The organism is Methanolobus sp., from assembly GCF_030682845.1.
In the GTDB taxonomy this organism is placed as follows: Archaea; Halobacteriota; Methanosarcinia; order Methanosarcinales; family Methanosarcinaceae; genus Methanolobus.
This window is the reverse complement of record NZ_JAUXNK010000063.1, coordinates 1-53,260: the sequence shown is the minus strand read 5'-3', so window position 1 is coordinate 53,260 and position 53,260 is coordinate 1. Positions and strand designations below refer to the sequence as shown.

The 53,260-nt window shown below is 46.7% G+C and carries 49 protein-coding genes; 36 read left to right on the top strand and 13 right to left on the bottom strand.

Features of this window, described 5'->3' with window-relative positions; all coding sequences use genetic code 11:
• Positions 1-186 precede the first annotated feature (186 nt).
• The 3 genes from Q8J68_RS07515 to Q8J68_RS07505 all read left to right on the top strand — a co-directional run bounded on the left by Q8J68_RS07515 (position 187) and on the right by Q8J68_RS07505 (position 2,787).
• Positions 187-717, top strand: a complete 531-nt coding sequence (locus Q8J68_RS07515; protein ID WP_305310902.1) for a PEF-CTERM sorting domain-containing protein — start codon at positions 187-189, stop codon at positions 715-717.
• Between the two features lie 377 nt (positions 718-1,094).
• Complete coding sequence (locus Q8J68_RS07510; RefSeq protein WP_305310901.1) at positions 1,095-1,625, top strand: PEF-CTERM sorting domain-containing protein; 531 nt, start codon at positions 1,095-1,097, stop codon at positions 1,623-1,625.
• Positions 1,626-1,740: 115 nt separating this feature from the next.
• Positions 1,741-2,787: a M42 family metallopeptidase gene (locus Q8J68_RS07505; RefSeq protein WP_305310900.1), complete on the top strand. Its 1,047-nt coding sequence runs from the start codon at positions 1,741-1,743 to the stop codon at positions 2,785-2,787.
• 144 nt (positions 2,788-2,931) lie between these two features.
• Here Q8J68_RS07505 and Q8J68_RS07500 read toward each other — a convergent pair whose 3' ends face one another.
• Both Q8J68_RS07500 and Q8J68_RS07495 read right to left on the bottom strand, forming a co-directional pair.
• The gene (locus tag Q8J68_RS07500; RefSeq protein ID WP_305310905.1) at positions 2,932-3,234 is read right to left on the bottom strand and encodes a DUF86 domain-containing protein; all 303 of its coding nucleotides are present in this window, start codon (positions 3,232-3,234) and stop codon (positions 2,932-2,934) included.
• Between the two features lie 47 nt (positions 3,235-3,281).
• Positions 3,282-3,593, bottom strand: coding sequence for a nucleotidyltransferase family protein (locus Q8J68_RS07495; RefSeq protein ID WP_305310899.1), 312 nt, complete (start codon positions 3,591-3,593; stop codon positions 3,282-3,284).
• 350 nt (positions 3,594-3,943) lie between these two features.
• Between Q8J68_RS07495 and Q8J68_RS07490 the strand changes: the two genes are divergently transcribed.
• From Q8J68_RS07490 to Q8J68_RS07470, 5 genes are all read left to right on the top strand, one after another.
• Positions 3,944-5,422 (top strand): (R)-citramalate synthase, encoded by a 1,479-nt coding sequence (locus Q8J68_RS07490; RefSeq protein ID WP_305310904.1) that lies wholly within the window; start codon positions 3,944-3,946, stop codon positions 5,420-5,422.
• Between the two features lie 55 nt (positions 5,423-5,477).
• The gene (locus Q8J68_RS07485) at positions 5,478-7,172 is read left to right on the top strand and encodes an acetolactate synthase large subunit (protein ID WP_305310898.1); all 1,695 of its coding nucleotides are present in this window, start codon (positions 5,478-5,480) and stop codon (positions 7,170-7,172) included.
• On the top strand, positions 7,169-7,660 hold the full coding sequence (gene ilvN, locus Q8J68_RS07480; RefSeq protein WP_305310897.1) for an acetolactate synthase small subunit: 492 nt from the start codon (positions 7,169-7,171) through the stop codon (positions 7,658-7,660). Before Q8J68_RS07485 ends, ilvN begins: the two co-directional genes overlap by 4 nt.
• A gap of 77 nt (positions 7,661-7,737) precedes the next feature.
• A complete protein-coding gene (gene ilvC / locus Q8J68_RS07475; protein ID WP_305310896.1) occupies positions 7,738-8,745 on the top strand; it encodes a ketol-acid reductoisomerase in 1,008 nt (335 codons plus the stop codon).
• Positions 8,746-8,811: 66 nt separating this feature from the next.
• Entirely contained in the window at positions 8,812-9,336 is a 525-nt protein-coding gene (locus Q8J68_RS07470) for a nitroreductase (RefSeq protein ID WP_305310895.1), read from the top strand.
• A 220-nt stretch (positions 9,337-9,556) separates the two neighbouring features.
• Here the strand turns inward: Q8J68_RS07470 and Q8J68_RS07465 are convergent, their stop codons facing one another.
• Positions 9,557-11,881, bottom strand: a complete 2,325-nt coding sequence (locus Q8J68_RS07465) for a DNA topoisomerase (RefSeq protein ID WP_305310894.1) — start codon at positions 11,879-11,881, stop codon at positions 9,557-9,559.
• 168 nt (positions 11,882-12,049) lie between these two features.
• Here Q8J68_RS07465 and thiC point away from each other — a divergent pair, with 168 nt between their 5' ends.
• The gene (gene thiC / locus Q8J68_RS07460) at positions 12,050-13,336 is read left to right on the top strand and encodes a phosphomethylpyrimidine synthase ThiC (protein WP_305310893.1); all 1,287 of its coding nucleotides are present in this window, start codon (positions 12,050-12,052) and stop codon (positions 13,334-13,336) included.
• Positions 13,337-13,394: 58 nt separating this feature from the next.
• On the opposite strand, the gene Q8J68_RS07455 is transcribed toward thiC, so the two are convergent.
• A complete protein-coding gene (locus Q8J68_RS07455) occupies positions 13,395-14,045 on the bottom strand; it encodes a peroxiredoxin (RefSeq protein WP_305310903.1) in 651 nt (216 codons plus the stop codon).
• Between the two features lie 541 nt (positions 14,046-14,586).
• Here Q8J68_RS07455 and Q8J68_RS07450 point away from each other — a divergent pair.
• Positions 14,587-15,411, top strand: a complete 825-nt coding sequence (locus Q8J68_RS07450) for a hypothetical protein (protein ID WP_305310892.1) — start codon at positions 14,587-14,589, stop codon at positions 15,409-15,411.
• 75 nt (positions 15,412-15,486) lie between these two features.
• Here the strand turns inward: Q8J68_RS07450 and Q8J68_RS07445 are convergent, their stop codons facing one another.
• Positions 15,487-16,197, bottom strand: a complete 711-nt coding sequence (locus Q8J68_RS07445) for an MBL fold metallo-hydrolase (RefSeq protein ID WP_305310891.1) — start codon at positions 16,195-16,197, stop codon at positions 15,487-15,489.
• Positions 16,198-16,448: 251 nt separating this feature from the next.
• Here Q8J68_RS07445 and Q8J68_RS07440 point away from each other — a divergent pair, with 251 nt between their 5' ends.
• The gene (locus Q8J68_RS07440) at positions 16,449-18,383 is read left to right on the top strand and encodes a hydantoinase/oxoprolinase family protein (RefSeq protein WP_305310890.1); all 1,935 of its coding nucleotides are present in this window, start codon (positions 16,449-16,451) and stop codon (positions 18,381-18,383) included.
• Positions 18,384-18,449: 66 nt separating this feature from the next.
• Here Q8J68_RS07440 and Q8J68_RS07435 read toward each other — a convergent pair whose 3' ends face one another.
• Entirely contained in the window at positions 18,450-18,764 is a 315-nt protein-coding gene (locus Q8J68_RS07435) for a DUF134 domain-containing protein (RefSeq protein ID WP_305310889.1), read from the bottom strand.
• Positions 18,765-18,962: 198 nt separating this feature from the next.
• On the opposite strand from Q8J68_RS07435, the gene Q8J68_RS07430 reads away from it, so the two are divergent.
• From Q8J68_RS07430 to Q8J68_RS07345, 18 genes are all read left to right on the top strand, one after another.
• Positions 18,963-19,286: a NifB/NifX family molybdenum-iron cluster-binding protein gene (locus tag Q8J68_RS07430; RefSeq protein ID WP_305310888.1), complete on the top strand. Its 324-nt coding sequence runs from the start codon at positions 18,963-18,965 to the stop codon at positions 19,284-19,286.
• Positions 19,287-19,296: 10 nt separating this feature from the next.
• Positions 19,297-19,689 carry a NifB/NifX family molybdenum-iron cluster-binding protein gene (locus Q8J68_RS07425; protein ID WP_305310887.1) on the top strand — a complete coding sequence of 131 codons (393 nt, stop codon included), beginning with the start codon at positions 19,297-19,299 and terminating at the stop codon, positions 19,687-19,689.
• Positions 19,690-19,735: 46 nt separating this feature from the next.
• Positions 19,736-20,581 (top strand): ATP-binding protein, encoded by an 846-nt coding sequence (locus Q8J68_RS07420; RefSeq protein ID WP_305310886.1) that lies wholly within the window; start codon positions 19,736-19,738, stop codon positions 20,579-20,581.
• 1 nt (position 20,582) lies between these two features.
• A complete protein-coding gene (locus tag Q8J68_RS07415) occupies positions 20,583-21,452 on the top strand; it encodes an ATP-binding protein (protein ID WP_305310885.1) in 870 nt (289 codons plus the stop codon).
• A 224-nt stretch (positions 21,453-21,676) separates the two neighbouring features.
• Entirely contained in the window at positions 21,677-21,874 is a 198-nt protein-coding gene (locus tag Q8J68_RS07410) for a hypothetical protein (RefSeq protein WP_305310884.1), read from the top strand.
• Between the two features lie 105 nt (positions 21,875-21,979).
• A complete protein-coding gene (locus Q8J68_RS07405; RefSeq protein ID WP_305310883.1) occupies positions 21,980-22,933 on the top strand; it encodes a cation diffusion facilitator family transporter in 954 nt (317 codons plus the stop codon).
• A 592-nt stretch (positions 22,934-23,525) separates the two neighbouring features.
• Positions 23,526-24,167, top strand: a complete 642-nt coding sequence (locus Q8J68_RS07400; RefSeq protein WP_305310882.1) for a MarC family protein — start codon at positions 23,526-23,528, stop codon at positions 24,165-24,167.
• 230 nt (positions 24,168-24,397) lie between these two features.
• Complete coding sequence (locus tag Q8J68_RS07395; protein ID WP_305310881.1) at positions 24,398-26,212, top strand: glycosyltransferase; 1,815 nt, start codon at positions 24,398-24,400, stop codon at positions 26,210-26,212.
• 2 nt (positions 26,213-26,214) lie between these two features.
• Positions 26,215-27,192 carry a DUF4921 family protein gene (locus Q8J68_RS07390; RefSeq protein WP_305310880.1) on the top strand — a complete coding sequence of 326 codons (978 nt, stop codon included), beginning with the start codon at positions 26,215-26,217 and terminating at the stop codon, positions 27,190-27,192.
• A gap of 26 nt (positions 27,193-27,218) precedes the next feature.
• Positions 27,219-28,382 (top strand): glycosyltransferase family 4 protein, encoded by a 1,164-nt coding sequence (locus tag Q8J68_RS07385; RefSeq protein WP_305310879.1) that lies wholly within the window; start codon positions 27,219-27,221, stop codon positions 28,380-28,382.
• Positions 28,379-29,443 carry a magnesium/cobalt transporter CorA gene (gene corA, locus Q8J68_RS07380; RefSeq protein ID WP_305310878.1) on the top strand — a complete coding sequence of 355 codons (1,065 nt, stop codon included), beginning with the start codon at positions 28,379-28,381 and terminating at the stop codon, positions 29,441-29,443. Before Q8J68_RS07385 ends, corA begins: the two co-directional genes overlap by 4 nt.
• Positions 29,444-29,459: 16 nt before the next feature.
• Positions 29,460-30,170, top strand: coding sequence for a DUF432 domain-containing protein (locus tag Q8J68_RS07375; RefSeq protein ID WP_305310877.1), 711 nt, complete (start codon positions 29,460-29,462; stop codon positions 30,168-30,170).
• A complete protein-coding gene (locus Q8J68_RS07370) occupies positions 30,167-31,108 on the top strand; it encodes a mechanosensitive ion channel family protein (protein ID WP_305310876.1) in 942 nt (313 codons plus the stop codon). The genes Q8J68_RS07375 and Q8J68_RS07370 overlap by 4 nt, the downstream gene beginning before the upstream one ends.
• Positions 31,105-32,235, top strand: a complete 1,131-nt coding sequence (locus tag Q8J68_RS07365) for an alpha-amylase (RefSeq protein WP_305310875.1) — start codon at positions 31,105-31,107, stop codon at positions 32,233-32,235. The genes Q8J68_RS07370 and Q8J68_RS07365 overlap by 4 nt, the downstream gene beginning before the upstream one ends.
• Complete coding sequence (locus tag Q8J68_RS07360; RefSeq protein WP_305310874.1) at positions 32,232-33,434, top strand: glycoside hydrolase family 57 protein; 1,203 nt, start codon at positions 32,232-32,234, stop codon at positions 33,432-33,434. Before Q8J68_RS07365 ends, Q8J68_RS07360 begins: the two co-directional genes overlap by 4 nt.
• A gap of 36 nt (positions 33,435-33,470) precedes the next feature.
• Positions 33,471-35,408, top strand: a complete 1,938-nt coding sequence (locus Q8J68_RS07355; RefSeq protein ID WP_305310873.1) for a glycoside hydrolase family 15 protein — start codon at positions 33,471-33,473, stop codon at positions 35,406-35,408.
• Positions 35,409-35,452: 44 nt separating this feature from the next.
• Positions 35,453-37,459 (top strand): amylo-alpha-1,6-glucosidase, encoded by a 2,007-nt coding sequence (locus Q8J68_RS07350; protein WP_305310872.1) that lies wholly within the window; start codon positions 35,453-35,455, stop codon positions 37,457-37,459.
• 32 nt (positions 37,460-37,491) lie between these two features.
• The gene (locus Q8J68_RS07345) at positions 37,492-37,704 is read left to right on the top strand and encodes a winged helix-turn-helix domain-containing protein (protein ID WP_305310871.1); all 213 of its coding nucleotides are present in this window, start codon (positions 37,492-37,494) and stop codon (positions 37,702-37,704) included.
• 381 nt (positions 37,705-38,085) lie between these two features.
• Here Q8J68_RS07345 and Q8J68_RS07340 read toward each other — a convergent pair whose 3' ends face one another.
• Both Q8J68_RS07340 and Q8J68_RS07335 read right to left on the bottom strand, forming a co-directional pair.
• Positions 38,086-39,072: a 2-hydroxyacid dehydrogenase gene (locus Q8J68_RS07340; RefSeq protein ID WP_305310870.1), complete on the bottom strand. Its 987-nt coding sequence runs from the start codon at positions 39,070-39,072 to the stop codon at positions 38,086-38,088.
• 62 nt (positions 39,073-39,134) lie between these two features.
• Positions 39,135-39,524, bottom strand: coding sequence for a hypothetical protein (locus tag Q8J68_RS07335; RefSeq protein ID WP_305310869.1), 390 nt, complete (start codon positions 39,522-39,524; stop codon positions 39,135-39,137).
• A gap of 318 nt (positions 39,525-39,842) precedes the next feature.
• Between Q8J68_RS07335 and Q8J68_RS07330 the strand changes: the two genes are divergently transcribed.
• From Q8J68_RS07330 to Q8J68_RS07320, 3 genes are all read left to right on the top strand, one after another.
• Positions 39,843-41,138, top strand: coding sequence for an MgtC/SapB family protein (locus tag Q8J68_RS07330; RefSeq protein WP_305310868.1), 1,296 nt, complete (start codon positions 39,843-39,845; stop codon positions 41,136-41,138).
• Positions 41,139-41,314: 176 nt separating this feature from the next.
• Positions 41,315-42,310 carry a TIGR03557 family F420-dependent LLM class oxidoreductase gene (locus Q8J68_RS07325; RefSeq protein WP_305310867.1) on the top strand — a complete coding sequence of 332 codons (996 nt, stop codon included), beginning with the start codon at positions 41,315-41,317 and terminating at the stop codon, positions 42,308-42,310.
• A 130-nt stretch (positions 42,311-42,440) separates the two neighbouring features.
• On the top strand, positions 42,441-43,160 hold the full coding sequence (locus Q8J68_RS07320) for a site-2 protease family protein (protein ID WP_305310866.1): 720 nt from the start codon (positions 42,441-42,443) through the stop codon (positions 43,158-43,160).
• A gap of 7 nt (positions 43,161-43,167) precedes the next feature.
• On the opposite strand, the gene Q8J68_RS07315 is transcribed toward Q8J68_RS07320, so the two are convergent.
• Positions 43,168-43,533, bottom strand: a complete 366-nt coding sequence (locus tag Q8J68_RS07315) for a PRC-barrel domain-containing protein (RefSeq protein WP_305310865.1) — start codon at positions 43,531-43,533, stop codon at positions 43,168-43,170.
• A gap of 471 nt (positions 43,534-44,004) precedes the next feature.
• Between Q8J68_RS07315 and Q8J68_RS07310 the strand changes: the two genes are divergently transcribed.
• The 3 genes from Q8J68_RS07310 to Q8J68_RS07300 all read left to right on the top strand — a co-directional run bounded on the left by Q8J68_RS07310 (position 44,005) and on the right by Q8J68_RS07300 (position 47,731).
• Positions 44,005-44,394, top strand: a complete 390-nt coding sequence (locus Q8J68_RS07310) for a hypothetical protein (protein WP_305310864.1) — start codon at positions 44,005-44,007, stop codon at positions 44,392-44,394.
• Positions 44,395-44,451: 57 nt separating this feature from the next.
• Positions 44,452-44,949, top strand: coding sequence for an inorganic diphosphatase (locus tag Q8J68_RS07305; RefSeq protein ID WP_305310863.1), 498 nt, complete (start codon positions 44,452-44,454; stop codon positions 44,947-44,949).
• Positions 44,950-45,121: 172 nt separating this feature from the next.
• Positions 45,122-47,731: an S-layer protein domain-containing protein gene (locus Q8J68_RS07300; RefSeq protein WP_305310862.1), complete on the top strand. Its 2,610-nt coding sequence runs from the start codon at positions 45,122-45,124 to the stop codon at positions 47,729-47,731.
• Positions 47,732-47,855: 124 nt separating this feature from the next.
• Here the strand turns inward: Q8J68_RS07300 and Q8J68_RS07295 are convergent, their stop codons facing one another.
• On the bottom strand, positions 47,856-48,869 hold the full coding sequence (locus Q8J68_RS07295; protein ID WP_305310861.1) for a DMT family transporter: 1,014 nt from the start codon (positions 48,867-48,869) through the stop codon (positions 47,856-47,858).
• Between the two features lie 273 nt (positions 48,870-49,142).
• Between Q8J68_RS07295 and Q8J68_RS07290 the strand changes: the two genes are divergently transcribed.
• The gene (locus Q8J68_RS07290; RefSeq protein ID WP_305310860.1) at positions 49,143-49,658 is read left to right on the top strand and encodes an NYN domain-containing protein; all 516 of its coding nucleotides are present in this window, start codon (positions 49,143-49,145) and stop codon (positions 49,656-49,658) included.
• Between the two features lie 54 nt (positions 49,659-49,712).
• Here the strand turns inward: Q8J68_RS07290 and Q8J68_RS07285 are convergent, their stop codons facing one another.
• The 3 genes from Q8J68_RS07285 to Q8J68_RS07275 form a co-directional block, all read right to left on the bottom strand.
• Positions 49,713-52,361: an HAD-IC family P-type ATPase gene (locus tag Q8J68_RS07285; RefSeq protein WP_305310859.1), complete on the bottom strand. Its 2,649-nt coding sequence runs from the start codon at positions 52,359-52,361 to the stop codon at positions 49,713-49,715.
• Positions 52,362-52,517: 156 nt separating this feature from the next.
• Complete coding sequence (locus tag Q8J68_RS07280; protein WP_305310858.1) at positions 52,518-52,916, bottom strand: P-II family nitrogen regulator; 399 nt, start codon at positions 52,914-52,916, stop codon at positions 52,518-52,520.
• A partial coding sequence (locus Q8J68_RS07275) for a DUF1538 family protein (protein ID WP_305310857.1) occupies positions 52,909-53,260 on the bottom strand: 352 nt, incomplete at its 5' end. The genes Q8J68_RS07275 and Q8J68_RS07280, both read right to left, overlap by 8 nt.

The following is a 53,260-nucleotide window of genomic DNA, read 5'->3' as shown; positions in this document are numbered from 1 at the left end:
CTGCGGGTCCTGAAATATATGCTTAATAATATAGGAAATATCGTACACTGATTGAAACTGTACAAAGAGGATAACCTCATCATTATGAAGATAGGCATTTATCAGTCTTTTTACAAATGTATATATAGGAACAAAGATGAGTATGCCTGTTTAAGATAAACCTTACTAAAGTAAAGGTGGTACAAAATGAAAAGATTATTATTAATAATGCTTCTAGCTCTTGTAGCTATGGCGGGAACAGCTTCAGCAGTATTGACACATGATGCAAGCATATGGAATGAGGCAGGCACTAATCCAGCTGAGAACCCACTGGTAATCAACCCAGGTGAGACACTCATACTCAGCTATCATGCCACTTACCTTACTCCAAGTGCAATAAATAACAGTGCAACATACGGATACAGTGCAGGCGTTGTCAGTGGTGTAGGATCCGCTTCTGACCTGACTGTTGTGTTCACTCACCCGGATTTCACACCAACCTCAACCCCAACATACACTGATGTTGGCGTAATTCAGCTCACACTGAATGAGAACGCACCTGTAGGCACAGTATACAAAGTTACCATACAGGTAGCTGGTGTAGACACAGAGAGTGTATTCATATACGGTCAGGCATCAAGGCAGGTAGAATCAATCCCTGAGTTCCCAACCATTGCACTCCCAGTAGCAGCAATCCTCGGTCTTGCATTCTTCATGCAGCGCCGCAAGGAAGAGTAAGCCAATAACTTACTCTCAACTGTTTATTTTTAGAAAACAACTTCTTTTTTCGATTTCTCAGATATTACGTCTTGAGCTCATCAGGCTGATGCACAATGCAGGCCACTACCTAAAACGAGCTTTGTAGAAGTGCCCGCAGAAAGCACAGATCCTCATAAAGACAAACATAAAACAACAAAAGTGCAGGTTTTCTGCGGGTCCTGAAATATATGCTTAATAATATAGGAAATATCGTACACTGATTGAAACTGTACAAAGAAGATAACCTCATCATTATGAGGATAAGCATTTATCAGTCTTTTTACAAATGTTTATATAGGAACAAAGATGAGTATTTGTGTTTAATATAAACGTTACTAAAGTAAAGGTGGTACAAAATGAAAAGACTATTACTAATAACGCTTCTGGCTCTTGTAGCTATGGCGGGAACAGCTTCAGCAACATTGACACACGATGCAAGCATATGGAATGAGGCAGGCACTAATCCAGCTGAGAACCCACTGGTAATCTACCCAGGTGAGACACTCACACTCAGCTATCATGCCACTTACCTTACTCCAAGTGCAATAAATAACAGTGCAACATACGGATACAAGGCAGGCGTTGTCAGTGGTGTAGGATCTGCTTCTGACCTGACTGTTGTGTTCACTCACCCGAATTTCACACCAACTTCAGCCCCAACATACACTGATGTTGGCGTAATTAAGCTCACACTGGATGAGAACGCAGCTGTAGGCACAGTATACAAAGTTACCATACAGGTAGCTGGTGTAGACACAGAGAGTGTATTCATATACGGTCAGGCATCAAGGCAGGTAGAATCAATCCCTGAGTTCCCAACCATTGCTCTGCCAATAGCAGCAATCCTCGGTCTTGCATTCTTCATGCAGCGCCGCAAGGAAGAGTAAGCCAATAACTTACTCTCAACTTTTTTCCATTCTTTCTTCTTTTATCTTCCTCATTACTCAAACCTTATATTCCTGCAACCCCATTCTTTTCTGAAAATATCAGAAGATGATTATTATGGAAGAACTGATCACTAAATTATCAAATGCTCACGGCATATCCGGCAGCGAAGGGAACATCAGGGCGATCCTTGAGGAAGAACTCAGGCCTTATGTGGACGAAATGAGAGTGGACAAGATGGGCAATCTCATCACGGTCAAAAAAGGCGATGGCCCATCAATTATGCTTGCGGCACACATGGACGAGATCGGGCTCATGGTCAAGTATATCGACGACAAGGGCTTCCTCAGGTTTGTCAAGATAGGGGGATGGTTCGATCCCACCCTGCACAGCCAGAGGGTAATTGTACATACCGAGAAAGGTCCCATACCAGGAGTGATCGGATCAAAGCCTCCGCATGTCATGAAGGATGAGGAAAGAAAGAAACCGGTCAATGCAGATGACATGTTCATTGATGTAGGTGCTAACGACAAGGAAGATGCACTGAATATGGGGATCATTATAGGTACCCCTGTTTCCATGGACCGTGAGGTCAAAAAGCTCGCAAACGGTAAGATAACCGGAAAGGCCTTTGACAACAGGGCAGGCTGTGCCATTATCGTCGATGCCATGCGCCAGATATCAAAGATGGACATCAAGGCAACCGTCTATGCAGTCGGTACGGTGCAGGAAGAAGTAGGCCTCAAGGGCGCCAGGACATCCGCATTCGGACTCAACCCCGACCTTGCCATAGCGATCGACACGACCATCCCTGGCGACCATCCGGGAATCGATAAGAAGGATTCCGTGCTGGACATCGGCAAAGGAGGAGCCATCACCATAGCAGATGCAGCAGGAAGAGGCTTGATCGCCGCACCACAAGTGGTCAAATGGCTTACCGAGACAGCAAAGAAGAACGATATCCCATTCCAGACAGATGTCGGCGACGGTGGCACAACAGACGCCACGGCCATCCACCTCACAAGGGAAGGCATCCCCTCAACCGTGGTCAGTGTTGCAACAAGGTACATCCACTCCCCGGTAGAGGTCCTTGATGTTGCCGACCTGAAGCATTGCTCCAACCTCATAGCAAAGGCAATGCTCAGTGTGAATGACTATTTCTGAGCGGACAGGGGCTCATCCCCTTTTGTTTTTTGTGACAAGCCCAAGACAATACAAAAAAATTACTCAAGCGGCATGGAAAATCTCTGCTGACAACGGACAAGTCCTGCATGACAAAACTTGTTGCAAAATAATCGAAATGGCGGTTTAAGGATCATCATCTTTTTTTACTTCAGCCCGTAGCAACTCAAGTCTTACTTTAAGTTCAGGTAGTTCATTATATAGGGTGTCCCACACCAGTTCATAATCTACGGCAAAATAAGCGTGTATCAGTCTATCACGCATTCCTGCGATCATATTCCATGGAAGTTCCGGTGCAAGTACCCTTACTCTTTCAGGTATTGCTTTGGCTGCTTCTCCTAATATCTCGAACTGTCTCACCACTGCGCTCTTGGTCTTTTCATCGACGAGGAAATCATTTCTGTCCATACCCCGTGTGAAATCTTCAATTAATTATACTGCCTCAATCATTTCCGAAATATACAGTGACGGAGTCCTCATAACGACACCACCTCTTTCAATACTTCGCTCTTCATCAGTGGATGCAAGGCCCGCATGGAAACCACATCGACAGGTAATCCGAACATGCTTTCGAAATAATCACCAAGCCCTGTAAGATCAAAGAGGGTGGCTCCACCATCAAAATTTACAAGTACATCAACATCGCTACCAGTTTTCTCTTCTCCCCTGGCATAAGAACCAAAGATACCAATAACCTCAGCTTTGAACAACTGCCTGATCTCTTCCCTGTGCTCGTTGATCAGGAACTTAATATCATCCATTTTCATACATCCCTCTGATACACCCATTGATGAGCTCTCCATTCTCAGTTACCTGTTTTGTTTCCATCGTTCAGGAATATGATCTTTTTATCTCTCCCCATTCATATTGGCAATTATCCTTATTAAGTTTCAGGTAGTCATTTTTACACTGATATTACTTGCTCTGCCTGAGCAGGGTTACATGTCAAAGTGATCCTCCTAGAGAATTGTATGTAGCTATGGGGCAGTATCCGGAAAATATAGCCGGATTGGAAGAGGCCTGTTAGGGGCTAATCTGACATCACGTGAACAATCGTGACAAAATAATCGTCATACATATATAGCACTTCAGTATATCCCTCTACGCTGTTATTGGAACAGACAACAAATTGTGAGGGATTATATTATTTAAGAATGTCCGGTTTTTAGACACGACTCTCAGAGACGGCGAACAGACACCCGGTGTAGCGCTTAGCAGCGATGACAAGGTAGCTATTGCCAGAAAGCTGGACGAGCTGGGCGTGAATGTGATCGAGGCAGGCTCTGCCATCACATCCGAAGGTGAGCGCGAGTCCATCAGAGCCGTGGCAGCGGAAGGATTGAACGCTGAGATCTGCAGCTATTGCAGGATCATGAAGCAGGATGTGGATTTTGCCCTGGCGTGTGACGTGGATTCGATTCATCTCGTAGCGCCCGTATCCGACCTGCACATCCAGGTGAAGCTGCGCAAGGACAGGGAGACCGTGAGGCAGATGGCCATTGAGACCACCGAGTATGCCAAAGAGCACGGCCTCATCGTAGAACTGAGCGGAGAGGATGCTTCAAGGGCAGACATGGATTTCCTCAAGTCCCTTTACATTGATGGGATACAGGCAGGTGCAGACAGGTTATGCTTCTGTGATACCGTAGGATTGCTGGTCCCGGAGCGGACAGATGCCATATTCAGGGATATAACATCTGCCATCAGCACACCCATAAGCATTCACTGCCACGACGACTTCGGGCTTGGCACCGCAAACACCGTTGCAGCCCTTCGCGCAGGCGCCAGCCAGGCACATGTGACCATCAACGGCATCGGTGAAAGATCTGGCAATACCTCGCTGGAAGAAGTGGTAATGACCATTGAGTGGTTATACAAGTGTAAGACCGGCATTAATACAAAAGAGATCTTCAAGACCTCAAGACTTGTGAGCAGGCTGACAGGCATACCCGTGGCCCCTAACAAATCCCTCGTCGGAGGAAATGCATTCACCCATGAGGCAGGTATCCATGTACATGGACTCTTGGCAGACACATCCACATACGAGCCCATCCGGCCCGAAGTGATAGGCAGGGAGCGCAAGATAGTACTTGGCAAGCACGCGGGCAAAAGCTCGGTCACCCTCGCTGTAAAAGAAATGGGACTGACTGTTGATGACACCCAGCTCCAGGAGATCCTCGACAGGATAAAGGAGCTTGGGGACCACGGAAAGAGAGTTACTGATGCTGACCTGCAGACCATTACAGAAACCGTGCTCAACATCCAGAGAGAGGCAAAGGTCGTCCTGGAAGAATACACAGTCGTGTCAGGCAACAGGGTCATACCGACAGCTTCTGTGAGGATGAGGGTGGATGGTGTAGAAGTCATAGAGGCAAGTGTCGGCGACGGACCTGTGGATGCAACCCTTGCCAGCATCAAGAAAGGCATCAAGAGCCTTGGTGATGTACAGCTGGAAGAGTATCATGTGGATGCTATCACCGGCGGCACCGATGCGCTTGTAGAAGTGGTTGTAAAGCTCTCCAAGGACGGAAAGATGGTGACATCCAGAGGTGCACGAACCGATATTGTGATGGCGTCCGTGGAAGCCGTGCTGAACGGCATCAATCGCCTGATCTGAAAAACATATTTGCTCGCATACTCATTAAAAAAGTAATCATAATCAGAGGATTCATATGACCGGATCTACCGAAAGAATGACAGGAGCCAGAGCCCTCATCGAGTGCCTGTACAGGGAAGGAGTTGATACCATCTTCGGATACCCCGGAGGAGTTCTGCTCCCTATATACGATGAACTGTACAGTTCCAACATCCGCCACATACTGGTAAGGCACGAGCAGGCCGCCGCGCACGCAGCGGAGGGTTATGCACGGGCCACCGGCAAGACAGGTGTCTGCCTTGCAACCTCAGGACCAGGAGCAACCAATCTGGTCACAGGCATAGCTAACGCATACATGGATTCCATACCCATGGTGGCACTTACCGGGCAGGTGCCCAGTTCGATGATAGGTAACGACGCGTTCCAGGAAGCTAACATCACGGGCATAACCATGCCCATTACAAAGCACAACTACCTTGTACAGGATGTCAAGGAACTGCCAAGGATCATTAAAGAGGCGTTCCACATAGCATCCACCGGAAGACCCGGACCTGTACTTGTCGACCTGCCCAAGGACATTACAACAGATATGGTCGATTTCTATTACCCGGACAAGGTGGAATTGAGAGGCTACAATCCCACATACCAGGGAAATCTCCAGCAGATCAAGAAAGCCGCCGCAGAGATAGAGAGATCGGCGAAACCTGTGATATATGCAGGTGGAGGAGTGATCAGCGCAAATGCTGCCGCTGAGCTGAAAGAACTTGCCGAGAAGATCCAGGCACCTGTGACCACAACCCTCACCGGTATGGGAGGGTTCCCTGGAAACCATCCCCTGTTCTTGGGAATGCCTGGCATGCACGGCACAAAGTATGCAAATTACGCCATCCAGGAATCAGATCTGCTGATCGCTGTGGGCGTAAGGTTTGATGACAGGGTCACAGGTAAACTAAAATCTTTTGCCTCGAATGCAAAGATAATCCACATTGACATCGACCCTGCAGAGATATCAAAGAACGTGAAGGTCGACATACCCATTGTAGGGGATGCAAAGTGGATACTCTCCCACCTCCTGAAGTACACAGGGAAATCCCAGTCAGAGAAGTGGCTGGAAAAGATAGAGGGATGGAAGAAGCAATATCCCCTCCACTACATGGAACCTGCCGGGGACGAGATCAAGCCCCAGTATATCGTCGAGCAGATCAATGCAGTATGCCCCGATGCCATCATAGTCACAGAGGTCGGACAGCACCAGATGTGGGCTGCCCAGTATTTCAAGTACACAGAGCCCAGGACCTTCATATCCTCAGGCGGGCTCGGGACCATGGGATACGGGTTCCCTGCCGCTATAGGCGCAAAGGTAGCCAGGCCTGACAAGGTGGTCATCGATGTTTCAGGCGACGGTTCCTTCCAGATGAACTCGCAGGAGATGGCGACCATCGTGCAGAACAATATCCCGGTCATCATTGCCATATTCAACAACGGCTTCCTGGGCATGGTCAGGCAGTGGCAGGAAATATTCTACGGTAAGAGGTATTCCTCTACCTGTATAAGAGACAGTGTCGACTTTGTCAAGCTTGCCGAAGCATACGGTGCCCTGGGAATAAGGGCAACAAAACGCGATGAGGTCCGCCCTGCTATTGAAAAGGCCATCGCCTCAGGCAGACCCACACTTATTGACTTCATAGTCGAATGTGAGGAAAATGTTTCACCCATGGTCCCGGCTGGTGCTGCTATCAACGAGATACTTGACCTGGAGAGGAAAGAATGAGGCACACACTTTCAGTTATGGTTGAGAACAGGCATGGGGTACTCGCAAGGGTCGCAGGCATGTTCGCAAGGAGAGGTTATAACATTGACAGCCTGACTGTCGGAGTCACGGAAGACCCCACCATTTCCCGCATGACAATTGTGGTCAGGGGAGATGACGAAGTCCTCGAGCAGGTCACAAAACAGCTCAACAAGCTCATCGATGTCATCCGTGTCAGCGACCTTAAAGCAGAAGATACTGTTGAAAGGGAAATGGCACTGTTCAAGGTGAGTTCGGATGTCAACAACAGGTCCGAGATCATGCAGATAGTGGACATATTCCGCGCAAGGATAATCGACGTGGCTCCAAAGTCAATGATCGTGGAAGTGACAGGCGACGAAACCAAGATAGAGGCAATAGAGCAGCTCCTGCGCCCCTTCGGGATAAAGGAAATGGTCAGGACCGGCAAGGTCGCCCTGAGAAGAGGGGCGAAAGGTGTTTCAAGCTGAAAGCACAGTTAATACCAAATTTTTATTTGCGGATAAGATTCATTCACATAAATATTCACATAGAGAGGTACTAGATAATGGCACAGATGTTCTACGATAATGATGCAGACCTTACTGCACTGAAAGGGAAGAAAATAGCAGTTATGGGTTATGGAAGCCAGGGGCACGCCCAGGCACAGAACCTTCATGACTCCGGCCTTGACGTGGTCGTGGGCTTAAGAAAGGGCAGCAAGCGCTGGAAACAGGCCGAGGATGATGGCCTTAAGGTCATGACAGTGGCAGATGCAGCAAAAGCTGCAGACATCATACAGATACTCCTGCCCGACGAGACACAGTCCCAGGTATATTACAGCGAGATCGAGCCAGGACTTGAAGCTGGGAATGCCATTGTATTCTCACATGGATTCAATATCCATTACAACCAGATAGTGCCCCAGAAGGACATCGACGTATACATGGTCGCGCCAAAGAGCCCCGGACACATGGTCAGAAGGACCTACAGGGAAGGCGCAGGAGTCCCCGGACTTATCGCAGTTTACCAGGATGCCACAGGCAATGCAAAGAACCTTGCACTTGCACACGCAAAGGGAGTAGGATGCACGCGCGCCGGAGTATATGAGACAAGCTTCCGCGAGGAAACCGAGACCGATCTCTTCGGAGAGCAGGTTAACCTGTGTGGTGGAGTAGCCTCACTGATCAAGATGTCCTTTGAAGTGCTGACCGAGGCAGGATATCAGCCTGAAATGGCATACTTTGAAACATGCCACGAGCTCAAGCTTATAATCGACCTCATCTACGAAGGAGGACTCGAGAAGATGTGGTACTCTGTTTCCAACACTGCAGAATATGGCGGCATGACAGTGGGACCCAAGGTCATAAACGAACTGTCCAGGGAAGCCATGTACGATGCACTTGAAAGGATCCAGAATGGAGAGTTTGCCCGTGAGTTCGTGCTTGAAGGCAAAGCGAACAGGCCTGTCCTCACAGCCATGGAAAGGATGGACAGGGAGCACCCCGTGGAAATCATCGGCAAGCAGATCAGAGCAAAGATGCCCTGGCTCAACAGCGGACTTAACGAAAAGTAGGCCTTCAGCCTACATCTTTTTTCTATTTTTGATTCCAAAATACTCATCATTAACCAGAGGTTCGCAATGCCAGGAACTATCGAGACTATTCTATCAAGACGCAGCATACGGGAATTCACAGAAGTAAAGGTCCCAAGGCAAGACATCACCACCATCCTCAACGCAGGCAGATGGGCACCTTCGGGACTTAACAACCAGCCATGGAAATTCATAGTCATCCAGCAGAAAGAGACAATGGAAAAGATAGCCGGGTGCACTCATTACAGCAAGATCGTAAGTAATGCACCCCTGCTCATAGCAGTTTACCTTGACCTGGACACAATGTACAACCGGACAAAGGACCTGCAGGCCGTGGGCGCTGCCATACAGAATATGCTGCTTGCCTGCTGCGAGCTGGGGCTTGGAGCGGTCTGGCTCGGGGAGATATTGAACAACAAAGATAAAGTTAACTTGATTATTAGTTGTCCTGAATCCATGGAACTCATGGCTGTGCTTGCCATAGGACATCCTAGAGAAAAAAATGCCAGATCCTCAAGAAAAGACATACAGAATATATGTTATGAAGAAAAGTATGCAGAAGAGTGGAAGTAAATATATGGAGGCTTGGAGACGAAGACAATGATTGTGGAGAAAGGAGGTAGATTTTTCGCAGACCCAACCAAAGAAGGGGTATGATTGCGATTTATCTTTATTGTGTAGTATGGACAGTCTTCGTCTCCAAGTCTTAGAATGTGTTCCATATATTTAAATTTTTGTCAAATTTGGAGTAATACAAGATTTGTTGATTTAATGATAAATCAAGTTTTCTTGATTAAGCCTTTTTTAACTTCCTGGAGGCGCACTGCCGATTTATACAGAACTCCCTTGCATCCTTGTCTTTTTCTTTTATACCCAGTTTCTTCCAGCCGCACTGCTCACACTCACCCGCCAGTGTCAGTTTGCCTTCCTTGGGAAGGGATTGTGTAAATCCACATTTATGGGTACAAGCCAGAAAACGAGTATCCTTCATGGCAAGAATGAACATCGATCCCTCACATTTAGGGCAGGGGCCGATGACATCAGGCGGGAAGCACACTTTCTCAAGCTCGCAAGTAAAACATGGACCTATACCTACAGACCAGTAGTACTTTGTACCCACTTTCAGGACAGCTATACCAGACTTGCTGCACTGCTTTGACCGGGCTATTACAAGAGCACCCTCCTTAGGTAGCGGATAAGTCTGCCTGCAATCCGGATAACCGCTGCATCCCACAAACCTGCCCTTGTCGGTCTTGACAATGCGCAACAAACGGTCACATTCCGGGCACTGGCCGATGAAGTTCTTCTTGTCCGCAGCTACCTGCTCGTCGGTGATTGTCCCTGCCATTTTCCTGACTATCTGTTCCTTGTTTGTGACCAGATGTGAATACATGTCCCTGATAAGCACGGAACCTTCTTCAAGCGCAGCCTCAAATCCTTTCTTCCCATCTTCCACATCCTGGATAAGAGCCTCAATACGAGACCGGACGTCAGGCTTCACAAGTATCGGAACTGTGGTATCAAGAGCCTCCATAAGTGTAAACCCTGTATCAAGGATTGAGATGGTCTTGCCCTTTGTTTCAAAATATCCGCGTTTTTTGTTGGTTTCGATATGAGAGGGAGCTGTTGCTTTTGTACCAATCTTGTATTTGTCCATGAGGGTCAGCAGCTCGGCCTCTGTCAGCCTTTTGGGAGGAGTGGTCTGTGACTTGATATTGCTCAGTTTCTTGATCGCTATTTCCTCGTTCACAGCTATATCAGGAAGGAATTTGTCGTTCTTTGTCTCAAAAGGATATGCCGACATCCAGCCTGCATCCTTCATTACAGACCCCGTGGCATCGAATATCTCCCCTTTGACGCTGATCTCAAGATGCGTTTTTTCAAAGAGAGCAGGCTGCATCAGGTTAGCAAGGAAATGCCGGGCTACCAGATCATACACTTTCCAGGCATCAGGCATCCTTACACTTTTCTCGACATCTGCTTTGGTAGCTGCCCGGATAGGATGTATGGGCGGGTGGTCATGCCCGTCACGGGTCCCGTTCCTGCATGTAATGGGCAGCCTGGAAAGAATGGCCATCGCATACTCCCGGTATTCTCCCGAAGCAAAGCCCAGGACCTTCATCCTGAAATCGAAATCATCTGCATACTTATTGGTCTCGGTCCTCGGATAGCTGGTAAAGCCCGACAGGTAAAGCTGCTCTGCTATCTCAAGGGCATTTTCCGGGCTTATCCCAAGGAACTTGGAAGCACGCTTGAGGAACTCGGTGGTGTTAAGCGGATAAGGAGGACTTGTTGTGGATTCTTTTACGCTTTTCTTTGCAAGGATGCCTGTTTTGGAGCCTTTTATGCGGCTGAATATCTCATCGGCCTTTGCTTTATCCTGGATATGGCCGCTGCGATGGGTACCTGTAAAATCCATCTTTGAATGGCTGAAAGTCCCCTCTATCTTCCAGAAGTCCTTTGACTTGAAATCAAGTATCAGTTTCTCACGCTCATAAACGAACCCGCATGTAGGCGTCTGGCAGGGACCGATGGATATGATATCCTTGGTACGCGCCCTTTGCTGGACTGCCAGGGTCAGGAACCGGGTGAAGGCTGCACCCATCTTAAGGTCCAGTATCTGGCGTGCCTCTGCGGACATTGCAAGGTTGAAGTCCGGTTCCACAAGATTGCTAAATGCATGCCTGATCTCGCTTTCGGACAGGGAGGAGAAGCGTGCCCTTTTCACAGGGGACTTTGATACCTTCTCCGCAAGGGACCTGGCCTCAAAGCCAATGTTCTCCCCTTCCCGGTCAAAGTCACATGCAAGTATTATCTCATCGGCACCTTTTGAAACCAATGCTATTGCTGCTGCGTAGGGCTGCTTGGTCACGTTCTTCACAGGGGGAGTATCAAGAAGCACTGCAGGATCGCAGCCCCTCCAGTTATTTAGTTCGGGAGGAAAATCATATCCCATGATATGACCTGATAGCCCCATTATCCTCCATTCCTTCCCATCTTTTTTGAAGTCGTATACCGGAATGCCCTCTATTGATGCCCGGTTGAACCCCCCTTCGCTCAGTATACTGGCAATCTGTGCCGCTGCTTTGTTCTTTTCCGTGAATACGACTATTGACATGTCTGTGCGTATGTCCTGATAATACATAAAAGTAGGTCAGGCCATACGCTGGCACACGAGACATATTTATGTAATACGGTGAAGTATCGCATATAAAAAGAGCAAGGAACATGCCAATAGATAAGTCCGGAACAGGGAGCAATCTCAGTAACTAAAAGAGGAAAACTAATGACGTTAATGGAAGATGCAAAGAAGGGGATCATCACTCCCGAAATGGAGATAGTCGCCAGGAATGAGGGAATTGAAGCCAGGACAATATGCTCCTGCATTGCAAAAGGCACGATAACGATCCCCAATAATACGCAAAGGGAGTGCAGACTGATTGGCATCGGGAAGTATCTCAGTACCAAGATCAATGCGAACATAGGCACTTCAAGAGACTACATAAATATAGACGACGAAGTAGAAAAGGCAAGAACAGCACAGAAATACGGCGCTGATGCTCTTATGGACCTCTCCACCGGAGGAGACCTGGATATTATAAGGAAAAGGATAATGGATGCTGTGGAGTTACCAATAGGGTCTGTTCCCATCTACCAGGCAGCAGCCAGCCAGAAGGCCGTAGTCGATATGACCTCTGACGACATGTTCAACGCCGTACGTAAACACGCAAAGGATGGAGTGGACTTTGTCACAGTCCATGCAGGAGTTAACCTCAACTCCATACAACGTCTCAAAAAAGGTGACAGGATCACCAACATTGTCAGCAGGGGAGGTTCATTCACTTTCGCCTGGATGATACACAATGGACAGGACAATCCCTTCTATTCAGAGTATGACTACCTTCTGGAGATAGCCCATGAATACGACATGGCCGTGAGTCTCGGGGACGGTATGAGGCCCGGCTGCATCCACGATGCCTCAGACAGGCCATCGTTTATGGAATTCATTACCCTCGGAGAGCTTGTGAAAAGGACCAGGGAAGCAAACGTGCAGTGCTTTGTGGAAGGCCCCGGACATGTACCAATCGATGAGATAGAGCTGAGTGTCAAAGGAATGAAGAGCCTCTGCGACAACGCCCCGCTCTACCTGCTCGGGCCCCTGGTCACCGATATAGCCCCCGGCTACGACCACATCACAGGAGCCATCGGAGGGACGTTCGCCGGCATGTGCGGCACGGACTTTTTGTGCATGACCACACCTGCAGAGCACCTGGCCCTTCCGACAAATGATGATATCAGGGAAGGTACCATCGTGACAAAAATAGCAGCTCACGCCGCAGATCTCGCAAAAGAGGGACAAAGGGAACGAGCAAGGGCTGTTGACGACAAGATGGCACACGCCCGCAGGAACCTTGATTGGGAAACGCAATTCAGCCTTGCTATCGATGGCGAGCGTGCAAGGCATATCCGGGAAAGCAGGATAACCGGCAGCGGTGCATGTTCCATGTGTGGTGACCTGTGCGCAATGAAAATTGTCAGCAAGGCACTGGAAGAAGAAGAGAACAAAAATTAAGCTATTTTCTGCGGTTTCAAAAAAGAGGACGGATCAATACGATCCGTCAATCCAGATATTACTGTTTCTTGAAACACATGAACCAGTCAAGACAGTATTTGCCATCTTCAGCAGATTCCATTCTCTCCTTTGCTACTCCGCATGAACCTGGTGGCGGGATAATGACATCATCGCCCGGCTGCCAGTTAGCCGGTGTTGCAACACCCTCCGCGTCTGACTTTTGCAAGGCTTTAAGCAGTCTCATAACCTCGTCCATATTCCTGCCATTAGATAGCGGATAATAGAGTATGGCCCTTATCTTGGCCTTTGGGTCGATCATGAAAACGGCCCTGACAGCCTGAGTGTCAGAAGCAGTTGGCTGAAGCATACCGAATTTCTTTGCAATATCCATCTTAAGGTCTGCAATCACAGGGAAATTGATCTCCATATCTTTCATTCCCTTGTATTCTATCTTCTCCTTGATGGTCCGAAGCCATGCAATGTGTGCATAGATGCTATCGATGGACAGGCCGATAAGCTGGCAGTTGAGAGCGTTGAACTCACCTTCCATACTTGCGAATGTCATGAACTCTGTCGTACAGACCGGAGTGAAATCTGCCGGGTGACTGAAGAGAATGACCCATTTGCCTTTGTAATCCCTTGGGAAATTTATCTCACCCGCAGTCGTGACTGCTTTGAATGAAGGTGCATCGTCACCTATTAAAGGCATGAAGGTTACCGGGGACTCACCCGCGGTTCTCTCTGCGATGCTTTCCTTGACCCTGCGGATGCTAGTATCCACATATTCGGCTATATCTTTAGTCTGCTTGTCGAATTCCTTATCCAGTTCCATCTCTTTGATGTTCCGGGACAGGTTATCCTTCAATTCCCTGAACTGCTCTTCAATATATTTTCTTGTATCCTTTTTCTCACCCATGTGTATCACCTTTCATCAAATGGGAGGTATTGCCTGCGTGACAGAATTTTTCCTGCAGCTAAATATCCCCACATAAAAGAACATCCGATGTTCATCAAATAAGTACTTAACCATGAGATATGCAGCACATACTGGGGATATCATATCATTACTTTAATTGGTAAAGTACTTTAATTAAAAAAACTGATCTCAGACCCTGGTTTTCATACCGACTAAAGAAAACAGGCAATTATTACCAATATATAGAAGTACATTTGAAAATATCATTAGCCAGGCGTATTTCCCAAAGAAAGGGATTTGAGTCTAGCCTGAAAGCGGAAGAATAGGGCAATTGATGATACCTGAGATATTAAAGATACTGCAACTGAGCCTGCTGGAACTGCTGGCATTCGTAGGTCCTGTACTACTGCTGGGTCTCCTGCTGGGCAGCATGGAAAAACGTGCAAACACATATTTTAGAAAAAATATAGGAAATAAAGCTCTTCTTCTGACAGCATGGATAGGAGTGCCGGTGCATGAGACCGGACACCTGCTCATGTGCTGGCTGTTCAGGCATATGGTCACGAAAGTGAAACTGCTGGACCTCAAGAGCAAGGATGGCACCCTTGGCTACGTCAGGCACAGTTATAAAAGGAAAAGTCTTTACCAGGGCATGGGGAATTTCTTCATAGGGATAGGCCCTATCTTAAGCGCCAATGTGTTTCTCATCGTGAGCATGTATCTGCTGCTGCCAGGCGTTTTCAGGGAGGTTACGGGTCAGATGCTGCTGTTTAGCAGCCTGGCCGCATTGGGACCTTCAGGTATAGGATACATGGCCGATTTTCTGTTGAGCATAGTATCAAGCCTGTTCGACCTGTCTAACGCCGGCAACATCAATTTCTGGATATACATGTTCCTGGCTTTTGGCGTTTCGTCCCATATTGCCCTGAGCACTGCCGACCTCAAAGGCGCAGCAAAGGGATTACCTGCTTTGTTCCTGCTTATTTTGTTAGCCAATATCCTGGCATATGCACTTGACGTGAACACAGAAGAGGCACTGACCAGGATATTCCTATATAATATGTATCTTCTGGCATTTACAGTGCTTTCAGTCATATTCTCCGGCATTAACATGACAGCAGGATACTTTATCAATAGTTGCCGAAGCCTGTTCGGTTGATGACTGAAAGTGAGATGCAATTCATGAACTAACTGGGATAACCTTGCACTTATTTTGTAACAGAAAGAGGATTCCTTAAAGTTCGAGCGAGTATCCTGCAAATATCTCTGCAAACTTTTTAGGATACATCTGCCGGAACCCATCCTTGTGAGCCGTACAGTGACCTGCACCGATCAGTTCTAGGTCTTTGAGCAGGCCATGTTCCCGACTGTCATGAAAACCGCCAATGATACCAGCAACAGTGCCAAACGATGAGGCTGCGCTCAGTATTGCAGATAGACCGGGGTGTGCGCACCCGGCAAGTACATACAGTCCTTTACCGGAATCAAGTACTAAGGATTGTTCCTTAATGTCGGTTCCGAGTTCTCCTGTCGTGTAGACATCCCTACATATTTCCCGGGGAGCTTTTACCTCATACATCCTTGGATAAATAGAAATGTCCTTCCCTGAAAGAGATGCGGAATTGCCCGGATGGCTTTGCCTTGTCGACATCTCTTTTTTCAGATTCTTCGAGAAACTGGCCGGGACATAGATATCAACATCCGGGTTCGCATTCAGGAAAGTCGGCACACCTCCGATATGGTCCCAGTGCTGATGAGAAAGCACGAGGATATCGACATCCTCCGGAGATAGTGAGAGCGTGCGCATGTTGTCCAGCAATACATGGCCGTCCCATCCGGTATCAAACAGGATATTATGTTCGGTAGTTTCAATTAAACAAGAAAAACCCCATCCGCTCAGTAGACCTCTCCTTGCTTCATTATCGTAAACGACTGTCAGCTTCATTTTGACTCCACAATTACAGATAATAATACTCATCTGAGAAGAAATATAAATAACTTACTCAAGATACATGCAAAACATTTTAAGCTGGAATCAGGTTTGAAAGCAAAAAGGCCATTTGCTCAGTGTTCTTATCAAAATAGCACGAATTTATCCACAAAAGAGAAGAAATATATAATAATATTGCAAAGGATTTAAGTATTAATTCGCAAATAGGGTTTAATAGACAGTAAAGAGAAAGGAGAAGAAGTACAATGCATTACGGTCTTGGTATTGACACCGGCGGGACGTACACAGACGCGGTCCTTTTGAGGGGATCCGATGGTGTTGTCGTTGATTCAAAAAAAGCATTTACTACCTACCCGGACCTGCAGGTCGGTATAAGTAGGGCCCTGGATTCGCTTGATCATGATCTGCTCCACAAGGTAAACCTGGTGTCAGTTTCGACCACGCTTTCTACTAATTCATTGCTTGAAGGTACGGGAACCCCTGTAGGACTTGTACTCATAGGACAGCATCCTGCAGACATGGAATTCCCTACGCCGGATCTAATAGTTGTATCAGGCGGCCATGGTCCCAGTGGCGAAGAAGAAGCATCTTTGGACATCGGATCTATCCGGGAGTTTGGCAGCCGGACAAAAGACACAGTGGAGGCATATGCCATCTCCGCCTTCTTCGGTACAAGGAACCCCGAACATGAACTGAAGGCTAAATCAGTGATCCAGGAGATCACAGGCAAACCGGTTGTTTGCGGCCATGAGCTGTGCCAGGAGCTGGGGGCCTATGAAAGAGCAGTGACTGCTGTCCTGAATGCTCAATTGATTCCTATCACCCATCATTTTGTCAGCGCCGTAATGGCAGATATTCGCAACAGGGGCATCAATGCAAGAATGCTGATGCTCAAATGCGACGGATCTGTATACAATCTGGAGGATGCACTTGATAAACCGATCGAGACCATTTTCTCAGGGCCTGCTGCAAGCCTGCTGGGAGCATCCTACCTTGCCAAACTGGATACATGCGCAGCTATAGATGTAGGAGGCACCAGTACTGACATATCTGCAATATATCATGGCGTGCCTGAGATAAGTGCTTCAGGTTCAGTTATAGGAGGATGGAAAACACGCGTTAAAGCCATGAAGATGGAAACTTCGGCAACAGGTGGTGACAGCCATGTATGGGTCATGGACGGTGAAGTGATGATCGGCCCCAGGCGTGTTATTCCTTTATGCGTTGCTGCCGTCACGTATGCAGGCCTGTTGCAGAAGCTCAACCTTATGAGACTGATTCCACGCAAATCACTTAGTGAGAATTACCAGCCTACGAAGTTTTTGGTCAGGACCGAGTACAGCGTCAATGGCCTGAGCAAAGAGGAAGCTGAGATACTGCAGCATATCGGGAACGAGCCGGTAAGCATAAATGAACTTAATGAAGCGCTGCATGCTATGCCTTCTGGCAAGGCAATAGACTCTCTAATAAAGAAGAGACTGGTGCAAGCTATCGGTTTTACACCCACGGATGCCCTGCATGTGAGAGGAGAGTATACTGCCTGGGACGTAGATGCTGCCAACGCGGGTGCTGAACTTCTGTCCCGTTATACTGGCATAAAAAAATATGAATTTTGCACATCGGTAAAAGAACACGTTGCAAGGAATATGGCCCGTAACCAGATGACCTTTCTCTTACCTGAACGTGCCAGGCCTTTTGTGGACGAAATGCTGAGCGGCCTGTATCCGGCAAAGTTCAGTGTGAAATTGCCCATAGTATTGCTGGGAGGGCCTGTGAGGGCATATGCTAAGGAAATGGCTGCTTTCCTTGACGGCGAGATAATAGTACCCGATCATGCAGATGTCGGAAATGCAGTGGGAGCTCTTGCCGGAAAAGGTGTCAAAAGGGTGGAGGTGTTAATTATGCCGTCGTCCATCGAAAAACCGACCGAGGATTTCCTTATATTCTATCCGGGAGGAAGGGAACAGGTTGTAGATTACAGAGAGGCCTTTGATAGGGCAAGGCAGATAGGGCTGGAAATAGTGCATGAGTATGAAACACGCTGTGGTGTCAGCAGGGAAGAAACGAAGGTAAACGTATCGGTGGTGAACATTGCCCCGGAGAACTGGCCTTATCCGCCTCTGGAAACCAGGATAACTATTGTGGGCGTGGGTGATCCAATGATGATCATAAAGGAATGAAATTGTAATTACTGAGCCGGGTGTTAACCTATCCTGACGGATAAGTCATCATCATTACATAGCCGGTTAAGTGTGTCCCTTAGTGCTTACGTAATTTCCGCCTGCTATTTCTATAGCCTTCCCGGTTGTTAAGGCGATAGCTACCTTTTTCCTGGCACTTTGCAGGTCTTCCCAGAAGGACCTCCGTGATATCCCCATCTGATATGCAGCATCTTCCTGCGTGAGACCTTCGATATCTACCAGACGCAGGGCTTCAAGCTCTTCAACTGCGAGAAAGACCACTTCCAGCTCACATAAAGGCACTCCCCTGGGTTTAAAATAGATCACATCAGGAGTGTGCTCCACACGCCTTGGGCATTTCGGACGTCCTCTTTCCTTCATAGCATTTTTCACAAAGGCTATCATTCATATATACTTTCTCATGAGCCTGGCGACCTCATAGCTTTGAATATATCCCATAAATGAGTAAATACATAAGTATTGTGGATTAACTTTATGTATATTCCCTCATATTAGAATATATTCAGCAGAAAACATGATTGCTGACATATAGAGCACGTACCTGAAAAAGTGAGTAAAATGAAGATATGTGTCACCACAAAGGACAAGGGTCCTGAAGCAGGAACTGACCCGCATTTAGGACGATGCATGTATTTTATGTTCGTCGATACGGACAGCCTGCATACTGAATTCGCTGATAATCCGTATGCTGCTGCATCGCAGGGTGCAGGTGTACAGGCCGCACAATATATTGCAGGCAAGGGAGTCGATGTTCTTATTTGCGGGAATCCGGGCCCTAACTCCATGTCAGTTATGGAAGCTGCAGGCATAAAGATAGTGAAACTCCCAGAAATGAAAGCTATGGAAGCTGTGCAGGCATTCCTTGGAAATAATGATAGTTAAAGGTGAAAATATGAAGATCAGTATACCATCTATGGGTAAAAACGGCCTGGAAGACCAGGTAGGACAGCATTTTGGTAAAGTTTTGAACTACATTATCTATGACACGCAGACCGGGGAAACTTCAATACTACCCAACACCAGTGAACACAACGGAGGAGTAGGTTTGCCTCCTGAACTAATGTCCCGGAACGCTGTGAATGTAATGCTTTGCGGAGGACTGGGCAGGAAAGCTGTTGCAATGTTTGATGAGTACGGAATAGAAGTATTTGTAGGAGCACAGGGGACGATCCAGGATGCTCTGAATGCGTGGAAAGAAGGAAAGCTGGAAAAGGCAAATCAGGACAATGCCTGCAGTTCACACGACAACCACGATCATCACGACCACCACCATCATCATCACTGAACTAATCGGACCCTTCATACATATTCGTGCAAGTAGCTGAGGCTCCATGAGGATAGCAATAGCAAGCGGTAAAGGCGGCACCGGCAAGACAACGGTGTCTGTCAATCTTGCATTGTCCCTGGAAAATGCCCAGCTCCTTGACTGCGATGTAGAGGAACCAAACTGTAACCTGTTCCTGAACCACCCGCTCCAAAAACTAAGAGACGTGGGAACGCAGGTACCTGTCATTTCTAAAGATAAGTGCACTTCATGCGGTAAATGTGCAGAAGCATGTCGCTTCAATGCCCTTGCAGTATTATTAACAGGTGTCATTCTCTTTCCCAAACTATGCCACGGCTGCGGCGCATGTTCCCTTGTATGCCCGGAAGGTGCAATCTCCGAAACGATCCAGGTGATTGGTTCCATTGAAAGATCAGTTTCCCATACCCACAGAATAGAACTGTACCAGGGAGTATTGAATATCGGTGAGCCGATGGCTTCGCCGATTATACGTTCCCTGAAAGAACACATCGATGACAGCAGGACAGTGATCATAGATTCTCCTCCGGGTACTTCCTGCCCGGTCATCGCATCCATAACCGGGGCAGACTTCTGCATACTTGTCACAGAACCTACTCCGTTTGGATTGCATGACCTGATACTTGCTGTAGAGCTGGTAAAGGATCTGCAGATACCATATGGCGTGATCATCAACAGGCATGGTACCGGCTATGAAGGAGTGGAGGATTATTGCTCCGAGAACAACATTCCTGTGCTTATGAAGATACCCTACGATATGAAGATAGCTGAACTATACTCCGAAGGTGTTCCTTTCGTGCTCCGAATGCCCCAGTGGAAAAATAGATTCCTGGATACATTCAGAGAACTGCAAGTGCTTACAGGCAGGTGTTGAGATGGTTAAGCAAATAACTGTTATCAGTGGTAAGGGCGGCACAGGCAAAACAACTCTCACAGCAGCTTTTGCCTCCCTTGCAGATAATGCCCTTATAGCAGATTGTGATGTGGATGCTGCGAACCTTCACCTGATACTTGACCCGGTAATGACCAGCAAGCTGGATTTCTACGGCATGAAGGTGGCTGCGATCGATCAAAGTAAATGCTCTGCTTGTGGATCATGCAAAAAAGGATGCAGATTTGGTGCCATCACTGAAAGATTTGTGATCGATACACATGCCTGCGAAGGCTGTGGAGTATGTGCATTTGTCTGTCCGAAAGAGGCTATCGTAATGAATGAGCATAAAGCCGGGGAGGTGTACAGATCCATGACCCGGTTCGGTCCTTTCGTTCATGCACGTTTAGGCATTGGGGAAGAGACAGGAGGCAAGCTGGTCTCAATGGTGAGGAAAAATGCAGCGGAGATGGCTACAGTGCATGGCAACGACCTTATCATTATAGATGGCCCTCCGGGAATAGGCTGCTCTGTGATAGCTTCCATATCCGGCACAGACCTTGTGTTCATCGTCACAGAACCCAGTGTTTCAGCGATACATGATCTTGAAAGAGTTATCAAGGTCGCTGCCCACTTCAGGATAAAGACAATTGTCTGCATCAATAGATGTGACATCAATGCAGAAAAAACAACACATATAGAAGACTATTGCAGGGAAAATGGTGTGAAGGTCATAGGCAAACTCCCTCTGAGCGAAAACCCCACTAAAGCAATGCTTGAAGGCAGAACAGTTATTGAGTATAAAGACGACATTTTTACAGGGACTGTTCAGGATATATGGTACAGAGTACATAGAGAACTTGTTTCGCAGTAACCCTATCCTTTTTCCAGTAATCTATTATCCCTGCTTATACTTACTTTAAAATATAGGAGGGTACTATTTTTGTTTGTTCATTGTTTTGACCTGCAGAGCTATGGCTTCATTCTCATACATCAGAAATGATTCAAAAAGTTGTGTGGAGGAGAGAGCTCCAGCCAGCGGCAGAGCCCTCCCTTAGTGGATGGGTAAGTGGAGGTAGTATTTAGGAGGTAGTTTTGATGGAAATAGACCCCATGCCACTAATACCCGAGTATTACTTTACTCCGGTTGAGGCGGTAATAGGAATAACTTATATATATAGATATTTACCAAATAATATGCATAAGTCGAATAATTGCACAAGTTGGTTTGACTTCGCCCTGTTTATGCACGCTAGAGGCAGTTGCAATAATAAAAGAGAATGCAGGCTTGCCTGATAGGTCGCAATAATGCAAAATCGGAAATGAGATATATACATATCGCTCATAAGGACAAAAGGGAGGAATAGGGATATTAAAGCAGGGAGTGGAGGACAGGTGCTCATGAAAATTTTTCATGGTGGGCCAAACGCTGCACACGCAGGTAAGCATGGGACTGTCGACCCTTTGATCCTGAGCACGGAGAAGGGGAAAAGAGCCGTCAAAATATCTTTTATGGGCTTGGTTGTGATTGCAGCTATCCAGGTTGTCATTGTGTATATATCGGGCAGTGCGGCTTTGCTTGCAGATACGTTCCATAATTTTAGCGATGCTGTGACTACAGTACCCCTGTGGATAGCCTTTTCTATAGCCAACAGGAAGCCAAACCGAAGGTTCACATACGGATATGGGCGTGCAGAGGATGTGGCAGGACTGGCCATAGTAGCCCTGATACTATTCAGTGCATTGTTTGCTGCCTATAACGCCATTATGCTTCTGCTTGATCCCGGAACCATAGCTTATGTGGAAGTTGTGGCCCTTGCAGGAATAGTGGGTTTTGCAGGCAATGAAATGATAGCACAGTACAGGATAAAGATTGGAAAGGAGATTGGTAGCGCCGCGCTTATGGCAGACGGATATCATGCCCGAAGCGATGGCCTGACAAGCCTTGCAGTCCTGCTGGGTGCCATCGGGGTCTGGCTTGGTTACCCGCTTGCAGACCCGATAGCTGCTATTTTCATAACCGTCGCCATATTGAAAGTGTTCTGGGATTCGGGGAAGCTGGTATTTGGCAGGCTGATGGACAGTGTCGATCCGGAAGTGGTTGATGATATATTGCATGCTATTGGCCACATCGAAATGGTTCTGGATATAACTGATGTCAAGGTCAGATGGATAGGCCACAGGATGCATGCGGAAATAACAATTGCTGTGGATTCAAATCTTTCAGTAAAAGAAGGTCACGACATAACCCGGGAAGTCAGGAACTCACTGGCCCGGCATGTTACATATCTTTCCGGCACGACCATTCATGTTGAACCTGAGAACGCCTCCGGCAAATGCAGTCTGCAGGTATGAACTGCTGTTCTGAGAGAATAATGCCTGAACCGGCAAAATAAAAGTAAATCCACAAAAATCTGACTGTTTTAGGCAAATACCAAAAACAATCAGATTCACTTTTATATTAGAATCTACGTTATAGACTAAAACAGTACAATTCAAGGTAAGATGAGGCGCCTGGAAACCACCACGCTTTAAGGCGCCTCTCTCCTAACGAATCCGAGATGTTCCCCAACATCTCTCAAATAATCCCCTCCCAGATTGCGGCTCATTCCCCACGACCCGCATAACATACAACGTCCTATTTTTATATAACCTAAACCTTAGTGAATTATGCATGGATGCTGAATTTGACCAGACGTACTATATTCATACAAAGCCATGTATTATAGCGCTATTAAAACTTCAGCACTTATTTTGTTGATAAGTAAAATAAAGAACAAATGTAGTTAACTGTAATAGGCAGATATAATTCTGAATAAGACTCCAGTCATCCCTACAAATGAAGTCGTAAGGCTTTCTTTACCTTTAACGCCCATTTATCATAAATTGAGACCACAAATGTTATGTATAGTAAGAATGGTTCTAAAAACGGTAGGGAGTAATCACAGTGCAGGACATGGCATTCTTTCTTGGCTCTTTTCTTTCCCTTTTCGCTATAGTCAGTCCCTTGAGCGGGGTCGTGACCTTTGTCTCGCTCACGAACAACATAACATTTGAAGAGAAGAACATAATTGCAAATAAATCAGTGATACTTGCCTGTATCATAGCCCTCTTTTTTGCTTTTACAGGCGGCCTTATCCTGGATTTCTTCAGCATAACCATAGATTCGCTCAGGATAGCGGGCGGTGTCCTTCTCTTTGTAGTCGCGTTTGATATGATACTTGGGAAAGTTTCCCGCGAAAGCATAACTGATAGCGAGATAGATAGTTCCATTGACCGCAGCGACATATGGATATTCCCGATAGCTCTGCCTCTTCTTACTGGACCTGGAGCCATATCCACAGTTATCGTGCTGATGAGCAGTGCAGCTTCTGTGATACAGAGCATCAGTGTCATCGTATCGATATTACTTACATTCGCCATCAGCCTTGTGCTGTTCAGGTTCTCAAGAAGGATATACAAATTCGTGGGATATACCGGGATGCTGGTATTCACAAGACTGATGGGCCTTCTGCTTGCAGCCCTGGCTGTGAACTTTATCGCGACCGGATTGTGGAATACATACGTGTCATTCATTACCCTCCCCTGAAGCTTCTCTGAAAATTTCAATACTGCACCTGTCCCACCGGAATATGTACTGCTGGCTATACCGTTTGCGTTGTTGCTGTTTGCAGCCGATGAGCTAAGAAAGTATCTCATCAGGCGCGGCTCAACACCAGTCAGTGGTTTACTTGGATGGTAGATCTTTTGAAAAATGGTTTACTTTCAAACAGTTCAGATATTCTCATATATTATAGTCAATATAAAGAAAATGTAAAAATGGGAGCTGGAAAAATAATGGAAAGCAGGTTCATAGTCATAGCAGGTGAAGAAGCAGGACCAAAATCGAATAAGATGGGAGGTATATGGAATGTTATCGATGCAGAGGCGAGGAACCTTGCACAGATGATAAGCGATGGAGTCCTGGGAGAAGGGACCTTACCCCGTATCATAGTCGCGGGACCTTATTACGGACACAGCGGAGCTGACTGGAACAAGGGGCTGAACCGTATCACTGATATGAAAGTGTTCAGCGACTATGAACCGGAAGGAGAACTGCTATCTGCACTGGAACAGCTTAATTCCAGAGGCATAGAAACACACACAGGTTGCGGGAAAGCAGGCGATATCGATATCATTTACATAATGTTCAAAACAAACGATTTCAATATTATCAGTTCTGAATACAAAGAGGAGAGGATGTCCCTCTCAAGCATGATAAAAGCTGAGGCATACGACCTTACCGGGCTGGACTCGCTGCATTATGAAAGCATGAACAACGGAATGGAATATACGCATTATCTTAACCTGTCCTATGCTATATCGGAACTTGTCCGCTTACTTGTAAACGCCGGCAGAAAGGATGAGCCTGAATATAGTGACAGGGCAGTGTCAGAGTTTGCAGCCTCTCTTCTGCCATCTGTGCAGGTTTCCCTTCACTGCCATGAATTCGGGGTATTCTATGCGACCGCACGGCTTGAGAAACTGGGTGCGAGCGTGCATACGGTGGCAACCTATCATGCCACGATACCGGGCAGGGTCGCAGGCCATCGCTCTATCCTGAAAATAAGGGAAAAGGACAGTTCCTGGGATAGCGGGGTGCCTGTCAATTTCGCAAAACTCGAATCACTGTCATCACATGCGGATGTAGTTACCGCTGTCGGGGACTCAACACGTAAGGAAGTAAAACTGTTTTACGGCATCGATCCAATAGTGGTGCGCAACGGCATAGATCTCAACAGCGCTGAGGTCGAATGGGCTAAAAAGACCATTCACCGAAAGAAGATACAGGAATTCCTGTCAGAGAAGATATACAATGTCTTCGACAGCAAGGTCATCCCCCCGGACAGGATAGTCCCCATTTTTTCCATCTCCCGTATAGAGATCGAGAACAAAGGTTATCCTGACCTGCTTGATTCCCTCGTGATACTTGACAGGATGGTAAAGACCGAGATAGATGCAGGCCACCTTGATGAGAATTTCAGGGTCATCTGTTTCATTGTAGCTGCCCACGGGCCAAAGGCCAATACCCCGGAGAATTTCCCTATATATCTGCCTGAAGAGGTCCTTATCGGAGAAGAGATAAGGCTTCAGCAGATGATAGAATCCAGAGGAATTGATTGCTCCCGCATTCCCGGCGGAAGCAGGCATGTTGCTGCAGTGCTCTATCCCCAGTGGCTCTCTGACCATGACGGCGGACTGAATATGACCACTGACGAGTTCATGTCCGGGTGCATCGCCGGCGTCTTTCCTTCAAAGTACGAACCATTCCTGCTGACAGGACTCGAGGCCGGGAAAGAGGCAACCCCCAGTATCGTTAGCAAGATATGTGGTTTCAGTGACGCACTTAACACTCTCAAAAGACTCGTTATGGGAATGGGCGGGGTTATCGTTGTTGACAACATTAACCTTTCATACATTGAATCGATAACTGATTATGCGCTTGCGATGGATTATTTCATAGATACTTACATAGGAGATAAGGTCAAGTACAATCTGCTCTGCCAGGAAGCAAGCCTGCTTGCAAAGGACATGAACTGGAGAGCGCCAACCAGGGAATACTATGAGCTTCTTACAGGTACAAGGATGGATTGAACATGTCCGAGATACGCAAGCATTATTTCCTTGACAGGCACTGCATAATAGCCACGGGCAGAGCTAAAAGGCCCTCTGCTCCAAAAGCATGCAATGATGACATACCCTCATCAACCTGTGTATTTTGCAGTGGGCACGAAGAAGAGACACCTCCTGCAACTTCAGTATATAAAAAAGGACAGGTGCTGAAAGATACTGATGGTCAGCGTGTGACAGGATGGGATGTCCGGTGTATCCCAAACCTGTACCCTGCACTCTCTCCCGATGCCCCGGAAGCGGCAACTTCGGGTTTTGAGGTTCTGAGGGGCTACGGCTTTCATGAGGTCATCGTGGAGCACCCTTTGCATGGCAGCAGGCTTCACCTGTTCTCCGATGAAGAGATATTGCTTCTGATGCAGGTTTACAGGGACAGGGTAATGCACTACCAGTCACAGGAAGGGATCAAATATGTATCACTGTTCAAGAACTGGAGCAAGAAGGCAGGTGCCTCCCTTGACCATACACACTCCCAGCTCATTGCACTCCCGCTTCTGCCTTCCGAAATTTCTGTGGAACTACAGGCTATCCGCCATCTTGCAGAGTGCCCCTATTGTAATATAGTTAAAAGAGAGAAAGGCAGTAAGAGGCAGATATACGAGAACAGCTATTTCATAGTGATAGCTCCCTACTGTTCGGGAGTGCCCTATGAACTATGGATACTGCCACAACAGCATGTGCACCATCTGTCCGTATTAACTGATGAGATGCTCTTTTCCCTGGGAGATTGCCTGAGATACGCGGTTTCAAGGCTGGATGCCACAATACCTGAACTTGCATATAATTATATGTTCTTCCAGACAGAAGGTAACCCGGAATATCACTTCAGCGCAAGGATACAGCCTGTCACATCCATAGCTGCAGGATTTGAGAAGAACACAGGCATTTACATAAACTCAATGCCTCCTGAAATAGCAGCCGATCACCTTATGGACAGAGCCTGATAGACATTATGGACGGGAGTAATATTATGAAAACATTAAGAATTGCGATGTTCGCATGGGAAAGCCTTTATTCAGTGAATGTGGGAGGTCTTGCCCCTCATGTCTCAGAACTTGCAGAAGCCCTCGCACAAAGAGACCACGATGTGCATATATTTACCCGAAATAAGGATATGAACCCCTACGACATTGTCAACGGGGTCCATTACCACAGGGTCAGCCATTCGCTCTCCGGGGGGATAGTGCAACAGATGGACAGCATGTGTGATGCCATGCACTCTGCTTTCTGGGAAAGCGTTCACAGGTTTGGCAACTTTGATGTTGTGCATGTGCACGACTGGCACCCGGTGAATGTGGTGAGCAGACTGAAAGCAGAGTCAGGGATACCTTTTGTTACCACCTACCACAGCACTGAATGGGGAAGGAACGGCAATGTACATGGCAACTGGTGGGAAGCTATGGAAATAAGCCACAGGGAATGGAGAGAAGGGTATGAGTCCTCCCAGGTCATATCAACTTCCAGGGCACTGACAGCAGAGATCCAGCAACTATACCAGATACCCGACTATAAGATATCGATAATACCCAACGGGCTTAATGAGAATAAGATGAAAATGGATGTCGATCCTGGAGAAGTGAAGTCCGCTTATGGTATCCACCCTTATGCACCTGTGGTCCTGTTCGTGGGTCGGATGAATTACCAGAAAGGACCGGATCTTCTTGTAAAGGCTATACCGAAAGTCCTTGAAAACAGGTGGGATGTAAGATTCGTTCTCATAGGTGAAGGCGAGATGCGGCCAGTATGCGAGGACCTTGCACGTAAGCTTGGCGTTTACAACAGCTGCCACTTCCTGGGCTATGCAAGCGAAAATACGAAAAAGGAGTGGGTGAACTCCTGTAACCTTATGTGCGTTCCAAGCCGCAACGAGCCATTCGGGATAGTACTGCTGGAAGCATGGGACGCAGGCAAGAACATTGTTGCAACGAATGCAGTAGAACTTATTGACAACTTCCATAACGGTGTGACAGTATATCAGACACCTGATTCGATTGCATGGGGAGTAAATCATGTGCTTGACAATTATGCTGACGGGCAGCTTGGCATGGAAGGAAGGAAACTCCTCAGGGATAAATATAACTGGGACAAGATAGCAGAAAAAACAACAGAGGTCTACCTGAAGGCAATAGCATGAGAAAACAATCATCCGGGGCGTCAAAGAAAGTTGGCCTTGCCCCGGGAACAGTTATCCATGTGGGCGATACAAACATAAGTAAGCCCAAAATAACTCTGATCAGTTATGATAAGGATACGTTTGAAGAAAAGGTAGTTGAAAGCATTGAGGACTGCTTCCTCTGCAAAGACCCAAAGACCGTATCCTGGATAAATGTCGATGGTGTGCACCAGGTGGACATCATTGAGAAGATAGGCACACAATTTGGCCTGCATCCCCTGGTGATGGAGGATATAGTCCACACTGAACAGCGTCCAAAGATGGAGGACTTCGAGTCCTACATATATCTTGTGATAAAGATGCTGCAATTTGATGACGATACTTCTGTGGTGACCTCTGAACAGGTGAGCATCATCCTGGGTCCTGGTTTCGTGCTATCCTTCCAGGAAATCGAAGGGGATACCTTTGATCATGTAAGGGGAAGGATCAGGAACTCAAAAGGACGCATCCGTTCCGCAGGAGCCAGCTACCTTGCCTATGCATTGATGGATTCGATAGTTGACAACTACTTCGTTGTGCTGGAAAAGATAGGCGAGTTCCTTGAAGTACTTGAAGAGGATATGATAGAGAATCCCACACCTGCTATCCTTCAGGATATCCACATGATCAAAAAGGAGATCATTTACCTTCGCAGGTCGGTCTGGCCCCTTCGGGAGGTCATCAACAATCTGGATCGTTCGGAATCCCCCCTTGTAGAGAAAGTGACGGTGGTGTTCCTCAAGGACCTGTATGATCACACCATAAGGATAATAGAAACTGCGGAAACTTACCGCGATATCACTTCCGGGATAATGGATGTCTACCTTTCGAGCGTCAGTAATAAGATGAACGAGGTCATGAAGACCCTGACAATAATAGCCACCATTTTCATCCCGCTCACATTCATAGCAGGAGTTTACGGCATGAACTTCGAGCACATGCCCGAGCTGGACTGGGAATGGGGATATCTTGCTGCCTGGACAATAATGGTAATGATATCCGTTTCCATGCTGATATACTTCCGCAGGAAGAGATGGCTTTAAACAATAGCTGATCCAAATGTTTAACAAATATACTCCCCCTTTCACGATCAATTACAAGGGCCATGAAATATCGGTGGAAAAAGAGCAAGGTAACCTGATATACAAAAGGACCTGTGAGTATGAGACTATTGAAAAGGTACTTCTTGGTGCCAGCGGAGATTTTCTCATCAACCCCATCGAGCCTGTGAATCTCCCAAAACCGATAACATCTTACCTGCTAATCGACTTCGAGCGCCCGGTAATGATGGGCCCTGGAAGCAAGCAAAAGATATATCTCACATTCCCGGTGGAAATGGGTATATTCATCATTGGCGGGAAAGGGGAACATGAGCTTATCGACATGCTCACCCTCAACAGGTCCAAATACACCCTTTACGGGACTCCGAACAGGGGTATAATATGCAGATACTGGAAGAGTGAGGTGTTCGCATCCTACCCCAATCTGGACACCAGATACGAGGGAGATATCGAACTTGACATCATCAATGACACAAACCACTGGATAGAAGTGACAAAATCCGTTTTTAATGCATTTGGTATGAAAATATATTACGGAAATGATCGCACATCAATGAGAGCTTTCATGAGGATCGTCAACAGGCATCTGGCTGAGACGGGCTTCATGACATATACTACGACACCTGAGTTCAGAAGGTCCATGGAACTGTACACGGCACGTAAACTGATGCTCAGCACTATTAAAGGTATTATGGAGCATGGGATATGAACGTTACCGAGATGATCAGCTCCCTGCAAGCCGTCCCAGGTATCGTGTTCAGCACGGTGGGCGCAGTACTTGTACTTATTATAGCCATTGTCATAGGAAAAGGACTGACGATACACCTGCAGAGATCGCTTAAGGACAAGATAGACAAGGGGCATCTTGATATCCTGCTCAAGGTGGGCTATTATGGCATAATAACACTGGCTATCGTAGTTTTCATTCTCCCGCTGACAGGAATAGAGCGCTCCGGTATTCTCGTTACAGGAGGAGTGCTGGGTATAGTTATTGGTTTTGCGAGCCAGAGCATTGTTGGAAACCTTATATCGGGCTTTTTTCTGATAGTTGAAAGGCCTATAAAGATAGGTGACCAGATAAATATCGCCAATAATGTAGGGTTCGTGGAGGACATCAACATCTTCTCCACCATCATAAGGACCTTTGACGGGCTTTATATGAGGATTCCAAACCAGACAGTATTCACTTCCAACATCACCAATTATGTCGCAAACATAGCAAGAAGATTCGAGTATGTTGTGGGGATCCGCTACAGCGATGATGCTGATGAGGCCATCAGGATCATACGCGAGATCATCGATAATGAGCCCTTTGCCCTGAACAACCCCCCTGCAGGTGTCTTTGTAGACACTCTTGGTGACAATTCGGTCAACATAATAGTAAGGATATGGGCTCCGATCACCGAGTGGTTCGAAATGAAGACCAGGCTTCTCTGGGTCATTAAAAAGACATTGGAAGAGAACGGCATACAGGTACCCTTCCCACAGAGGACCGTATGGTTCCCTGGTGAACTGCAGACAAAGAAACTTCCGGCTAAAGGAATGGATGAGTTTCCTGAAGCAGAGAAAGGATACCCCCTGGTTGAAGAAACACAGGGTCTTCCGGAACTGCACGAGGGAACAACAGAGGGAGGAAAGAGCAAATGAAGGCTGTATGTGTATGTTTTGAAGTTCATCTTCCATTACCCCTGAGATGGTACTGGCCGCGTGAAGGATATGGAGCCCCGGCTCTTGAAAAGTATTTTGAGATGGAAAAGACATATGGTAGTTTTATCCGGCTGCAAGAAGGTGTCAGAACTCTTAATAACGCTTTAATGTCTTCCATGGAAGCGGGAGGCAGGTACACTTTTGACATATCAGGGGTCTTCCTGGACCAATGCAAATGGGAGCCTGCCATCCTTGAGAGTTTCAGGCAACTTGTGGACATGGGTGCAAACGTTGCAGCATCCCCGTACTATCATTCAGTCTGTCCCCTGTTCCCGGACCTTGCGGAGTTTAAAGAGCAGGTTAGTATGCACATGGAGTCCCTTGGAGGTCTGTTCGGTGTCAAACCTGCTGCTTTCATTAATCCGGAACTGCTTCTTGAGCAGAGGACTGTCAGAGTATGCAGGGACCTTGGTTTCAGGTGCTTCATTTCAGAAGGCTCCCACAATATAGTGAATGGGTGTGACCCTGTGCATGTGTACGAAAATGAGGTCCCCACTCTGCTGCGCCACATTGACCTGAGCGAGGATGTCGAGAAGAGGCTCTCGGACAGGAAATGGCCGGGATACCCGCTGATAGCCGAAAAGTTCGCTTCATGGATAGCTGGCATGGAAGGGGATGTAATAACATTATACATCAGGTACGATTCACTTCATATCCACCTGCAGAAGAGTGCAGAGATCGTGCAGTTCCTGAAAGACCTGCCTCAAAGCCTGTCTAGGCGCGGCATTGAGATGTTGTTCCCGGAGGAGGCCGCCGGCATGTTCAGGCAGGAGGAACTGCCATCACTTCATTCAAAAAAGACCGCACGCTACGGCATGCATAACCTTCTGGGCAATCATGCTCAGCATCTCTACATGCATGAGTTACAGAGCATCGGGGACGAGCTTGGAAAACTGAAGGCACATGAGGACTATGATAAACTGCAGACCATATACCGCTACCTGCAACAGAGCGACATATTCCTTGAGATGAATGCTGAAAGCCAGCGACTGGGATACGAAAAGGCGGTCAATAACTTCTCCATACTTTCCGATATGAAACGTGCTTTGACAGAGGCAGGTAAATGAGATCCGTTTGTTTTTACTTTGAGGTGCATCAGCCACACAGGCTCAAATGGTTCTGGCCTGACAGCAGGTCAGCAGGATTTGGAAGATATTTCGATGACAATGTCAACAGGGAGATATTCAGGAGGGTTGCAGAGAAATGTTATCTGCCTGCAAACCGCACCATACTGGAACTTATCGATGAGAACGAAGGGAAACTGAAACTGAGCATGTCTGTCACAGGCACTCTCCTGAGCCAGTGTGAAAGATGGGGAGAGGATGTGCTTGAGACCTTCCGGGACCTTGCAGACACAGGATGCATGGAGTTCATCGACGAGACCTATTATCACTCCCTTGCATCACTTTTTGATTCAGGTGACGAGTTCACCGACCAAGTAATGGAACACCGGACAGCCATGTCAAACCTGCTGGGCGTTGAGCCTCAGGTGTTCAGGAACACCGAACTGCTGTATAACAACAGCATAGCTGCCCTTGCTGAGAAAATGGGATACAAAGCCATACTTACGGAAGGTATTGAAAGGGTTCTTGAAGGCCGGTCTCCCAATCATGTCTACAAAGCCAGGGATGGCAACATAGCAGTGCTGCTCAGGAACTATAAGTTGAGCGATGATATTGGTTATCGCTTTTCATCCCGCTGGTGGGAAGAGTATCCGCTGACTGCAAATAAATGGGCTGACTGGGTGTCCCGCAGTGCAGGGGAGACAGCCAACATCTTCATGGATTACGAGACATTCGGAGAGCACCAGTGGACGGATACAGGTATATTCGCCTTCCTGAGAGCACTTCCCGGCGAGGTCATGGATAGAGGAGTGCAATTCCTTACTCCTTCGGAGACTATCGGCAGGTATGCTCCTGCAGGTGACATCGATGTCGGGGATTTCTCCACCATTTCATGGGCGGATATCGAAAGAGATACCAGCGCGTGGCTTGGTAACGATATGCAACGGCGCTGCTTCGAGGAAGCTAAACTGCTTGGACCCTATGTGAAAGCCACCGGGGATCCGGAGCTTCTAAGGATATGGAAACATCTGCTGACCTCGGACCACTACTACTACATGAGCACAAAGTGGCTAGGTGATGGTGACGTGCACTCATATTTCAGTATACACTCCTCACCCTATGAGGCAGGAATCAATTTCATGGCTGCAATGATGGATTTCAAGGAAATGGTATTCCGGAAATTAAAGGAAATCAGGCACTAACGGCAAAAGTGTAGCACATCCCGGGAGAGATATAGCTTGATAAGGCAACCTAACGCGATACTTGGTAACAGGGAACTGCTTATTACCATGGGAAAGAAGGCAGAGATTTTCGGGTTTTTCTATCCTGGCAGGGACTTTGCCCAGCACATAGAGGAGTCCCAGGCATGCCTGCATGACGGGAAGAGACTTATCTGGTCCAATGATCATGAATGGCAGGTTACCCAGAGTTACATCGAAGATACACATGTTGTTATCACGCGTCTCAGTCGCACCGACGGGCTGAGCATGAATATTCTGGATATCACGCATCCCACTCTTCCCATACTGGTCCGTAATTACAGGATAAGTGCTTCTGAAGGATTCAGGGGTAAATTTTTCTATTACTCGAAATTCCAGGCAGGAGAGACGCTCAAAAAGAATTCCGCTTTTTGCGACCCTGATTCCGGCATACTTGTCCATTACAGGAGGAACTATCACCTGGGACTCACCTCAAAGCCCATGTTCGGGGAATGGCAGATAGGCAGGGCGCTTGATTCGGATATCTGGACCAATGCCCTGCACGACATGCAGGACGGGCAATTACAGAACAAGCGCGAGGAGATAGGCCAACTCAACAGCGCCCTGGGATGGGAACTGGATATCGGGCCGGGCTCAATTAAAGAGATAACAATTTTTATCGGTGCCGCACCCACAAGGGAGATGCTTTACAGTAAAATGAAAGCAATAAGCGACGAGACGGTGGAAAGGAGGGTACAGAAGGAGTATGAAGACCAGACCAGCTGGCTGTCCCAAAAAAAAGCGATCACACTGCCACAACTCACAGATAAGAGCCATGAGGACCTTATCAACGCTTTCAACCGTTCCTTACTGACCCTGTCCCTTCTCAATGATCCCAAAGAAGGCTCTTTTGTAGCGGCGCCTGAATTTGACCATGATTTTGAATTGAGTGGCGGCTATGGCTACTGCTGGAACAGGGATGCTGCTGAGACTGTGGTTGCGCTTCTCAATGCCGGTTATCCCGACTACTGCCTGCGTTTCTTCAGATGGTGCAGGAAGACCCAGATGTCCGATGGTTCATGGTTCCAGCGCTACTGGCTGGATGGTAGCCTTGGTTCTTCCTGGGGGAACTTCAGTTTCTCCACCCAGATAGATGAGACAGGATCAACACTCTTTGCAATGGACAGATATTACCAAAGCCTGGAGCCTTCGCTCAGAACCGCTTTCCTGAACGAGATATGGCCAAGTGTTTTACCGGCTGCCGAATATCTCATGAGGAGATCGGTCGGCGGTCTCCATGAACCATGCACCTGCCTCTGGGAATCATATAAAGGTATATTCACCTACACAAACGCTGCCATATACGGAGGCCTTGCCGGGGCTGCCAACATGGCTTCAGGATACAATGAGAAGGAACTCGCAAACAGATGGCTTGAAAGGGCCAGGCTGATTAAAGAAGCAACTATCCGGGAGTTCTGGCTGCCTGAAGGATATTTCGCAAGGGGCAGGGTTGACGGCAGGCTCGACCCTGAGATCGATGCCAGCATCCTGGGAGCGTTCATGCCATTTGGCATGCTTAACGCAGATGATGAAACCGAAAGGGAAATGATCCTTTCCACTATACGTACAATTGAGAAGAAGCTCGCAGTTCATGTGAACGGCCATGAGGGGATAAAACGTTACGAGACCGATAATTATATTGAAGGCAATCCCTGGGTTGTAACAACACTCTGGGTCTCTAAAGCCTTGCTTGAGATTGCAGGGTCAGCCCGGAGAAAAGGGGATGAACAAGAGTGCAGGAAAATGGTTGAAGAGGCCCTTGAATATATAAACTGGACTCTCAGAGGCACAACAAGTACGGGACTGTTACCAGAACAGGTAAACAAGGATACTGGAAAACCTGCCTGGGCCATCCCTTTAAGCTGGAGCTGTGCCCTTATGATCGACAACATACTGATGCTTGATAGTCTGCAATAGTTCATGCTTTACTTTAAGCCGGATTTTACACCCAAAGGACTTCCATGGACACTACTGACAAAGGACCTTGGTTAAGAAAAGGTACTGAAAGAGAGTGGATAATCACCAACGGCCTTGGAGGTTATGCTTCATCCACTGTCACCGGAATGAACACCCGGAAGTATCATGGTCTGCTGGTAGCATCCCTGAACCCCCCTATCAACAGAAGAGTGTTACTCTCGTCCCTTGACGAAGAGATACAGGTTAATGGAAAAACACATAAGCTTGCAGTTCACCAGTACCCCGGCACTGTATACCCGGAAGGCTACCGCTACCTGCATGACTTTTCTCCGGAGCCTTTTCCAGCCTGCCAATATCTTGCGGAAAACATCGCACTCAGAAAAACCATAATGATGGTTCACGGGGAGAATACGACCGTTATCCGTTATGATATCTCAAACCCGCATAGTAGAAGCGCTGCACTCAGGATATTCCCGCTTGTGAACAACAGGAACATACACGGACTGACAAAATCAGGAGATATTGAGTTTGAGCAGAATCCGCAGAAAACAGGCACTTTTATCAGAGCCGGGCAGAGCACACTGGAATTACATTCAGATATGGCTTTCATACCGGAGGCCTGGTGGTATTATAACCTGGAATACAAAGAGGAACGGTCAAGAGGCTATCCACATCAAGAGGACAACTTCAATCCCGGGTATTTTGAGGCCGATATAGGAAAAGGGAATTCATCCTTCTTTATCTCTGCATCTGCTGCAGTGACAGAACACCTTGATATAGAGAGTGTAGAAGATGTCGATCAGTTATTTGAAAGTGAACTCCAGCGCAGGAATAAGCTCATTCCGGACCCGGGACAAGACGGGATCTTCCTCAACAGGCTTGCTGCTGCAGCAGACTCTTTCATAGTAAGCCGGCAGTCCACCGGTTCAAAGTCGATAATAGCGGGCTATCACTGGTTTGCAGACTGGGGCAGGGATGCTATGATAGCAATGCCCGGCCTGACACTTGTTACCGGAAGGTTTGATGTTGCCAGGGACATACTCACAACATTCGCATCCAGTTGCGCTAAGGGACTTATACCCAACCTTTTCCCTGATGACCCGGCCCAGCCACCTGTGTACAATACAGTGGACGCTTCCCTGTGGTTTATTCATGCCCTCGGGAAATACCTGGACTATACCGGCGACCTGGACTACGTCAGAACCATGTGGGATACAATTGAGAACATCATCGGATATTACAGCAAGGGCACAAAATACGACATCCGGATGGAGGAGGATGGCCTGATATCCCAAGGCGGACAGCTTACCTGGATGGACGCAAAAGTATGGAGCAGGGAGGTCACTCCCCGTAAAGGAAAAGCATGCGAGATAAATGCCCTCTGGTACAACACCCTGATGCATGCGTCTTCGTTGGGGGATCAGCTTGGTATGGAAACTTCCGGATTCCTTGAAACTGCAGAACTTGCAAAGAGCAGTTTTGAGGAAAAATTCTGGAATGAGGACAGAAGCTGCCTCTACGATTACATCCCCGGCCCGGACAACTCCGGCAGCTCAGGCCAAACTGATCAGAAAGACGTCTCAGTAAGGCCAAACCAAATCCTTGCCGTGTCGCTTCCTTTTACAATGCTTTCTGCGAAGCTTGAAAAGAGTATATTGAATGTTGTCAGGGAAGAACTGCTGACACCTTACGGACTGAGGACACTCTCACCTTCAGACCCTGGCTATATAGGCACCTACCGGGGCAATACGGAAAGCAGGGACATGGCATATCATAACGGGACTGTCTGGCCCTGGCTGCTCGGACCTTATATAACAGCTTACATGAAGGTGAACGGACACTCAAAAAAGAGCAGAATGGAAATGATGGTCCTGCTTGAACCGCTGAAAGAGCATCTGGCAGAAGCAGGAATTGGAACCATTTCCGAAGTGTTTGACGGTGACGCACCCCACATACCAGGCGGGTGCATCTCACAGGCATGGAGCGTGGCTGAGATCCTGCGCGCCTGCGTGGAGGATATTGGCGCAGGGAATCCCGGCACCATTCTGTAAAAGCTTATAAAGAAGTAAGTCAAGTGATTAGTATGGATGAAGCATGTTTTAATATCGGAGATGCAGCCGGCCATGTTTACAGGCTGCTTGAGAATGGCGGGTCCAATCTTGCCAATGTGAAGAAAGTACTCAAGGAAAGCGGCTTTGATTCACAGACTGTCTTCATGGCCATCGGGTGGCTTGCACGGGAAGACAAGATATGCATGCAGAAAAGCGCAAACGTCTGGTCAATAAAACTCAAGTGAAACGAAGATATCGGCAAGATACCCACTGACCACGGCCAGCTTTGCATTTATGCAAAACAAATATAATACCCACATGAAAAAAGGTTGAATGCTTCGCATGACTTTTTAAAGGCCCATTCAACTACTCCAGATTTCATCTTTGCCTATGGTCTGTCAGAAAAACAAATCTCAAGCCTCACAGCAATATCAGCAATATCTGCCACAATATTACAAGGACTATTATGGCAATTAATATCCTAATTATCCAATACAACATTTAAATCACTCCCCATTAAGATTTAGGTTACTATGACTTTTAAACTTTCCTGCCGCTTAGTAACATTATTTATACGGTGATATATACCCTATATATAGCATATTTCCTGGTTGTCCATATACGGCTCAAGGGCGCTGATTCTTTTGCAACACATCCGGATTCACTACGTTCTGAGGGCTTCCCTGCAGGAACAGTCTGATATTGTCCATGGTCACTGATGTGCATTCAGCTAAAGATTCCTCTGAGAGGAATGCGATATGAGGCGTCAGAAGCACATTGCTCTGCCCAAGCAGCGGACTATTGGAAGGTAAGGGTTCATCCTCGAACACATCAAGCCCGGCAGCTGCAATATGACCACCCCGCAAGGCACTCAGCAGAGCTGCTTCATCGACCACTTCACCTCTTGCAGTATTGATGAGTATGGAAGTTCGCTTCATCTTCATCAGCTCTTCAGCTCCTATCATCTTCTCTGTGGAAGGTGTGAGTGGCACATGCAATGTAACTATGTCCGATCTGGTAAGCAGAGTGTCCATATCCGTGAACCTGACACCAAGCTGCTTTTCTTTTTCAGGATCAGGATGTGCAGTACAAGCCAGCACCTCCATCTTGAAACCACGAGCGATCTCAATTACCCGCTTCCCGATATTGCCTGCACCGATGACCCCTATGGTTTTGCCCATAAGCTGGTTGCCCCTATATGCTCTGCAGATGTAATCCCGCCATTCGAATTCTCCTTCCCGGAGAGAGCGGTCTGCTTCATGCAAGCGCCTCAACAGATTCAGTGCCTGAGCAAAAACGAACTCTGCAACAGCGTCAAAAGCATAGCCCGGTACGTTTGAGACCACAATTCCTTTCTTTGTGGCCGCGTCAAGATCTACATGGTCATAGCCTGTCTGCCATACCGCAACCATCCGGAGATTCTCAGCCTCCTCGAAGGCCCGTGCAGGAAAGCCATACCTGCCAACAATTACGATGCTTGCATCCTTTACTCTCTCAACAAGCTCATCATCCGATGATGGCCAGGTGTTATAGACCTTAAGCTCACCCATACTTTCCAGCAATTTGTGATATCGAAGATGCAGGACTATCGGGTCCGCAACGACTATCTTCATTGGCCCTCCAAAACAAAATATATTCTCAAAATGCAGAGATCACGCCATGAGATTCCGGTATCTCACCGATACATATGATTTATTGCATCCTGTATCCTCTCATCATCAGCAACAAGTTTCCCATTTTCAAGTCGGACATCACCTTTATTGATCAGCCATTGCTGGGTTCCCCATGACCCATCGGCCAGTTTGCCGGTTATCTGTATGGAGTCATTCTCTGACAGGTGCTCTATCCTGAAGATAGAGAATTGGTTCTTAGGCCTGACCTTTATCCGGTAATAATCCTTAGCCCAATCGCTCATGTTCCGTGCCCGGTCGCGCTGTTGTGCAGTAATAAGTACACTGCCTTTTATGGTATCTGGGAATTCATGTAGATTTCCTGCCGTTGCTACTGAAACTCCGTCCTCAACTATATCTGACGATAATAATCTAGGTACCCCGCCATGCTCCATTTAATAAATCCCCCTACTTGAAAAGATAGGCTTGGCTATCATTACAAACCACACAGACATACATTGAACATAATCATATCATGTGCAAGCTGATGTAATGAATCCAGATCCAGAACCCATATCCCCCATAGATTGTTATTGGGTATGTTATTTAAGTTTAACTTGGTAGACAGAGCCTCAAGTGATTCGAATATTTCAATGCCAACGATTCCCGGAAACCTTTATCAATTCAAAAAGGAGTTTTATCTTAATATTTGTGAGGCTTGCAAGCTGCACGAACTCACCGGATAAAGAAGCTGGAAACTACGGGAACATACAATGGCAGATATAGCGTTAAGGTTTGGTCTGGATCCACTCATTGTAGACTTTGTGCAGAAAATAATAATTTCACTGATGATAGGTATCCTCATAGGTCTTGAGAGGGAAAGGCTTAGGTCTGACATAAAAATATTTGCAGGAGTCAGAACCTTCACACTCATCTGTATCATAGGCATGCTCTCTGCGTTCCTTATGGACTATGCAGGACCTTCGATCCTCCTGATCACCACGATATTCGTAGGGGTGACCTGCATCTTCCTTGCATACAACATGAATATAGTGCAGGGTAGTTCAGGCCTTACCACGTCCATATCCCTATTTTGTACTTACCTCCTAGGGATACTCGTTGCAGCAGACTTGTTCGTAATCGCTATTGTAACAGCAGTGATCGTTACATTCCTTCTCATTGAAAAGAAGCCTCTGCATTCCTTAGCTGAAAACCTCTCTGAAAGGGACATCATTGACGCTCTGCAGTTCATAGCTATAGCTTTCATCCTGTACCCGGTAGTTCCGGATGAGCCGGTCTTTGGCATCATAAGCCTTAAATCAACGATAATGATCATTGTGCTTATCTCTTCCATCAGTTTTGTAAGTTATGTGCTGCTCAAGAAAATAGGAGCTCGCGGCGGAATAGCCTACTCCGGATTCCTGGGTGGACTGGCAAGCAGTGGAGCAGCGATTATTTCCCTCTCTAACCTGTCAAAGAGAAGAGCGTCCTTAGCCGGCCATATATGCACAGGTGCGCTGCTGACCATTGTCTCGATGATCATAAGGGACATAACTTTTGCTTTCCTTGTAGACACTTCCGGAAGGATGGCAGTCCTCATGCTGCCTCCTTTTGTTATAATGCTAATAGTGACCCTCATGATAGTATGGCGTAAAAGGAAAACTACAGTAGTCAATGAGACCATAGAACTGAGGTCTCCTTTTGCTATCGTGCCTGCATTAAAGTTTGGTATCCTCTTCATGTTAATAACACTGGTTGCAAACATAGCCCAAACTCAAGGAGGCTCAATAGGGATCTATGCAACAGCTATCGGAGGAATCGTAAGCAGCTCAGCAGTAACAGTTTCGATGGCATCGCTTGCATTGAACGGTACTATTTCTTACCCTCTGGCTGCTCAGATCGCTGTCATGGCGGGGCTAATAAGTACCCTGGCAAAACCACTCTACATGAAACTAACGGGTGCTGACCAGCTTTTTCACAAGGCTACGATCCACTTTGTCATAATAACATCTTTGGGTGCAGTTTCACTTCTTATATGGAGCTATTATGCGGCTTCTGTGAATCTCTGATCATGTACTTCCTCTGCCAAATCAATTGTTAGACAAATAGAAGTCAACCTGGGTGCGGATGTGACTATCACAAAAATGCTACTGATGCTAGTTTACTTCATTCTTAAATAAAGTCAGATATGAATATAGGATTTAAAGGATTTTAGATTAAGCATTAATGGGGAATGGGTACAGCAATGATAAAATTAGGTTACAAGATAGGTCCGGAACAGTATACACCTTCCGAAATGCTCAGACAGACGATTGCAGCAGAAGAGAACGGTTTTGATAGTATCGACGTCAGTGATCATTTCCATCCCTGGAGTGAGGAGGGGCAGTCATGTTTTACCTGGACCTGGCTGGGAGCTGCTGCTGCCAGGACTAAAAAGATAGAGCTTGGGACAGGCCTTACATGTCCGATACTGAGATATAACCCTGCCATTATTGCCCAGGCAGCTGCGACTGTTTCTTCCCTGGCCGGAGGGCGTACATATCTGGGAGTGGGCACCGGCGAAGCACTCAATGAATATCCGGTAACATGTGAATGGCCGGAATACAACGAAAGACAGGAGATGCTGGCTGAAGCTATACATCTCATAAGGGAACTATGGAGCGGAGAGAAGGTCAGTTTTGACGGCATGCACTATTGCACTCAGGTGGCAAAGCTGTACACACTGCCTGCCCAGGATATCCCAATCTACATTTCCACCATGGTGCCTGAGAGTGCACAGTTTGCAGGATACCACGGAGACGGTTTGCTCACAGTTGGTGGCTCCAAAATGAAAGCATATAAGCAGATCATGGAGAAATTCGAGAACGGAGCAAAACGTGCTGGTAAGGATCTGACTAAAATGCCACGTGCAGTTGAACTCTTTGTGGCGTATGGGGACCGTCTAGAAGAGTCTATGGAAAAAATGCATAGGTACTGGGCTGGCTCATTTATTCCAGCGCTGTTCACCAATAAGATATATACCCCTGAAATGTCCCAGCAGAATGGTGAAGTCGTGGGCTACGATATTCTGAAACAGAAGGCCTGTATCACACCAGACCCTGAAGAGCAGGCTAGGTACGTCAAGCAATATGTAGATTTAGGTTTCACTCATATCTATATCCATTATGCGGGTCCCGATGAGCTTGGGTTTATCAAATCCTATGCTGAGGATGTATTTCCTCTGATCAGGAAGAACACATGAATTCATTGATATATTGTTAGTATGGTATCACGGAAAACGCAAGAAAAGTATAAAACAGGATAAGGCATGCATTGATAATGGACATCAGTGCGGGAAATCGAATGAAAAATAGTATAAAGGGAAGCATATTATGAGGAATTCACTTCAGATAGCCAGGATATTTGGCATACCGATCAAGATACACATATCATTCCTGTTCGTACTGCCTTTCTTTGCATGGATATTCGCCCAGCAACCCGAACCTTATGGATTCGCGGGAGTGGGACCTGATATACTGAGGTATGCACTTGCCTTTGCCACAGCAATACTCCTGTTCGCTTCCGTGCTTGTCCATGAACTGGCCCATTCATACCTCTCCTTAAGGTATGGGACCAATGTAAGGGAAATATCACTATATCTTATAGGCGGAGTATCAGCAATCGAAGGTCAGTTAACAAACCCTGTAAAAGAAGCCACTATGGCATTTGCCGGCCCCTTTTCCAGTCTTATAATGGGAGTTTTCCTTCTTGGTGTAAATTATATCTTGAATCCGGCTGTAAGCACTGCAGAAGGAAGTGCAATATTTTTGGTGATATTCATACTGGGCTACATCAATGTAATTCTTGCGATGTTCAATCTTATCCCTGCTTTCCCGATGGACGGTGGAAGGATACTAAGAGCATTGCTTGCCACACGCATGGGATTTGTGGAGGCCACTGAAAAAGCAGCGACTGTGGGAAAGATACTTGCTATTATCATGGGGATCATAGGATTACTGATAAGCTTCTGGCTCGTGCTGATAGCTATATTCATTTACATGGGTGCGACCGGGGAAGAAAAACAGGTAAAGAGCAGGTACAGCAGGTACTGAAGCGGTATCAATCCGTCCAGTACGGCTCACACTTATACTCTTCATAGAGATCGCAAAGCCATCGCCTTTCAGTTGCAAGAGGCCAGTTGGCACGGTCAAACCCCACCGAATCCTCCAGGATGCTCTTCTCAACGTTCAGAACAAAAGTATCATCCTCCCCGCGAAGCACAAGCGATTTCCATGGAACTGCAAACAACTTTTCCGCGATACCGAACAGGCCGCTGAACGTCAGCACTGCATATGCGACCCTGCCATATCTCATATCTATCATTATTTCTTTAACTTTGCCAAGGTCCTCACCCTTAGGATTTATCACTTTCTTGTTTATCATCCTGTCTGCAGGCATGATAATCCGCATATTATTGGTACTCATAATCCCTCCGGCCAATATGTAAGTAAGATAGATAAGCTGCCTTAATCCCGGCAGATGCAATATGCATACGAGATATGATGATTGGCGAGAGAGAACAAGCGATGTGGTAATGTTTCGTGGAAAGTTTGGTATTTAATGTTAGAGACAAAGCACGACCTGCTCCTGCAACTATTGCCATGCCGTTGACCCGTAATACTAATTCCCCAATCCCCTCTCGCAAGAAACTATCTATTTTTTGTCGCATATAAATTAGTAAGAAGTGATGTTACATTTATTAGAAGTGTATAAGATAGAAAAACTACAAAGAGATAAATAAGATTACTACGAAAACAACTACATACATTTCATTTGTGGGTAATAAATGTATTAATTGTGGGGACTCTATGTGAAAGAACATACTTACTCAGTGTGCCCTCTGTGCGGGAATTTGATAGATGCTGCCATATTCGAAGAAGACGGCAGGAAGGGTTCATGGAGATGATCGATGAGGCTTCCCATGAGCTTAATCACGATAGCAGGAACCTGCTTGTGCTGGCGAAAGTACTGCGCAGGGTTCCAGGTTTTATAGATAAGGACAAAGAGCCTAAATCTGTAAACGTAACAAGAATGCTGCTTAACGTCCTGAGGGAAGGCGGGGAGAGTGTGGTAAAACAATTCCACAGGGAGAGTCTTTTCCTTGGTGCTATGCACTTCCAGGATAGGTACAACCTGGACCTTGAAAGGATACAGAGATGTGGGATACATTACGCAACACCTGAAGGAAAGGTCATACCGTTCTGCACATATAATACACTGCACCGGGAAAGAGTGGAAGCGAAATTCTCAAGACCTTACGTACCGGAACAAGAAATTGAGAAATAGAAACCAGAAAATGTTACTTAAATATAGGCTGCAAGAAAATGATCAAGGAGTGTTAAGATGACTAAAAGGCAAGTTGAAAGCGTTATAATTGAGATTCCAAAAGGAAGCCGAAACAAATATGAATATGATAAAGAAAAAAAGATGATCAAATTTGACAGGATGCTTTTCTCTTCAATGGTCTATCCTTGCGATTATGGTTTTTTCCCCGATACTCTGGCACTTGACGGTGATCCCCTGGATGTTCTGGTATTGACATGGGAACCTACATTTCCGGGGTGCCTGATAGATGTACATCCTATTGCATTGTTTGATATGGAAGATGATATGGGAAGAGATGAAAAGATACTATGTGTTCCGGAAAGCGACCCTCTCTGGAACCATATCGAATCCATCGAACAAGTCCCGCCTCACCTGTTAAAGGAGATACCGCACTTTTTTGAGACATATAAACATTTGGAGCACAAACACGTGAAGATCATTGGCTGGGATGGTCTGGAAACAGCAGTGAGAGTACTGCAGGAAGCTAAATCCCGGTATATCCGGCAGCAAAAATGAATGACACCTTTTACAGTTGAGGGGTAGGCTTCGAGAGAGAAGTTCCAAACTTTGATACCTCAACTATTCATACTTTTTTAATTGGCAAAATTAAGAAAAGATGCTGTCTTCTCTTTCTGGAATAAACTTATTAAACATAAGAACGAAGGATTATTGAGGTTAGGGGTTTATCATGAAGAAATATATAAATTTATCTTTACTGGTAAGTGTACTGGTTTTAATGGCAATTGTCCTGTCAGTGCCTGCCACAGCTCAAAATAATACTACGGGAAACCGTATATGGTCTGCGGATGAGAACCTGTCCCTGCAATATACATGGACAGCTCACAGTTATTCAGGATTCTATTTCGACCTTGATACGGGCGAAGGGTCAGAAACACTGACAGTGGATCTCCAAAGCCCAACCGGCAGGACCATACCTGCTGGAGCACTGGAATATTCCACGACACCCATAAACACTGATTTTGATCGTAGCGCCTGGGGTTCGTACCAGGTCATAGGATTCATGGCAGAACGATACTTTGCAGGTTATACCAATAATACGCAATTCACAGATGATGATGTAAGCCTGATATCCAACGGGCAGCTCACAAGGGTCCTTATTGATGAAGATAACAGGAGATCTGTTTTTGCGGGCTCAGCCATCGTTCTAAATGAAGGCTACAGGCTCAACATTGTGGAAGTGGACCTCAGTGGTGACAGCGTGCTGCTGAACCTTGTCAAGGATGGACAGATAGTTGATACTGCCATCATATCCGGGAACACTGACTATGTCTACGAGGCTGAACTGGGCACACAGGAAGATGTTCCCCTGATAGCGGTCCATTTCAGCACGATATTCAGAGGAACAGAAACCAATGCCGTATTCATACAGGGCATTTTCCAGATATCGGAAAACTATGTGGAAATAGAAACCGGAGACAGGTTTGGCCGGATGGAGGTCCAGTCCTTCAGTGAGAACGAGATCATCATGGATAACCCAAATTCCATACCGCTTACAAGAGGAAGCACCACAACTATCATGGGAAAACTGCAGTTTGTCGTTGCAGATGACGCTACTCTGAGATTCGGTCCGGTGGTTGATATATCCCAGCCCGGAACGTATGAGCTGAGAGGAACTGTTGTAGAGGGTGAGGCATTTACATGGACACCGCTTAACTTTGAAGGCTTCTACTATAATATTGATGAAGGTGTAGGTACGGAGTCCCTGGAGATCACCAGCCTTAGTGGCAGGACCATTGGTTCAGGGGACCTTGTCTATCGGAGCGTTCCACAACAAGTGAGCTTTGAATACACACCCTGGGGAAGTTTCAATGTCATTGGATTCCTTGCAGAGAAATACTTTGCAGGTTATGTGGATAACAGGTTCACGGGTAATGAGAGCCTGCTTTCAGGTGGTCAGCTTTCCAAAGTCCTTATAGACAGCGACAGCCGGGCTTCCCTGTTCACCGGTTCTTCGCTTATACTTGAGGAAGGATACACACTGGTAGTCGAAGAGGTGGATCTTGATGGCTCAAGAGTGCTCGTGAGACTGGATAAGGACGGAAGCGAAGTGGATACAGGTATCATATCTTCCGGAGGCGACTATGTATATGAAGCAGATGTTGGTGACACTGACGATATACCGATAATAATCGTGCATTTCCGGGAGATATTCAGGGGTACTGAAACAAATGCCGTATTTGTCGAGGGTATATTCCAGATATCAGAGAACGTCATAGAAGTCGAATCCGGTGAAACTTTCGGAAGGATGGAAGTTTCAAGCGTTTCCTCTGATGAGATCGTCATGACAAGCGACCGCTCCATCACGCTTTCAAGAGACAGCAGCATCTCAGTCATGGACAACATAAGGTTCATGGTTGCAGATTCCAACGCTGTGAGATTCTACCCGTATGTACAGGTCACAACAGCAGCTGATGCCGACCCCCTTGAGATCAACGTTCCAAGAGCGATCGCACAGAACAGGCCGGTGAACATAGAGGTCACTTCAAGAGGAGCGGCAGTAGAGAACGCTGTAGTGATGTTCGCAAATACAGAGGTTGGTAATACATCTGCCAACGGCACCATCTCATTCACTCCTACAACAGTGGGTACATTCACTGTCACAGCAGAGAGGCAGGGATTTGCCACTGGAAGCACTGAAGTCGAGGTCATATCCCCTGATGATGTCAGCAGGAGACTCGCTATCGGAGTATCGCCTTCGGAGGTAAATGTCGGAGACAACATTAACATATCTGTGACAACACTGATAGATGGCAGACCTGTGGGAGATGTGGAAGTGCTTTATGATGGCAGGCTGGTTGGAACCACCGGCACTGACGGCATGGTCAACCATACAACAATGGATGCGGGAATACACAGGATAAGTACTTCTTCTGACCAGTACCTTGAAGCTGAATTGAACATCGAGGTGCAGGGTCCGGAAGCAAGGTACTCTTATTCGAACCTTACCATTGAGCCACTTCTTGCAGAAACAGGTGACGATGTGACCATTTCTGCCACTGTAAGGAATATCGGCACAGAAACAGGGGAGGAAGATGTGCAGCTTCTCATTAACGGGAACGTTGAGGCATCTCAACGAATTATACTGGACCCTGATCAGGAAGAGACTGTGAGTTTCACAGTGAGCATGGAAGAAGCAGGTATCTACAATGTAACTATCGGCACCCTGAATGGCAACTTTGAAATTGAAGAGAGTCAGGGAATACCTGCAGCTGGTATTGTTATAGCCTTGATGGCAGTACTCGCTGTAGCACTGTGGGTGGCCAGAAAGCGCACTTAAAGCAGATAGCATTCAGTACCTGCTTTCCCGGCAGGTACTACCATTTTTTAGAGTTCATATTCACAGGCAACTCCGCGCTGCACATTCAGGAAATTAATGTGTGATCTTAATGCCTTATACAACTTCAATATTTTCCGGATAACCACATCGAAATAATTCGCGGGATACTCAATATCCTTAATCTCATGGCTGCCTGAAATGATACAAAAGGGTCTTTCATTCCATAAATTGGCATTGTCCTGGTATCCCAGACCATTATTAAAGCCCCCATTATTATAAGCACGCACCCTTGCATGGTTTTAATGAATATCGGTTCATGCAGGAAAATGGAGCCTAGTATTATACCGCTTACCGGTTCGAGTAATGCCAGTACGCTTACTGTCTGCGCGGGGATCTTTGCAGCACTGTTAAGATAGAGCAGAGATGCAAATGCCGTTGTCACAATACCGAACATTATCAATACAGGAAGGTTTAGCTCAAGGACCTCTCCCGGTACCCTGCTGCCAAATGGCAGCAATATAAGCAAACTGATTAGCGCTGACCAGAAAAGCTGTGACATGCCGGAATAATCTGTTTTCAAATAGCTGACTGTCATTATGGTGCCGCTGTAAGAAAGACCGGACATGAGCCCGAATAACACTCCCGGCAGAAGGTTGGTGCCGCCTCCAAAAAGCCCCCCCACAGGAGTTACCACTAACATGATACCCAGAAGTGACAGGGAAAGAGACATCAATCCGCGCATGGTTATCTTCTCCCGCAGGAAAAGAGGGGATAAAAGTGTTACATATACAGGGGCAGTGTAGAGCAGAAGGACAGCAGTGGAAAGCCCGATATAACCGATCGATCTGAAATATGAGTATGCGGTAATTACATTGAATACGCCTATAAGCAGCATATACCACTTCTTTTTATCCAGCCGGAAAACATCGTATCTTTTCATTACGAGCAGGTACACAACCAGTAACGAGAAACCGAACAGAAGCCTGTAAAATATAATAGAGCTTACTTCCATCCCATGGATATGTTTCAAAAAGATACCGCTTGAACCAAAGATCGTACATGCAATGATCAGTTCAAGGTAGGAGTGGTGGCCGTTTTTAAGTTCCATATCGATGGTGCGATATAATGTAATATACATTTAAATAAGTATTGTAGGATAAAATATATAGATGCATAAATCGCTTCTGTGGGCCATATTAAAAAGTATTTGACTGCCGGTACCCATAGATATAATTTATCAAATATAATTTTAAGCATATAATATAATTTTTGGCAATATATGTATTTTCCACTGGAAATAAGGGGGTCCACATATCACTGTTTACATAACATACCATCAGAATAGAATGTTATTATATATTACAGAGACTAATAGGAAGATATATTATCAAGATATTGTCGGAGTTGAATTATGTATACTTCTCAAAACGGAGATGCACCATTTAAGAACCAGAGGATGGCTGTGTTTGCTGATGTACAGAATATGTTCTATTCTGCCAGAAATAACTATTACGACAGCAGGCTGGACTATGATAAATTGCTGGCTGCTGTTCTCAAGGGCAGGCCGCTTGTAAGGGCAATAGCTTACCTTGTCGAGACCGAGGAGGTCGATCAGTCCGGATTCAAGTACCTGCTAAAAAGCATAGGATGGGAGGTCAGGACAAAGCAATTGAAGATACGTCCTGACGGTTCCACTAAAGGCGACTGGGATATGGGAATCGCAATAGATGCAATATCCATTTCCCATAAAATAGATACTGTGGCACTCGTGAGTGGAGATGGTGACTTTACGGCCCTTGTGAACCATCTGAAAGCTTCCGGTGTGCGCGTTGAAGTGTACTCCTTCGAGAGGAACACGGCTTCAGAGCTTATCAATTCTGCCACAGATTATTACCCGATCGATGAGAGTTTCCTGCGCAGGAAATAAGTCTTTCCTGCCGGAAACGTGTGACATCCCTGCCCAGGGAAGCAATCTCAGGCCTTATGAAAGATATCCTTTTTTGTAAAGATATTTCTCAAACTCTATCAGGAAGAATACTGTACTGGATACAAGTATTATCATCAGCCAGTCTGCTGCCAGTATAGGTGCTGTGGAAAAAACAGAGTTAATGGTAGGCTCATAAGTAATTACCAGCTGCAGGAATAGCACGATAGCAATACCCAGCAGCATAAACTTATTTGACAGCAGGTCCCTGAATACATATTCATGCAGGGATTTGGAGTTGAACAGATAGAATATCTGGAAGAATACTATGGTGTTCAGAGCAACAGTACGTGCTGCATCCAGATTTTCCATGTTACTATCCAGTTTCATGAAAAAAGTCAGGTATGCGCCTGCAACAATCAAAAGCGAGACAAATATAACCCTTCTCTTGATCAGAGAGATAAGTATAGGCTCACTGGGAGGTCTTGGAGGCCTTTTCAGGATACCCCTTTCCTTTGGCTCCATGGTTATGGGAACACCAAGGCCGATCGCTGTGACTGTGTTGAGCCACAGTATCTGCAGCGGCACCAGAGGCAATGTAAGTCCCAGAATCACTGCGAGTACTATCAAAAGACCCTGCCCTCCGTTTGTGGGCAGTGTCCATAGCAGTATCTTCTGTATCTTGCTGTAGACATCCCTGCCTTCCTCTATAGCCGATACTATAGAGGAGAAATTATCGTCAGCAAGTACCATATTGGAAGCTTCTTTTGCAACCTCGGTGCCTGTGAGTCCCATGGCGATTCCAATGTCTGCGGTTTTGAGAGCAGGAGCATCATTTATACCATCGCCGGTGACTGCGACCACCTCTCCCATCTCTTTGAGGATCTTAACTATCCTTAGTTTATCCTCGGGAGAAGTCCTTGCGAACACAGAGACTGAACCTAAGCGCTGGCCCAGATGCTCATCGGACATTTCCTCTATATCTTTTCCGGAAAGGGCACCCTCTGTTTCGATGCCTATCTTAGTGGCAATGGCATAGGCTGTTCTCAGGTGATCCCCTGTGATCATTATAACTCTGATACCTGCTAGCTTGCAGTTCGCTACAGCTTCCATTACCCCATCCCTGGGGGGATCCATCATGCCCTGCAGACCAACAAATATAAGGTCCCCGATATCCTCCGCTTCTATCCTTTCCACATCTGCAGGCACATCCTTATATGCCATACCCAGCACCCTCAGCGCATCCGAGGCCATCTGTTCAGCTGCATGGGAGACGCCTTGCGTGTCCACGGGACCGGTGCGCTGCCCGTCAAACTGTGAAACACACATACTCAGAATCTTTTCAGGGGAACCTTTCACATAAATTACCTTTGAGCCGTCCTCTTTCTTATGCAATGTAGCCATGAATCTCTCTTCCGGCTCAAAAGGCACAATATCCTCCCGTGGGAGGTAGAACTTCCCGGCTTTCAGACCGGATATGAGCAGCGCACCTTCGGTGGGGTCTCCGTCGATATTATCCACACCCCGGAAAGATGCGTCATTACACAAAGCACCCGCTTTGAGCGTTTCCATGAGAGCGTTATCATTTGCAGGGTCAGTCCTGGACCCATCCAGCAGGAACTCACCCTCTGGAAGGTAACCGGTACCGGTGACATCGTAAAGCTTACCGGCAGCATACACCTGGGTCACAGTCATCTGATTCTTTGTGAGGGTACCGGTCTTGTCGGTACAGATGACAGTGGCGCTGCCAAGTGTCTCGACCGCTGGTACGGTCCGAATGATAGTGTTCTTTGCAGCCATCCTGTTTACGCCTATAGCCATGGATATGGTTATGACCGCAGGCAAGCCTTCAGGGATTACTGCAACGGCAAGACTTACAGAAGCCATGAAGATCTCAACAGTATCATATCCTCTCAATAAGCCTATTGCAAAAGTAAGCGAAGCGATTGCCACGATCACAACTGATAAAACCACGCTCATACGCGACAATTTACGTAGGAGGGGGGTGGATATCTCCTTGCTTTCCCTGATGAACTCGGATATCCTGCCTATCTGGGTCGCATTGCCTGTGGCCACAACGATACCTCTGCCCAGGCCCTGGTTGATCAAGGTTCCTGCAAAGGAAACATTCTTCTGGTCACCAAAGGAAGCACATCCTGTATCAATAGCAGCAGTGTTTTTTTCCACCGGAACAGATTCCCCGGTCAATATGGATTCATCTGCCCTCAGGTTCTTAACATAGAAAAGGCGCAAATCAGCAGGCACTCTGTCCCCTGCTTCCAGCAGCACCACATCGCCTACAACGAGCTCCCTGCTTGGCAGCATATTGCTGATGCCACCCCTCAGGACTCTTGCTTCAGGCACCAGTAGCTTAGAAAGGGATTCAAGGGCATGCTGGGCCTTTCCTTCCTGTATAAAACCTATTATCGCATTTGCCAGGACCACAAGCAGGATAACGATTGCGTCAACATACAGTTCCAAATAGAATGTTATTGCAGCAGCTATGAGCAGCAAATATATCAGAGGACTTGCGAACTGCTTGAAGAAACGATAAACAGAACCATGTTCCTGTTTAGACGATACTTCATTATATCCATCCCGCGCAAGCCTGATCTCAGCCTCTTCCTGACTTAAGCCCTCAGGATGGCTATTGAATAACATAAAGGCATCCTCTGAATGGATACTACACCACTGCTCTTCAGCCATAGGAACAAAGAGATGGCAAAAAGATAAATAACTTGCTGTTATGGCCCTCTAATTTATTCCACATCAGAGGGGCGATGAAAAATCAAATTAAGGTACAGATTCAGAATTACTAATATAGGGAAGTAAAACTATCAGTTACAGCTGATTGATAATGAATTAAGTTTTATCCCTTCGGTCGCTAACTTCTTCGTCTGCCACAGGAGAATGGAGATCACACTGCTGATGCAAATCACACAAGATATGGGCAGTTCCGAACACCCTTTCAAGAGGGACCACGAATCCCAGACCGCATCCGGGTTTGTCTAGACCTACATCCGTACTGATGAATTCAACTATGCTGTCAGCACTTGTAGATTCCGTTAAAGTGAGCACGATCTCTTTTTCCGGTTCTATCAGCATGCCAAGGAGACTTTTGTTCTCATGGACACCTGTGCCGCGCCCAAAGATAATTGTTCCTCCTCTGGCTCCTGCTTTACGGGATGCTTTTACAACCTTGTCACCCCACCCTTTTTTTACTATTGTTACTATCAGGACCAGATCATTTTCATTAGACATTATCCTTACCTCCTATATATCGTATATATACGCCTAAAAGCATTACAAAGATGATGGGTGCCAGCGCTATTAGTGCTATCATACCGAAACCATCAATTACGGGATCCCTGCCCTCCTGGGCTGATGCCACACCAACGGCCATGGACATGAGGAAAGTGACGGCCATGGGGCCTGTAGCTACTCCTCCCGCGTCAAAGGCAATTGCTATGAAATCCTTATCCGAAAGCCACATCAGCACTATAGCAAGAAGATAGCCTGGTACAATAATGTAAAGGAAGGGAATCCCATACACCAGTTTGGCCATTCCTATGGAAACGAACACTGCTACACTTATTGACAGCGTG

Bases quoted from the DNA above. Each gene is read 5' to 3' on its own strand.
- Q8J68_RS07515 (WP_305310902.1), top strand. From the start codon at position 187: ATGAAAAGATTATTATTAATAATGCTTCTAGCTCTTGTAGCTATGGCG.
- Q8J68_RS07510 (WP_305310901.1), top strand. From the start codon at position 1,095: ATGAAAAGACTATTACTAATAACGCTTCTGGCTCTTGTAGCTATGGCG.
- Q8J68_RS07505 (WP_305310900.1), top strand. From the start codon at position 1,741: ATGGAAGAACTGATCACTAAATTATCAAATGCTCACGGCATATCCGGC.
- Q8J68_RS07495 (WP_305310899.1), bottom strand. From the start codon at position 3,593: ATGGGTGTATCAGAGGGATGTATGAAAATGGATGATATTAAGTTCCTG.
- Q8J68_RS07485 (WP_305310898.1), top strand. From the start codon at position 5,478: ATGACCGGATCTACCGAAAGAATGACAGGAGCCAGAGCCCTCATCGAG.
- ilvN (WP_305310897.1), top strand. From the start codon at position 7,169: ATGAGGCACACACTTTCAGTTATGGTTGAGAACAGGCATGGGGTACTC.
- ilvC (WP_305310896.1), top strand. From the start codon at position 7,738: ATGGCACAGATGTTCTACGATAATGATGCAGACCTTACTGCACTGAAA.
- Q8J68_RS07470 (WP_305310895.1), top strand. From the start codon at position 8,812: ATGCCAGGAACTATCGAGACTATTCTATCAAGACGCAGCATACGGGAA.
- Q8J68_RS07465 (WP_305310894.1), bottom strand. From the start codon at position 11,881: ATGTCAATAGTCGTATTCACGGAAAAGAACAAAGCAGCGGCACAGATT.
- thiC (WP_305310893.1), top strand. From the start codon at position 12,050: ATGACGTTAATGGAAGATGCAAAGAAGGGGATCATCACTCCCGAAATG.
- Q8J68_RS07455 (WP_305310903.1), bottom strand. From the start codon at position 14,045: ATGCCTTTAATAGGTGACGATGCACCTTCATTCAAAGCAGTCACGACT.
- Q8J68_RS07450 (WP_305310892.1), top strand. From the start codon at position 14,587: ATGATACCTGAGATATTAAAGATACTGCAACTGAGCCTGCTGGAACTG.
- Q8J68_RS07445 (WP_305310891.1), bottom strand. From the start codon at position 16,197: ATGAAGCTGACAGTCGTTTACGATAATGAAGCAAGGAGAGGTCTACTG.
- Q8J68_RS07440 (WP_305310890.1), top strand. From the start codon at position 16,449: ATGCATTACGGTCTTGGTATTGACACCGGCGGGACGTACACAGACGCG.
- Q8J68_RS07435 (WP_305310889.1), bottom strand. From the start codon at position 18,764: ATGAAGGAAAGAGGACGTCCGAAATGCCCAAGGCGTGTGGAGCACACT.
- Q8J68_RS07430 (WP_305310888.1), top strand. From the start codon at position 18,963: ATGAAGATATGTGTCACCACAAAGGACAAGGGTCCTGAAGCAGGAACT.
- Q8J68_RS07425 (WP_305310887.1), top strand. From the start codon at position 19,297: ATGAAGATCAGTATACCATCTATGGGTAAAAACGGCCTGGAAGACCAG.
- Q8J68_RS07420 (WP_305310886.1), top strand. From the start codon at position 19,736: ATGAGGATAGCAATAGCAAGCGGTAAAGGCGGCACCGGCAAGACAACG.
- Q8J68_RS07415 (WP_305310885.1), top strand. From the start codon at position 20,583: ATGGTTAAGCAAATAACTGTTATCAGTGGTAAGGGCGGCACAGGCAAA.
- Q8J68_RS07410 (WP_305310884.1), top strand. From the start codon at position 21,677: ATGGAAATAGACCCCATGCCACTAATACCCGAGTATTACTTTACTCCG.
- Q8J68_RS07405 (WP_305310883.1), top strand. From the start codon at position 21,980: ATGAAAATTTTTCATGGTGGGCCAAACGCTGCACACGCAGGTAAGCAT.
- Q8J68_RS07395 (WP_305310881.1), top strand. From the start codon at position 24,398: ATGGGAGCTGGAAAAATAATGGAAAGCAGGTTCATAGTCATAGCAGGT.
- Q8J68_RS07390 (WP_305310880.1), top strand. From the start codon at position 26,215: ATGTCCGAGATACGCAAGCATTATTTCCTTGACAGGCACTGCATAATA.
- Q8J68_RS07385 (WP_305310879.1), top strand. From the start codon at position 27,219: ATGAAAACATTAAGAATTGCGATGTTCGCATGGGAAAGCCTTTATTCA.
- corA (WP_305310878.1), top strand. From the start codon at position 28,379: ATGAGAAAACAATCATCCGGGGCGTCAAAGAAAGTTGGCCTTGCCCCG.
- Q8J68_RS07375 (WP_305310877.1), top strand. From the start codon at position 29,460: ATGTTTAACAAATATACTCCCCCTTTCACGATCAATTACAAGGGCCAT.
- Q8J68_RS07370 (WP_305310876.1), top strand. From the start codon at position 30,167: ATGAACGTTACCGAGATGATCAGCTCCCTGCAAGCCGTCCCAGGTATC.
- Q8J68_RS07365 (WP_305310875.1), top strand. From the start codon at position 31,105: ATGAAGGCTGTATGTGTATGTTTTGAAGTTCATCTTCCATTACCCCTG.
- Q8J68_RS07360 (WP_305310874.1), top strand. From the start codon at position 32,232: ATGAGATCCGTTTGTTTTTACTTTGAGGTGCATCAGCCACACAGGCTC.
- Q8J68_RS07350 (WP_305310872.1), top strand. From the start codon at position 35,453: ATGGACACTACTGACAAAGGACCTTGGTTAAGAAAAGGTACTGAAAGA.
- Q8J68_RS07345 (WP_305310871.1), top strand. From the start codon at position 37,492: ATGGATGAAGCATGTTTTAATATCGGAGATGCAGCCGGCCATGTTTAC.
- Q8J68_RS07340 (WP_305310870.1), bottom strand. From the start codon at position 39,072: ATGAAGATAGTCGTTGCGGACCCGATAGTCCTGCATCTTCGATATCAC.
- Q8J68_RS07335 (WP_305310869.1), bottom strand. From the start codon at position 39,524: ATGGAGCATGGCGGGGTACCTAGATTATTATCGTCAGATATAGTTGAG.
- Q8J68_RS07330 (WP_305310868.1), top strand. From the start codon at position 39,843: ATGGCAGATATAGCGTTAAGGTTTGGTCTGGATCCACTCATTGTAGAC.
- Q8J68_RS07325 (WP_305310867.1), top strand. From the start codon at position 41,315: ATGATAAAATTAGGTTACAAGATAGGTCCGGAACAGTATACACCTTCC.
- Q8J68_RS07320 (WP_305310866.1), top strand. From the start codon at position 42,441: ATGAGGAATTCACTTCAGATAGCCAGGATATTTGGCATACCGATCAAG.
- Q8J68_RS07315 (WP_305310865.1), bottom strand. From the start codon at position 43,533: ATGAGTACCAATAATATGCGGATTATCATGCCTGCAGACAGGATGATA.
- Q8J68_RS07310 (WP_305310864.1), top strand. From the start codon at position 44,005: ATGGAGATGATCGATGAGGCTTCCCATGAGCTTAATCACGATAGCAGG.
- Q8J68_RS07305 (WP_305310863.1), top strand. From the start codon at position 44,452: ATGACTAAAAGGCAAGTTGAAAGCGTTATAATTGAGATTCCAAAAGGA.
- Q8J68_RS07300 (WP_305310862.1), top strand. From the start codon at position 45,122: ATGAAGAAATATATAAATTTATCTTTACTGGTAAGTGTACTGGTTTTA.
- Q8J68_RS07295 (WP_305310861.1), bottom strand. From the start codon at position 48,869: ATGTATATTACATTATATCGCACCATCGATATGGAACTTAAAAACGGC.
- Q8J68_RS07290 (WP_305310860.1), top strand. From the start codon at position 49,143: ATGTATACTTCTCAAAACGGAGATGCACCATTTAAGAACCAGAGGATG.
- Q8J68_RS07285 (WP_305310859.1), bottom strand. From the start codon at position 52,361: ATGGCTGAAGAGCAGTGGTGTAGTATCCATTCAGAGGATGCCTTTATG.
- Q8J68_RS07280 (WP_305310858.1), bottom strand. From the start codon at position 52,916: ATGTCTAATGAAAATGATCTGGTCCTGATAGTAACAATAGTAAAAAAA.